At 61.3% G+C, this 57063-nt stretch carries 51 protein-coding genes (2 of these 51 only partly in view); 34 read left to right on the forward strand and 17 right to left on the reverse strand.

Going from position 1 to position 57063, the window contains the following annotated elements; genetic code table 11:
* Positions 1 to 365: the 5' portion of a DUF6163 family protein gene (locus BSY240_RS05740; RefSeq protein ID WP_054150564.1), read on the reverse strand. It extends 73 nt beyond the left edge of the window; only the first 365 of its 438 coding nucleotides appear in the window; it begins with the start codon at positions 363 to 365; its stop codon lies off the left edge, out of view.
* Positions 366 to 549: 184 nt separating this feature from the next.
* Between BSY240_RS05740 and hemB the strand changes: the two genes are divergently transcribed.
* The 3 genes from hemB to BSY240_RS05755 all read left to right on the forward strand — a co-directional run bounded on the left by hemB (position 550) and on the right by BSY240_RS05755 (position 2974).
* Entirely contained in the window at positions 550 to 1566 is a 1017-nt protein-coding gene (gene hemB / locus BSY240_RS05745) for a porphobilinogen synthase (RefSeq protein WP_069041676.1), read from the forward strand.
* Between the two features lie 68 nt (positions 1567 to 1634).
* Positions 1635 to 2093 (forward strand): RDD family protein, encoded by a 459-nt coding sequence (locus BSY240_RS05750; RefSeq protein WP_069041677.1) that lies wholly within the window; start codon positions 1635 to 1637, stop codon positions 2091 to 2093.
* A gap of 119 nt (positions 2094 to 2212) precedes the next feature.
* Entirely contained in the window at positions 2213 to 2974 is a 762-nt protein-coding gene (locus BSY240_RS05755; RefSeq protein ID WP_069041678.1) for an arginyltransferase, read from the forward strand.
* Between the two features lie 86 nt (positions 2975 to 3060).
* Here the strand turns inward: BSY240_RS05755 and BSY240_RS05760 are convergent, their stop codons facing one another.
* Complete coding sequence (locus tag BSY240_RS05760; protein ID WP_069043841.1) at positions 3061 to 4104, reverse strand: methyltransferase; 1044 nt, start codon at positions 4102 to 4104, stop codon at positions 3061 to 3063.
* 317 nt (positions 4105 to 4421) lie between these two features.
* Here BSY240_RS05760 and BSY240_RS05765 point away from each other — a divergent pair, with 317 nt between their 5' ends.
* Together BSY240_RS05765 and BSY240_RS05770 are read left to right on the forward strand one after the other, a co-directional pair.
* Positions 4422 to 6410 carry a putative bifunctional diguanylate cyclase/phosphodiesterase gene (locus tag BSY240_RS05765; RefSeq protein WP_150127406.1) on the forward strand — a complete coding sequence of 663 codons (1989 nt, stop codon included), beginning with the start codon at positions 4422 to 4424 and terminating at the stop codon, positions 6408 to 6410.
* Positions 6411 to 6513: 103 nt separating this feature from the next.
* Entirely contained in the window at positions 6514 to 7656 is a 1143-nt protein-coding gene (locus tag BSY240_RS05770; protein WP_069041680.1) for a CPBP family glutamic-type intramembrane protease, read from the forward strand.
* 52 nt (positions 7657 to 7708) lie between these two features.
* Here the strand turns inward: BSY240_RS05770 and parC are convergent, their stop codons facing one another.
* A complete protein-coding gene (gene parC / locus BSY240_RS05775; RefSeq protein ID WP_069041681.1) occupies positions 7709 to 9985 on the reverse strand; it encodes a DNA topoisomerase IV subunit A in 2277 nt (758 codons plus the stop codon).
* 206 nt (positions 9986 to 10191) lie between these two features.
* Here parC and BSY240_RS05780 point away from each other — a divergent pair, with 206 nt between their 5' ends.
* Entirely contained in the window at positions 10192 to 11388 is a 1197-nt protein-coding gene (locus tag BSY240_RS05780) for a hypothetical protein (protein WP_069041682.1), read from the forward strand.
* Between the two features lie 121 nt (positions 11389 to 11509).
* Here the strand turns inward: BSY240_RS05780 and aspS are convergent, their stop codons facing one another.
* Positions 11510 to 13300 (reverse strand): aspartate--tRNA ligase, encoded by a 1791-nt coding sequence (aspS, locus tag BSY240_RS05785; RefSeq protein ID WP_069043842.1) that lies wholly within the window; start codon positions 13298 to 13300, stop codon positions 11510 to 11512.
* 289 nt (positions 13301 to 13589) lie between these two features.
* Here aspS and BSY240_RS05790 point away from each other — a divergent pair, with 289 nt between their 5' ends.
* The 3 genes from BSY240_RS05790 to BSY240_RS05805 all read left to right on the forward strand — a co-directional run bounded on the left by BSY240_RS05790 (position 13590) and on the right by BSY240_RS05805 (position 16264).
* Positions 13590 to 14078 carry a hypothetical protein gene (locus tag BSY240_RS05790; protein WP_150127407.1) on the forward strand — a complete coding sequence of 163 codons (489 nt, stop codon included), beginning with the start codon at positions 13590 to 13592 and terminating at the stop codon, positions 14076 to 14078.
* A gap of 26 nt (positions 14079 to 14104) precedes the next feature.
* Positions 14105 to 15324, forward strand: a protein-coding gene (locus BSY240_RS05800; protein WP_150127408.1) for an IS3 family transposase whose coding sequence is annotated in 2 segments (ribosomal slippage) — positions 14105 to 14447 and positions 14447 to 15324 — 1221 coding nt in all. Because the reading frame shifts where the segments join, the coding sequence is not laid out codon by codon here.
* A gap of 277 nt (positions 15325 to 15601) precedes the next feature.
* A complete protein-coding gene (locus BSY240_RS05805; protein WP_069041686.1) occupies positions 15602 to 16264 on the forward strand; it encodes a hypothetical protein in 663 nt (220 codons plus the stop codon).
* A gap of 206 nt (positions 16265 to 16470) precedes the next feature.
* Here the strand turns inward: BSY240_RS05805 and BSY240_RS05810 are convergent, their stop codons facing one another.
* Entirely contained in the window at positions 16471 to 17079 is a 609-nt protein-coding gene (locus BSY240_RS05810) for a TetR/AcrR family transcriptional regulator (RefSeq protein WP_069041687.1), read from the reverse strand.
* A gap of 99 nt (positions 17080 to 17178) precedes the next feature.
* On the opposite strand from BSY240_RS05810, the gene BSY240_RS05815 reads away from it, so the two are divergent.
* From BSY240_RS05815 to BSY240_RS05865, 11 genes are all read left to right on the forward strand, one after another.
* Entirely contained in the window at positions 17179 to 17610 is a 432-nt protein-coding gene (locus BSY240_RS05815; protein ID WP_069041688.1) for an ABA4-like family protein, read from the forward strand.
* Positions 17611 to 17613: 3 nt separating this feature from the next.
* Entirely contained in the window at positions 17614 to 18459 is an 846-nt protein-coding gene (locus BSY240_RS05820; protein ID WP_069041689.1) for a hypothetical protein, read from the forward strand.
* Positions 18460 to 18594: 135 nt separating this feature from the next.
* Complete coding sequence (locus BSY240_RS05825; RefSeq protein WP_069041690.1) at positions 18595 to 19833, forward strand: MFS transporter; 1239 nt, start codon at positions 18595 to 18597, stop codon at positions 19831 to 19833.
* Positions 19834 to 19932: 99 nt separating this feature from the next.
* Positions 19933 to 21342, forward strand: a complete 1410-nt coding sequence (locus BSY240_RS05830; RefSeq protein ID WP_069041691.1) for a multicopper oxidase family protein — start codon at positions 19933 to 19935, stop codon at positions 21340 to 21342.
* 2 nt (positions 21343 to 21344) lie between these two features.
* Positions 21345 to 22232 carry an MBL fold metallo-hydrolase gene (locus tag BSY240_RS05835; RefSeq protein WP_150127529.1) on the forward strand — a complete coding sequence of 296 codons (888 nt, stop codon included), beginning with the start codon at positions 21345 to 21347 and terminating at the stop codon, positions 22230 to 22232.
* A 115-nt stretch (positions 22233 to 22347) separates the two neighbouring features.
* Positions 22348 to 23493: a ribonuclease D gene (rnd, locus tag BSY240_RS05840; RefSeq protein ID WP_054150551.1), complete on the forward strand. Its 1146-nt coding sequence runs from the start codon at positions 22348 to 22350 to the stop codon at positions 23491 to 23493.
* Between the two features lie 3 nt (positions 23494 to 23496).
* The gene (locus BSY240_RS05845; RefSeq protein ID WP_083229565.1) at positions 23497 to 23994 is read left to right on the forward strand and encodes a GNAT family N-acetyltransferase; all 498 of its coding nucleotides are present in this window, start codon (positions 23497 to 23499) and stop codon (positions 23992 to 23994) included.
* Positions 23995 to 24003: 9 nt separating this feature from the next.
* Positions 24004 to 24981, forward strand: coding sequence for a small ribosomal subunit Rsm22 family protein (locus tag BSY240_RS05850; RefSeq protein ID WP_069041693.1), 978 nt, complete (start codon positions 24004 to 24006; stop codon positions 24979 to 24981).
* Positions 24978 to 25988: a DUF2891 domain-containing protein gene (locus BSY240_RS05855; protein WP_069041694.1), complete on the forward strand. Its 1011-nt coding sequence runs from the start codon at positions 24978 to 24980 to the stop codon at positions 25986 to 25988. The genes BSY240_RS05850 and BSY240_RS05855 overlap by 4 nt, the downstream gene beginning before the upstream one ends.
* The gene (gene lhpI / locus BSY240_RS05860; RefSeq protein WP_069043844.1) at positions 25988 to 27673 is read left to right on the forward strand and encodes a cis-3-hydroxy-L-proline dehydratase; all 1686 of its coding nucleotides are present in this window, start codon (positions 25988 to 25990) and stop codon (positions 27671 to 27673) included. Before BSY240_RS05855 ends, lhpI begins: the two co-directional genes overlap by 1 nt.
* A 108-nt stretch (positions 27674 to 27781) precedes the next feature.
* A complete protein-coding gene (locus BSY240_RS05865) occupies positions 27782 to 29140 on the forward strand; it encodes an esterase-like activity of phytase family protein (RefSeq protein ID WP_069041695.1) in 1359 nt (452 codons plus the stop codon).
* A 115-nt stretch (positions 29141 to 29255) separates the two neighbouring features.
* On the opposite strand, the gene BSY240_RS05870 is transcribed toward BSY240_RS05865, so the two are convergent.
* The 5 genes from BSY240_RS05870 to BSY240_RS24335 all read right to left on the reverse strand — a co-directional run bounded on the left by BSY240_RS05870 (position 29256) and on the right by BSY240_RS24335 (position 35570).
* Positions 29256 to 29789 carry a hypothetical protein gene (locus BSY240_RS05870; protein WP_069041696.1) on the reverse strand — a complete coding sequence of 178 codons (534 nt, stop codon included), beginning with the start codon at positions 29787 to 29789 and terminating at the stop codon, positions 29256 to 29258.
* Between the two features lie 125 nt (positions 29790 to 29914).
* The gene (gene ppx / locus BSY240_RS05875; RefSeq protein ID WP_054150545.1) at positions 29915 to 31435 is read right to left on the reverse strand and encodes an exopolyphosphatase; all 1521 of its coding nucleotides are present in this window, start codon (positions 31433 to 31435) and stop codon (positions 29915 to 29917) included.
* 12 nt (positions 31436 to 31447) lie between these two features.
* Complete coding sequence (locus tag BSY240_RS05880) at positions 31448 to 33640, reverse strand: RNA degradosome polyphosphate kinase (RefSeq protein WP_054150544.1); 2193 nt, start codon at positions 33638 to 33640, stop codon at positions 31448 to 31450.
* A 61-nt stretch (positions 33641 to 33701) separates the two neighbouring features.
* Positions 33702 to 34415, reverse strand: a complete 714-nt coding sequence (gene hdaA, locus BSY240_RS24330) for a DnaA regulatory inactivator HdaA (protein ID WP_069041697.1) — start codon at positions 34413 to 34415, stop codon at positions 33702 to 33704.
* Complete coding sequence (locus BSY240_RS24335) at positions 34416 to 35570, reverse strand: AI-2E family transporter (protein ID WP_069041698.1); 1155 nt, start codon at positions 35568 to 35570, stop codon at positions 34416 to 34418. It abuts the gene before it with no gap.
* Positions 35571 to 35808: 238 nt separating this feature from the next.
* Here BSY240_RS24335 and purM point away from each other — a divergent pair, with 238 nt between their 5' ends.
* From purM to BSY240_RS05905, 3 genes are all read left to right on the forward strand, one after another.
* Positions 35809 to 36882 carry a phosphoribosylformylglycinamidine cyclo-ligase gene (gene purM, locus BSY240_RS05895; protein WP_069041699.1) on the forward strand — a complete coding sequence of 358 codons (1074 nt, stop codon included), beginning with the start codon at positions 35809 to 35811 and terminating at the stop codon, positions 36880 to 36882.
* Positions 36879 to 37535: a phosphoribosylglycinamide formyltransferase gene (gene purN, locus BSY240_RS05900; protein ID WP_069041700.1), complete on the forward strand. Its 657-nt coding sequence runs from the start codon at positions 36879 to 36881 to the stop codon at positions 37533 to 37535. Before purM ends, purN begins: the two co-directional genes overlap by 4 nt.
* 118 nt (positions 37536 to 37653) lie before the next feature.
* On the forward strand, positions 37654 to 39507 hold the full coding sequence (locus BSY240_RS05905) for an ABC transporter ATP-binding protein (RefSeq protein WP_069041701.1): 1854 nt from the start codon (positions 37654 to 37656) through the stop codon (positions 39505 to 39507).
* Here BSY240_RS05905 and BSY240_RS05910 read toward each other — a convergent pair.
* Together BSY240_RS05910 and BSY240_RS05915 are read right to left on the reverse strand one after the other, a co-directional pair.
* Entirely contained in the window at positions 39483 to 40106 is a 624-nt protein-coding gene (locus BSY240_RS05910; protein WP_069041702.1) for an NUDIX domain-containing protein, read from the reverse strand. The genes BSY240_RS05905 and BSY240_RS05910 overlap by 25 nt on opposite strands.
* Positions 40107 to 40110: 4 nt before the next feature.
* On the reverse strand, positions 40111 to 42267 hold the full coding sequence (locus BSY240_RS05915; RefSeq protein WP_069041703.1) for a molybdopterin-containing oxidoreductase family protein: 2157 nt from the start codon (positions 42265 to 42267) through the stop codon (positions 40111 to 40113).
* Between the two features lie 33 nt (positions 42268 to 42300).
* On the opposite strand from BSY240_RS05915, the gene BSY240_RS05920 reads away from it, so the two are divergent.
* Genes BSY240_RS05920 through BSY240_RS05930 form a run of 3 tightly spaced genes read left to right on the forward strand, consistent with a single transcriptional unit; the run spans position 42301 to position 44569 of the window.
* Complete coding sequence (locus tag BSY240_RS05920; protein ID WP_069041704.1) at positions 42301 to 43164, forward strand: 23S rRNA (adenine(2030)-N(6))-methyltransferase RlmJ; 864 nt, start codon at positions 42301 to 42303, stop codon at positions 43162 to 43164.
* Positions 43165 to 43182: 18 nt separating this feature from the next.
* On the forward strand, positions 43183 to 43944 hold the full coding sequence (locus BSY240_RS05925; protein WP_069041705.1) for a ribonuclease T2 family protein: 762 nt from the start codon (positions 43183 to 43185) through the stop codon (positions 43942 to 43944).
* Positions 43945 to 43972: 28 nt separating this feature from the next.
* Positions 43973 to 44569 (forward strand): glutathione S-transferase family protein, encoded by a 597-nt coding sequence (locus BSY240_RS05930; RefSeq protein ID WP_054150534.1) that lies wholly within the window; start codon positions 43973 to 43975, stop codon positions 44567 to 44569.
* A gap of 75 nt (positions 44570 to 44644) precedes the next feature.
* Here BSY240_RS05930 and BSY240_RS05935 read toward each other — a convergent pair whose 3' ends face one another.
* Positions 44645 to 45307 carry an outer membrane protein gene (locus BSY240_RS05935; RefSeq protein WP_054150533.1) on the reverse strand — a complete coding sequence of 221 codons (663 nt, stop codon included), beginning with the start codon at positions 45305 to 45307 and terminating at the stop codon, positions 44645 to 44647.
* A gap of 364 nt (positions 45308 to 45671) precedes the next feature.
* Between BSY240_RS05935 and BSY240_RS05940 the strand changes: the two genes are divergently transcribed.
* From BSY240_RS05940 to BSY240_RS05960, 5 genes are all read left to right on the forward strand, one after another.
* Positions 45672 to 46430, forward strand: a complete 759-nt coding sequence (locus BSY240_RS05940; RefSeq protein ID WP_054150532.1) for an SDR family oxidoreductase — start codon at positions 45672 to 45674, stop codon at positions 46428 to 46430.
* The gene (gene uvrC, locus BSY240_RS05945; protein ID WP_054150531.1) at positions 46427 to 48454 is read left to right on the forward strand and encodes an excinuclease ABC subunit UvrC; all 2028 of its coding nucleotides are present in this window, start codon (positions 46427 to 46429) and stop codon (positions 48452 to 48454) included. Before BSY240_RS05940 ends, uvrC begins: the two co-directional genes overlap by 4 nt.
* A gap of 121 nt (positions 48455 to 48575) precedes the next feature.
* Positions 48576 to 49172: a CDP-diacylglycerol--glycerol-3-phosphate 3-phosphatidyltransferase gene (gene pgsA / locus BSY240_RS05950; protein WP_054150530.1), complete on the forward strand. Its 597-nt coding sequence runs from the start codon at positions 48576 to 48578 to the stop codon at positions 49170 to 49172.
* 1 nt (position 49173) lies between these two features.
* Positions 49174 to 49428: a molybdopterin converting factor subunit 1 gene (gene moaD / locus BSY240_RS05955; RefSeq protein ID WP_069041706.1), complete on the forward strand. Its 255-nt coding sequence runs from the start codon at positions 49174 to 49176 to the stop codon at positions 49426 to 49428.
* Positions 49429 to 49458: 30 nt separating this feature from the next.
* Positions 49459 to 49923, forward strand: coding sequence for a molybdenum cofactor biosynthesis protein MoaE (locus BSY240_RS05960; RefSeq protein ID WP_442856009.1), 465 nt, complete (start codon positions 49459 to 49461; stop codon positions 49921 to 49923).
* Positions 49924 to 50111: 188 nt separating this feature from the next.
* Here BSY240_RS05960 and ndk read toward each other — a convergent pair whose 3' ends face one another.
* Entirely contained in the window at positions 50112 to 50534 is a 423-nt protein-coding gene (gene ndk, locus BSY240_RS05965) for a nucleoside-diphosphate kinase (RefSeq protein ID WP_054150527.1), read from the reverse strand.
* 117 nt (positions 50535 to 50651) lie between these two features.
* Positions 50652 to 51335, reverse strand: coding sequence for a glutathione S-transferase family protein (locus BSY240_RS05970; protein WP_069041708.1), 684 nt, complete (start codon positions 51333 to 51335; stop codon positions 50652 to 50654).
* Between the two features lie 135 nt (positions 51336 to 51470).
* Here BSY240_RS05970 and BSY240_RS05975 point away from each other — a divergent pair, with 135 nt between their 5' ends.
* On the forward strand, positions 51471 to 51977 hold the full coding sequence (locus tag BSY240_RS05975; RefSeq protein ID WP_069041709.1) for a DinB family protein: 507 nt from the start codon (positions 51471 to 51473) through the stop codon (positions 51975 to 51977).
* Between the two features lie 94 nt (positions 51978 to 52071).
* Here the strand turns inward: BSY240_RS05975 and BSY240_RS05980 are convergent, their stop codons facing one another.
* Both BSY240_RS05980 and BSY240_RS05985 read right to left on the reverse strand, forming a co-directional pair.
* Positions 52072 to 53664: a methyl-accepting chemotaxis protein gene (locus BSY240_RS05980; protein WP_069041710.1), complete on the reverse strand. Its 1593-nt coding sequence runs from the start codon at positions 53662 to 53664 to the stop codon at positions 52072 to 52074.
* Positions 53661 to 53960 (reverse strand): hypothetical protein, encoded by a 300-nt coding sequence (locus BSY240_RS05985; RefSeq protein WP_054150523.1) that lies wholly within the window; start codon positions 53958 to 53960, stop codon positions 53661 to 53663. The genes BSY240_RS05980 and BSY240_RS05985 overlap by 4 nt, the downstream gene beginning before the upstream one ends.
* A 288-nt stretch (positions 53961 to 54248) precedes the next feature.
* Here BSY240_RS05985 and BSY240_RS05990 point away from each other — a divergent pair, with 288 nt between their 5' ends.
* Both BSY240_RS05990 and BSY240_RS05995 read left to right on the forward strand, forming a co-directional pair.
* Positions 54249 to 55271: a diguanylate cyclase domain-containing protein gene (locus BSY240_RS05990; RefSeq protein ID WP_054150522.1), complete on the forward strand. Its 1023-nt coding sequence runs from the start codon at positions 54249 to 54251 to the stop codon at positions 55269 to 55271.
* Positions 55272 to 55348: 77 nt separating this feature from the next.
* Positions 55349 to 57063, forward strand: partial view of an ABC-F family ATP-binding cassette domain-containing protein gene (locus tag BSY240_RS05995; RefSeq protein WP_054150521.1) — the 5' portion only. Its footprint extends 175 nt past the window's final position; the window shows 1715 of its 1890 coding nt (coding positions 1-1715); its start codon is at positions 55349 to 55351; its stop codon lies beyond the right edge, outside the window.

A 57063-nucleotide genomic window follows, 5' to 3' on the forward strand; every position in this document is an offset into this window, starting at 1 on the left:
AAGACGACAAAGACCACCGAATGCATGGTGACGGCGAGCGTGTTGCGGCCGAAGATCTCCGGCCAGACGGTGAACATCAGCATCTGCCCGCCCGCTGCCAGAAGCCACATCACCGGCCCCCACGAGCCAGCAACCCAGAGGCCGAGGGCGGCGACCGGAAACACGACCGCAAGCCCTGTGGCCGCCACCCGCCAGGGTGTCGACAAGAGATCGAAGCGGCCGAGGCCGTTCTGGCTGTAGCCGACAAGGAGCGCCCAGTACTGCAGACCGAACCACAGGCAGGACAGCGCCACCACGCGCAGAAAGAGCACGAAGATGGTCTCGGTGAGACTGCGAATGGGTGTCTGCGACGAATCAGCTTCCATGGATGGAAGATAGGCTGGCGACAATGCCTCCGCCAGCACGGCTAGCCGCCCTCCCCTGCTGATGTCAGCCCCTCTGCCAGGCGCCTGCTCAACAAAACACAGATCACGCATCTTCAGGCTACTGTTTTGCAAGCCCCGGTCGGCGTGCTAATCAGCAGCCGGACAGAGACGAAGGATCGCGATCATGACGGACAAGACACATCAGGTAGACGACGTCACCGGCCACCGGCGCATGCGCCGCCTGCGCAAGGCCGACTGGCAGCGCCGCATGGTTCTGGAGAACCGCCTGACGGTCGATGACCTGATCTGGCCGATCTTTGTCGTGCCGGGCTCCGGCATCATGGAGCCGATCGCGGCAATGCCCGGCGTCTTCAGAATGAGCGTCGACAAGGCGGTCGAGGCTGCCAGGGAAGCGGCCGACCTCGGCATTCCGGCACTCGCGACTTTCCCGAATGTGGAAATGGAGCTGCGCGATCAGACCGGCTCGGAAGTCCTGAAGGGCAACAACCTCCTCAATCAGGTAACAGCTGCGATCAAGAAGGCGGTTCCCAATATCGGCGTCATCACCGATGTGGCGCTCGACCCATTCACCAGCCATGGGCATGACGGCATCCTGCGCGACGGTGAAATCGTCAATGACGAGACGGTGGATCAGCTGGTGCGCGCTGCTGTTGCCCAGGCCGATGCCGGGTCCGACATTATTGCGCCCTCCGACATGATGGATGGCCGTATCGGAGCGATCCGCCGCGGGCTGGATGCCGCCGGTCACCAGAGCGTCGGCATCATGTCCTATGCCACCAAGTTCGCCTCCTGCTACTACGGCCCTTACCGCGAGGCGATCTCGACCAGCGGCCTTTTGAAGGGTGACAAGAAGACCTATTACATCGACCCGGCCAACGGCACCGAAGCCGTGCGCGATGCAGCACTCGATGTCGAGGAAGGCGCAGACATGCTGATGGTCAAGCCTGGCCTTCCGTACCTCGACATCTGCTGGCGCCTCAAGGAAAGCTTCGGGCTTCCTGTCTTTGCCTATCAGGTGTCCGGCGAATACAGCCAGATCAAGGCTGCCGCCGCCAATGGCTGGATCGACGGCGAGCGCGCCATGCTGGAAACGCTGCTCTGCTTCAAACGGGCCGGCTGCGATGGGATCCTCACCTATTTCGCACCCGAAGTGGCACGTCTTCTGGCCAAACAGGGCTGAGGTTCACGGATTATTGTATTCGGCATCGGGCTCCCCATATCTGAGGCACAACCTCAAAGGAGCCTGATATGAGCCTCGACAGCAATTCGTCCTATGCCGCCCCCGAAGACTGGCGCGCCTATAGCGGCGTGCTTTCGCGGCGCGTCTTTGCCTTCCTCGTCGACTACCTGTTCATCGGCCTCCTCTGGATCCCGGCGGCCGTGGTGGTCTTCTTTCTCGGCATCCTGACGCTTGGCCTCGGCTGGCTTCTCTATCCGATCCTGTTCTTCGTCGTCGCCGGTCTCTATTTCGGCATGTCTCTGGCGGGTCCGTCCCAGTCCACGCCGGGCATGCGGATGATGGGCATTGCCATGGTCCGCCTCGATGGTCGCAAGATCGACTTCGTCACGGCGGTCGCCCACCTCGCACTGTTCTGGATCCTCAACTCCGTGCTGACGCCGCTCGTGCTTCTCGCCGGCCTGTTCATCGAGCGTTCGCGCCTGGTGCATGACCTGCTGCTCGGCACGGCTGCGGTACGAACCTACTAAGCGTCACAATCTCCTATTGCGACAATGCACTCCGGCATCACGCCGGAGTGTTGACCTTTTTCATTCTTGCGCCATCCTACTTCTGACAGGTCACGCCAAAGGATTCTCTTCATCCGCATATGAACACGCAGACCAGCCCCTCCCCACAATTCTACCTGACGGCGCCTGCGCCGTGCCCGTATCTTTCGGGAGAGATGGAGCGGAAGGTGTTCACCCACCTGGTTGGGCAGCGTGCGACGGAGATGAACGATCTTTTGACACAAGGCGGTTTCCGTCGGTCTCAAAATATCGCCTATCGCCCGGCCTGCGAATCCTGCCGCGCCTGTGTGTCGGTCCGGGTGCTGGTCAATGAGTTCGAACCGAGCCGTGGCTTCAAACGCGTCGAGGCCGCCAATACGGATCTGGTTTCCACCGTCTTTCCGGCCCAGCCTTCGACGGAGCAATTCTCTCTCTTCCGCCACTATCTCGACCATCGGCACCAGAACGGCGGCATGTCGGACATGTCGGCGCTCGACTATGCGATCATGGTCGAGGACAGCCATGTGCAGACGCGGGTCATCGAGTACCGGCTGCGCTCACCGGGCGACGGCATCTCGGCCCAGCCGCGGGGAGAACTGATCGCGGTTGCGCTGTCCGACCTGATGAGCGACGGGCTGTCGATGGTCTATTCGTTCTACAATCCGGAAATGGAAAAGCGGTCACTCGGCACGATGATGGTGCTCGACCACATTCGCAGGGCCAAGGCGCTCGGCCTGCCGCATGTCTATCTCGGCTACTGGGTGCAGGGCTCGAAGAAGATGGGCTACAAGACGCGCTTCCAGCCGCAGGAACACCTGATGAACCAGGGCTGGACACGTTTCCCCCTCGATTCCGAGGGCTGAATCCATAAAAAGACGTGGGACGGACGGTCCCATTTCGGGACAGGTCAGCCCTTCGCAGCTGGATCGCTGCGAAGGGCTGTCTCATATCAGGACAGTTTGCGGATAATGCCGTAGACGATGTTCTTGTTCTGGCCGAAGCGCACGGTGGCTTCGACCGGAAGGTCACCCACGCTACCGTTGATAATGCGCCTCATGTCGGTCTCTGAGCGCAACAAAAGCGCCCAATTCATGAAGGTTTCCATGTAGCCATCGACCATGATATCGGTGGCAAAATTGGCAAACAGGAAAACACCATTAGGCTTGAGCATATTCAAGCAGCGCTGGGTAAGCTTTATGGAAACTTTGTCGTTCAAGTAGTCGTATAGCCCGGCCGCGTACACAAAGTCGAACTTTCCGAAGTCATGGCGACCGGCAAGAATTCCGCGCACCGAACCATCAACTGCTTCCACGCAGGTACCACCCAAGTCCCGGCTAATCGAACCTACACTGAGTGGATCCTGATCAAGCGCGACCCAACGTTTCAGACGACCTTCCTGTAAGGCAAAAGACCGGTTGGCTTCGCGCAAGTGGCCTGCGGCAATCGTCAGAACTTCCGCTCCGCTGCCGCGCGAAGAAGCAATTTCATCAACATGTTGGGTGAGAAGATCACGACGCTCGCGGACTGCAACTGATGACGACGCATCCTTGGTGTAGTTGTAGAGAGCTTTACCCAAAGGCGACGCCCCCGCAATTCTATCGGCAACACTCGGATGCCCGTAGATGAAGTCGAGCAACTGTGCATCCCCGGAATAACCGCGTGGCTTTTCGAAGGACCAACGAGTGAACGGGTCTTCCAGGAAGTACCTAGCAACCGGATGCTGTTGGGCGATCGGTATCAGCTGCTGCCAGACGCTGGGCGAATAGCGCTTCCGGATGTCGTGTAGAGAACCTGCAATCCGATGAATGATCTGTCGAGGCTCGGCACCCTGCTCGAATTGCTGCAAAGCTATTCCGAGGGTGAGGCCCAGCGCCGTGCGGGCTGTCCTTAACTCCTCATCCCTCCATTCCGTACCCGGCGCGACGACATGGGCGGCGATCGCTTCCGGAGTAATCAAGCTCTCACCGTCGAGTGTAAATCCAGTTTGACTCATATACCGCACCACCGTGAACAACGAAAACCTCGTTAATACTTCAGTTACCATATGTGCAGCTGCGAGATTGCGCGACTCGATTTGGTAACTTTTGAGGAGTTTGGTTAACAGCGCGGTGGTCGTCGTCCTGTGACGAGCCGGACCAATGCCTAGAGACTTGAAATATGGATACGAAAACACCTGCCGGGTCCTTCGCCGATGCGGATAACGCCGGAATGTTCAGAGAAAGCACGGGTGGATGATGGCTGAGAGACGGACTAACGGGCCGATCAAGCAAGCATCCCAAACCGGCGCAGTGGAGACCAATGGAACCTTTCATGTCGCACGCTGCCCTCAACGATCTTGAAGCGACTGGCAAAACCTGCCCAAGCCAAGCGCCGGTCTCGGCGTTGCGTAGGCTGTATCAGACCCATACCGGTCCTGTCCGCGTCACTAGTGCTCGACAGGGCCTGTGGGTCGCTGTCTTCGTCTACATGCTGTTTTCCGTCAGTGACCTCGTCCTCATCCCGGACGTGGCGTCTGCCACAATCCTCGCCCGCCTCGTGGTAGGCGTGGGGTCACTTGTAGTCCTTGAGATTTTCTGCTGGGGCAAAGCAAGGGCCAGCGTGATCGAAACGATTTCCGCGGCATCAATCGTGGCAGGATATGTCGTGTGGTTGCTGCCGGCGCTTCAGACTACGGCTGTCGAGAGTATTCGCCTCTACATGATCTTCGGCACCATTTTCATGATGGGGGCCAACCTCTTTTTCATTTTTCCGTTCGTGCTGTCGGTCGTTACCTCTGTCGCGGTGTTGGGTATCCTACTTGGCAGTATGCTGGCTATGTTCCCCGGCGATCTGGTCTACGCGATCAATTTCGGGCTCTTTTACGTTTCCTGCTTCATTTTCACCTCTTACGTGAACTGGAAGCTGAACGGGGAGCGCTACAACGTATTCTTAAACGCGCTTGAAGCGGCGCACCAACATCGAGAATCGGAAAAACGTGGGCTCGCGCTCGAGCGCCTCTCCAACACTGACTATCTGACTGGCGTCGAAAACCGCCGCGCTGTCGACAAGCGACTCCGCGACTACTGGAACGACTGGCAGAGCGAAGGCAAGGCCTTTGCTGCGATCTTGGTCGATGTCGACTTCTTCAAGAAATACAACGACTTCTATGGCCATCAGGCCGGCGACCGCTGCCTGATATTGGTCGCGAGCGTGCTCAACGACACGCTGAAGCCGCTCAATGCATCGGTCGGCCGCTACGGCGGCGAAGAGTTCATCGTGCTGTCACGCGTCACGGGCCGCGATCAAGTCATGGCGCTTTGCGAGATCATCCGCAGCGCCGTGGAGGGACTGCATCTCGTCCACGACCAGCGACGTGATGGCCAGGCGGTGGTGACCGTCAGTGTCGGTGCCTCCTATACGCGTCCGCAGAGCGGCCCCAAGCTCGAACGCATCATCAACGAGGCGGACCGGGCGCTCTATTCGGCCAAGGCGAACGGTCGCAACTGCATCCGGCTGTTCAACCCGAACGATCCTCTGACCAGCGACGACAATGAGAACATCGCGGCGACGCTGAGGATGGCGGTCAAGAACGACCTGGTTCATCTCGTCTATCAGCCGATCCAGAACCTTCGCACCGGCCGCATCGAAGCGGTCGAGTCGCTGATGCGGATGAAGATGGTCGACGGCACGCCGCTGTCGCCGGCCCAGTTCATCCCGGTCGCCGAGCGCACCGGCGCCATCCTCGATCTCGGCCTCTGGGCGATCCGCCGGGCCTGCACCGAAGTGCTGGCGACCGGCATAGCGCCGATGGCGAGCGTCAATGTATCGGCCATTCAGCTCAAGTCGCGCGGCTTTGCGCTGGCCGTCTCTACGATCCTCGAAGAGACCGGCGTTTCCGGTTCGCAGCTCGCCTTCGAGATCACCGAGGGCATCGACATGGAAGGGCAGTCGGATGTCATCCGCTGCATCACCGATCTGCAGGCGCTCGGGATCCGCATCTGGCTCGACGACTTCGGCACGGGCTTTGCCGGCCTCTCCTGGCTGCGCCTGTTCCCATTCGACACCGTCAAGATCGATCGCTCCTTCCTGCAGGACGCCCGCCGTCCGGCAGGGCGCGCCATGCTCGAGGACATCATCCGCCTCATCCGCAATCGCGGCCTGAAGATCCTGATCGAGGGCCTGGAGACGGCTGACCACGTCGAGCTTATGCACGAACTCGGGATCGAACTCGGCCAGGGCTATTATCTCGGCCGTCCGGTGCCGATCGACGAAGTCAAGATCAAGTCCTTTCCGCGACTGGCGAGCGTGTCCGGCCTTTGAGGGCGAGTGCTGATTGACCCCAGAATTGGACGATCGACACCTCTGCGTTTCCTGAACGAAATCAGTAGTATCCGGCCAGATTCCAATCTGGACGGATACACGCATGAGCACGGTCGACGCAACTCAACGGACCGGACAGCCTGATTTTGCCGAGAAGCTGCTGAAAGACACCTCCATCAGGGTGAGCGACAGCTATCTCGACGCCTTCCGCAGCCATGTCGATCCGGTGCAGCATGAAGCAGGCACACTCCTCTTCCGAAAAGGCGATGACAGCAGCTTCGCCATCCTGATCGCCGAGGGCGAGATCGAGGTCTATGACGAGGAGAGCGGCAATGTTCTCGCGATCGCCGGCGAAGGGTCCCTGATCGGGGAATTGGGGCTGATCAGCGGCGATCCGCGCAGCGCTTCGGCCAGAACACTGACCCCGCTGCGTGGCTGGACAATCGACCGCGCGCAGTATCGCGAGTTCCTGAGCGATCGGCCCGAACTCGCCACCCTCTTCTTCCACAAGATCTATGCTCAGCTGTCGGCGAGTTACGGCAAGCTCAGGCAGCAGTTCGTGGCGCTCGAGCAGGCTGATCGGCGCTATCACGCGCTGGCCTTCCTCTTCGTCACCATGGTTCTGATGATCAACATCTACGCCCTGGTGAACAGCCTCATCCTGACCAATCTCAAGGAGACCCATCAGTCGCAGGTGATGTTCTGGACTTCGCGGGTGATGGAAGTCTGGGGCGCCTTCGTCATCTGGGGACTGACCGTGCGCTGCGGTCTGACGCGACACGACATGGGCATCCGGATGGAGAACCTCTGGAAGTCGATTGGCATGGGACTGGCCATCAGCGCCGTCGCTCTGGCCGCCATGGCCTATTTCCGCACCATTCTCTATCCGGAGCTTCAGGGAACGCCGATACTCGACCCGAAGCTGGTGACGATCACCGTCTACACCTACATCATCGTCGCGCCACTGCAGGAGTGGATCTGCCGCGGGGTGCTGCTGACGGCGATTGCCGATCTGATGCCGGGCAAAACCCGCCCGATGTCGGCGATCGTGATCACCTCGCTGATCTTCTCCACCCTGCATCTGCACTATTCTCAGCCGCTCGCCGTCGTCGCCCTCGTCTCCGGCATTGTCTGGGGCTGGTTGCACCTGAAGTATCGGAACCTCGCTGGCCCCATCGTATCGCACTTCATCCTCGGCAATGCAGCGACGCTGATGGGTGTCTGGTCGATTTGGGAGCGTGGCTGACAGACAAAAGCCGGACGGAAGCGACCGGCTGTCATTGTCTGAGGCCCTGGGATCAGCCCGAGAATTTGCCGCTGCGCGGGAAACCCTTCGGGACAAGGCGGCCGGCCGAGGCGCGATCACCCTGCCATTCGACGAGTTCATCCTTCGTCTTGGTGAAGGTGCGTCCGGCACTGTCGGCCCATGTCAGACCGTCTGCGATCGCGAAGAACTTGACGTCGGAGATGCCGCCATCCTTGTAGCGCTGCAGGCGCACGCCCTTGCCGCGGGTCATTTCAGGGATCTGGGTCAGGGGGAAGACCACGAGCTTGCGGTTTTCGCCAACGACCGCCAGATGATCGCCGCTGACGGGGACCACGAGCTTTGCCTCATCAGGCATGCCGACATTCATCACCTGCTTGCCCTTGCGGGTGTTGGCGACAACCTCCCCTTCCGGCACGATGAAGCCGTTGCCAGCGGTAGAGACGAAGATCAGCTTGCGGCTTGCATCATGGACAAAGGCGGTCAGCACGTCCTGATCGTTTTCCATGTCGACCATGATGCGCAGTGGCTCGCCGTGGCCACGGCCACCGGGCAGCTTGTCACCGCCGAGCGTGTAGACCTTGCCGCCCGTGGTCACGAGCAGGATCTTGTCCGTCGTCTGGGCCGGGAAGGCCACCTTCAATCCGTCGCCTTCCTTGAAGGTCAGCGACGAGGTCTCGGAGATGTGGCCCTTCAGCGCGCGGATCCAGCCCTTTTCGGAGATGACGACGGTGATCGGTTCCTTTTCGATCATCGCCTGCTGGATCGCTTCGACATCCGCACTCGGAGCGTCGGAGAAGACGGTGCGGCGGCGGCCGAGCTCGGTCGCCTTGGCGTATTTCTTCTTCACCTCGCCGATTTCCCAGGCGACGGTCTGCCACTGCTTGTCATCGGAGGCGAGCAGGGATTCGATTTCGGCCTTCTCGGCCGACAGCGCCTCATGCTCCTTGCGGATCTCGAACTCTTCGAGCTTGCGCAGATTGCGGAGCCGCATGTTGAGAATGGCTTCGGCCTGATTGTCGGTCAGATCCCATTTGGCGATCAGGACAGGCTTCGGCTCATCTTCCTCGCGGATGATCCGGATCACCTCGTCGAGGTTGAGATAGGCGATCAGCAACCCGCCGAGGATTTCAAGGCGTCTATCGATGGCAGCCAGACGGAACTTCGAACGGCGGATGAGAACGTCCTTGCGATGGGCGAGCCACTCGGTCAGCACCTCGTTGAGGGCCATGACCTTCGGCACCTTGCCCTGGGAGAGGACGTTCATGTTGAGCGGAATGCGGCTTTCGAGCTCGGTGAGCTTGAAGAGCGATTCCATCAGCAGCGTGGCGTCGACCGTGCGGCTCTTCGGGACGAGGACGAGGCGAACATCTTCCGCGCTTTCGTCGCGCACGTCTTCCAGAAGCGGCAGGCGGCGGGCTATCAGCAGTTCGGCGATCTTTTCGATCAGGCGCGACTTCTGCACCTGGAACGGGATCTGGGTGACGATGATCTGGTAGCCGCCGCGGCCGAGGTCTTCGGTCTCCCATTTGGCACGGACGCGGAAACCACCGCGACCGGTGCGATAGGTTTCGAGCATCGAGGCGCGGCTCTCGACGATCACGCCTCCAGTCGGGAAGTCGGGGCCTTCGATGCCGCCGCGTTCCGGATGGGCGGGATCTGCCAGCAGCTCCTCGACGGGAGCGCCGGGGTTCTTGATCAGGTAGAGGGCCGCGTCGCAGAGCTCATGGGCGTTGTGCGGAGGAATGGACGTCGCCATGCCGACCGCGATGCCCGAGGCGCCGTTGGCCAGCAGGTTCGGGAAGGCACCCGGCAGAACCGTCGGCTCGTCGTCTTCCTCGTTATAGGTCGGGCGAAAATCGACCGCGTCCTGATCGATGCCCTCGAGCAGCAGGGCCGCGACGTCGGTCATGCGGGCTTCGGTGTAACGATAGGCGGCTGCACTGTCGCCGTCGATGTTGCCGAAGTTGCCCTGCCCGTCCACGACCGGATAGCGCTGCGAGAAATCCTGCGCGAGGCGCACCAAGGCGTCATAGACCGACTGGTCGCCATGCGGGTGGAACTTACCGATGACGTCGCCGACGATACGGGCGCATTTCTTGAAGGCCGAGTTCGGGCGAATGCCCATCTCGCTCATCGCGTGGATGATGCGGCGATGCACGGGCTTCAGGCCGTCGCGGACGTCCGGCAGCGCACGATGCATGATCGTCGACAAGGCATAGGCGAGATAGCGCTCTTCGAGCGCCGCCTTCAGGTCAACAGGAAGAATGTGATCGCCACCCTCATCGGGCGGAAGCTGATTTGTCCCCATGGGTTTCCCCTATCGGAGAAGACCCGCAACAGCAAGGAATCCGGGGATTCTGCCTGTGGATTAAGGCGATGTGACCGCCATCACGCCGCAATCTTGCTGCATCAGGCTATGGCGAAAACCGGTGGACGTTTTTTCAATCCCACTTATAAATATCGCCGACCAATTTTGTCCGCACTTCTCGCGGAACCAGCACGAAGGACCTTCTCATGACCCAGTACAGCTCCACCCGACTTCTGCTCGCGAGCGCTGCGCTCACAGTCTTCGCCGGTCCTGCCTTTGCGCTGGACGGGCAGGATTTGTTGAAGAAGATCAATGCTGCCTTTGCGACGGGTGGCAGCAACATCACGGCTGAGAACGTCGAGGTCGATGGATCGAACGTCGTCTTCAAGGGCCTGAAGCTTGGTGTGGAAGGCGCTACGGCTGAAAAGCCCCTGATGCTCGAAGAACTGACGCTGGAAGGCGTGACCGAGGAAGAAGGCGGCGCCTATTTCATCGAACGCGTCGAATTCCCCGAGGTGAACGTCACCGAGGAGACGTCGACTTTCAAGGTCCAGGATCTCTATCTGGCCGGCGTCTATGTGCCCGGCGACGCCAATGCCGAGGGCATTGATTCGCTGATGTTCTACGAAGAAGCCCATAGCGGCCCGGTCGAAGTGACCGTCGATGGCAAGTCGGTGTTCTCGATGGCGGAAGCGGTCGGCACGATGGGTCTGTCGGACGACGAGAGCACGATCACCTTCGAAGGCAACGTCACCGGCGTGAAGGCCGATCTCAGCACCGTCGAGGACCCGCAGACCAAGGCACAGATCGAAGCGCTGGGCCTCACCACGCTCGACGGCAGCATGAACATGTCCGGCAGCTGGGAAGTCGAAAGCGGCACGATCGACATCGAGGACTACTCGATCGATTTCGCCAATGTCGGCAAGCTCTCCCTCGCCTTCTCGATGTCCGGCTACACGCTCGATCTCGTCAAGCAGATGCAGGAACAGGCCCGCATGATGCAGGCACAGCCGCAGAACGAGCAGGCCCAGCAAGCAGCGGGTCTTGCCATGCTCGGCCTCGTGCAGCAGATGACGCTGGTCGACGCCCAGATCCGCTTCGAGGATGCCGGCATCACCAAGCGCGGCCTCGACTATGCCGGCAAGAGCAACGGTGCCGACGGCGCCCAGATGGCGCAGATGGTCAAGGGCATGGTCCCGATCCTGCTTGCCCAAGCCAAGCTCGGCGCGATCCAGAACGAAATCTCTGCCGCCGTGAACACCTATATCGACGATCCGAAGGCGCTGACCATCGCTGCAGCGCCTGCCAACCCGGTCGCCTTCCCGATGATCATGGGCGCCGCCATGGGCGCACCGGAAACCATTCCGGGCCTGATCGGCCTCAAGGTCACCGCCAACGACTGATCGTTATCGATTGATGGAGAAGCCCGGCCCGCGAAAGCAGCCGGGCTTTTTTATACCTTGGATCAACGAAAAAGGCCGGGATCGCTCCCGGCCTTCGTCATTTAACGGTCCGCTCTGCGGCTCAGTCCTTCTTCGGCTGCGGCACGACGCGCAGGGCCAGATCGCGCAGCTGGGCTGGCGTTGCCGGCGACGGGGCGTTCATCAAAAGGTCCTGGGCCTGCTGGTTCATCGGGAAGATCGAGATTTCGCGCAGATTCTTCGCGCCGACGAGCAGCATGACCACGCGGTCGATGCCGAAGGCGCAGCCGCCATGCGGAGGCGCACCATACTGGAAGGCGCGGTACATGCCGCCGAAGCGTTCCTCGACATCCTGCTGGCTCAGACCGACCTTCTCGAAGGCCTTGACCATCAGTTCCGGCGACTGGTTACGGATCGAGCCCGAGGCGATTTCGAAGCCGTTGCAGACCGCGTCATACTGATAGGCCTTGAGCGACAGCGGATCCTGGCTTTCCAGCGCTTCCAGACCACCCTGCGGCATCGAGAAGGGATTGTGGGCGAAGTCGATCTTCTTTTCTTCCTCGTTGTATTCATAGAACGGGAAGTCGACGATCCAGCACATTTCGAAACGGTCGCGGTCGACGAGGTTCAGTTCCTCGCCGGCGCGGGTGCGGGCTTCACCGGCAAACTTGTAGAACTTGGCCGGATCGCCGGCGACGAAGAAGGCCGCATCGCCCGGTTCGAGGCCGAGCTGCTGACGGATCGCTTCGGTACGCTCTTCGCCGATGTTCTTGGCGAGAGGGCCGGAGCCGGCAATCTTGCCGTCCTCTTCCTTCCAGAAAATGTAACCGAGGCCCGGCTGGCCGGTCGATTGCGCCCAGGCGTTCATGCGGTCGCAGAATGCTCTGGAGCCGCCGGTCTTGGCGGGGATCGCCCAGATCTCCACCTTCGGGTTGGACGCGATCATGCCGGCAAAGACCTTGAAGCCGGAATCGCGGAAGTGGTCGGTGACGCCTTCCATGACGATCGGGTTGCGCAGGTCCGGCTTGTCGGAGCCATATTTGCGGATCGCGACATCGTAAGGAATGCGCGGCCATTCCTTGGTGACCGGCTTGCCTTCGGCGAACTGCTCGAAGACCGAGGTCATCATCGGCTCCATCGTCGACCAGACATCTTCCTGGGTGACGAAGCTCATCTCGACGTCGAGCTGGTAGAACTCGCCCGGCAGACGGTCGGCGCGCGGGTCTTCGTCGCGGAAGCAGGGCGCGATCTGGAAATAGCGGTCGAAACCGGCGACCATCAGCAGCTGCTTGTACTGTTGCGGCGCCTGGGGCAGTGCGAAGAACTTGCCTTCGTGGATGCGGCTCGGCACGAGGAAGTCGCGCGCACCTTCCGGCGACGAGGCCGTCAGGATCGGCGTCGAATATTCGGCAAAGCCGGCAGCGGCCATGCCCGTGCGCATCGACGAAATGATCTGGGTGCGCTTGACGATGTTCTTGTGCAGCGTGTCGCGGCGCAGATCGAGGAAGCGGTACTTCAGGCGCACGTCTTCCGGATAGTCGGGCTCGCCGAAGACCGGCAGCGGCAATTCCTTGGCAGCCGAGAGAACTTCGATTTCCTGAGCGTAGAGTTCGATCTCACCGGTTGCCATGGCCTTGTTGGTGGTCTCTTCCGAACGGGCCTTGACCAGGCCATCGATGCGGATGACCCATTCGCCGCGCACGGTTTCAGCCAGCTTGAAAGCCGGGCTATCCGGATCGGCCACGACCTGGGTAATGCCGTAATGGTCGCGCAGATCGATGAAGAGCACGCCGCCATGGTCACGAACGCGATGGACCCAGCCCGAGAGGCGGACGGTCTGACCGACGTCGGACTTGCGAAGAGCGGCACAGGTGTGGCTGCGGTAACGATGCATGATCAAGTGCTTTCCTGGACTGATAGACGGCTGGCGGGCACAAGAATCCGGCATACGGCCAGCCGATAGAAAATCGGGCGGAAAAGCGCATGGTGCGCCTGATTTGTCAAGGCTGCGTGGTGTTGGGGCGTAGCGGTGCGCTGAATCGGAATACAGGCAGCCCGGAGCGGATACGCTGCATATGGCTAGGCGATATGCTGCCTTTCGCGAGGCGCAGGCAAGCTAACCTTTAGGAACAGATTGCCGTCGATGTGGTATGTTTGCTTATTTCCGGCATACCGGAGGGGCTATGTCGATTGAAGAGAAGTCGCAGGATCAGTTGCGCTACCATGAATTGATGGTTGAGGCGAAAGCCCGACTGTTGGCCATTAACACCGTCACGGACAATCTGCGGGGAATACCCTCACAGATCATCCGAGAGTTCGGTATTTTACAGATCCGTATGCTCTGCGAGATAATTGGTCTCGCTTGTCTGGTCGCTCACGGCGATCTGATCGATCAAGTACCGGGCAACCTGCGCAAAGAATATAAGCCAGGGCAAATATTTGATGCACTCGGCAATTTGCACGACGACTTCTTTCCTGTGCCCGGCACTCTCAAGAAAACCGAGATAGGATGGCATCTCGATCACTGGGAGGGTGGACCATTTGCGACTAAGGAGGAGCTTGCGACTATTTGGGCAGGTAGTGGCGACTTTTTGCATAGGGGAAGCCTCAAGAACCTTATCAAAGCCAAATGTAATGGCCCCATAAATCTCCGGACACGATCTCCCACTTGATAAGTGTGCGAGGTAATGTGCCCATTATGACCAGTCACAGCCCTAAGATAGAAGTCCTGTCCGGCCCTGAGCGCCGCCGTCGCTGGTCGACGGCAGAGAAGCTTGCGATCATCCAGGAGACATATGAGCCGGACGCGACCGTCAGCATCGTTGCTCGGCGTTACGGCATTCAACCGAACCAGTTGTTCACCTGGCGCAAGCTTGCCACCCAAGGGGCTCTGACGGCAACTGCTGCGGAGGAAGACGTCGTTCCGGCGTCCGAATATCGTGCCCTTCAGAACCAGGTCAAAGAACTGCAGCGTTTGCTCGGCAAGAAGACGATGGAAGGCGAGATTCTCAAAGAGGCGCTTGAGATCGCCACCGGCCCAAAAAAACACCTGTTGCGCTCGCTGTCATTGCCGAGGGGAAGTTCCCGATGACGGCTGTGTGCGAGACTTTTGGTATCGCCCGGTCAAACATGGCAGAGCGAGTGAAACAGCATTCCTCCAAAGCCCGTGGTCGGCCTCCGTTGGCGGATGATGAGCTCGTCGATGAAATCAAAGCGATCATCTCCGAGATGCCGACCTATGGATACCGCCGGGTTCATGCGATCTTGCGACGTAAAGCCCGCAGCGAAAGCCGTCCATGGCCGAACGCCAAACGCGTTTATCGGGTGATGAAGGTGCATGGCCTGCTTCTCCAACGCCATACTGGAGCCATTGATAGCCGTCGCCATGACGGCCGTGTGGCTGTGGAGCACTCGAACCTACGTTGGTGTTCTGACGGCTTTGAAATCGGCTGCGACAACAAGGAAAAGGTGCGCGTGGCCTTTGCGCTCGACTGCTGTGACCGCGAGGCCATTGCCCATGTTGCCACAACTGAAGGCATCAAGAGCGAAGATGTTAAGGACCTTGTCATCACCGCCGTCGAGAACCGCTTCGGTCGCATTAATACCCTTCCCAAGCCCATTGAATGGCTGACCGACAATGGATCCTGCTTTATTGCGGCAGACACGAAATCGCTGCTGCGGGATATCGGGATGGAGCCTTGCACAACGCCGGTCCGCAGCCCTCAGTCAAACGGAATGGCCGAAGCATTCGTCAAAACATTCAAGCGCGACTACGTTTCGGTCAACCCCATTCCGGACGCCGAAACCGTCATCGCCCAACTGCCATTGTGGTTCGAGCATTACAACATGCTTCACCCGCACAAGGCTTTGGGATATCGGTCACCGCGCGAGTTCTTAAACCGTCAAACAGAAATCTGATCCTGTCCGGTTTTTATGGGGCAACTCCACCAAATCGCATGTGGAGAACGAGTTCTCGGAGGTCGTGGAGTGGGGGCAGAAAATTGCGAACTTGTTACAGGCCCATCGTATCGTCACTTTAGGTCGTGAATGGGCGTTCGTTTCTTTGTTGCGTAACGAGACGGAAGATGTGCAAGTCGTAACTCTTCGGGTACAGCAGTCTGCCGGGGAAGCGGTAGCTTGAGGACGAGGCCAGCGCTTGGAACCATGCGATGATCTGAGGGGGATGAACAGCGGCATGAGCTGGTTAGAATGGTCATCATCGGTCATTGGTTCGACGGCATGGCCGATCGCCCTTGTGATTGTCGCCCTGATATTTCGGGGGCACATCAACAACCTGCTGAAGCGTGTAAAAGGCGCCAAATACGGCGACGCTGAGGTACAGTTTCGGGAAGATCTTGATAAGATCGAGGCGCAAGTTGGTGACTTACCGCCGGCTCCCGAACCTGCGACGTCTAATCCTGAGCTTGAAGCTCCCTCTCCGCCTTCCCCTGATCAGCCAAGCGTAGCGGTGCCTACTGACCTTCTGGTGCCGCATATCGATATCAAGCCGGAACTTATGCGAGTTGCTAATCAGCAGCAGAAGTTCAATGAGCTTGCCAAACTCTCTCCGAGCGCGGCTGTACTGAATGCTTGGCGCGATGTGGAGCTGGAGTTGGAGCAGTCCTTCCGGAACTCAGGGCTACCGAGTCAGGAACCAAGACGTTACGCTTTTGAGACTGCCAGACAACTTCATACTTTTGGCGTTATCGACACCCCCACGATGAATATCATCAACGACCTAAGGAAATTGCGAAATAGGGCTGCGCATTTGGAGGAGGTGAGCATCACAGATGCTTTCCGGTTCGAGACGCTGGCTCGCGATGTGGTAAAACGTCTTCGAGATGCACGTGCCCGTTAGGTCAATTATCTGCAACTTTGCATGCCAATACTACAGGCTACGCGCAGAATGACGGTCACCTCGCGCTGAGACATCCCATAGCACTGTACGTCCGATAACACGGTCACTTAGGCGACCTACTGTGATACGCGGCAGTGACGGCATTCAAGAAAGCTTCGCAGTGCGTTGAATGACCTTGATAAACGCGCAAGCCAGTCTCCCCCGCCTCACTCCGGCAAAAGCACACTCGCCAGATCCAGCGGCGCCGCAAACGGCTCGCAGCCGGTGCCGCCGTCGCCTTCCGGTGGCAGCTTGCCGTCGATCATCAGATGCGCGTGGCCGTGGATCTGCGACCAGACGAGTTGCTCGACGGCCGCCCTGCCCTCCGGCGTATCCAGCTTCATCCGCTTTGCCACCGGCCACGAGACCTCTTCGAGCACGGCATGGGCAGCGTTGGCGGGCGGGCCTATGGCCGGGTCGTCCCAGTCGAGGCGGTTGGCGGTGAACATCAGGCGGAAGAGATGCGGGCGGGACCTGGCAAAGTTCAGATAGCCGCGGGAGGCGGCCCGTAGCTGCTCTGCCGGATCATCAGGGGCTGCCGCCATGGCCTCCCGCATCGAGGCGGCAAACAGCCTGAAGCCTTCGACGGCAAAGGCGGTCATCAGGTGACGCAGGGTCGGGAAATGATGTTCGGGGGCCGCATGGGAGACGCCGACCCGGGCGGCGAGTTTGCGGAGCGTCAGGCCTTCCAGGCCCTGCTCTTCGAGCATGTCGAGCCCGGTGCCGATCAGCGCCTGGCGCAGGTCGCCATGGTGATAGGATTTCTGTCTTGCCATGCCCCTTCATAACCGGTCGCACCCACGTCGTCAAAATCAATCTTGACATTGCCAAGTTATGCCGCATTGTTATCTTGTCACCGTCAAGATGAGGCTCCCATGTCCCCCGACACCGTGTTTTCGATTGCCAGCAGCACTGCGATGGCAGGCTGGATGCTGCTCATCCTCGCGCCGCGCTGGGCAGCCCTCATCGCCTTCATTCGTTTCGGCCTGATCGGGGCGCTTTCGCTCACCTATGCGGTGCTCGTCTTCGTCTACTTCTTCCGCGTCGAGGGTGGCGGCTTTGGCTCGATCGCCGAGGTTCGGGCGCTGTTCACCAGCGACCCCGTGCTTGTCGCCGGCTGGGTGCATTACCTCGCCTTCGATCTCTTCATTGGCACCTGGATTGCCGTCGAGGCGGACAGGCGCGGCTACAATCGCCTGCTGCAGGCGCCAATGCTGGTGGCGACCTTCATGTTTGGCCCGCTGGGCCTCCTGCTCTTTTATCTCACCCGCGCGAGCGAAACCGCGCTTAAGCCCCGAAAGGCCTGACCGATGACCATGCTCTTCAATGACAGCGTCATGCTCGCGCCGTCGCCGGACCTTGCTGCTGCCGAACAAAGAACCCGCCGTGTGCTGATCGTCGGCATCGGATTGTCGGTGGCGCTGGCCCTTCCGAGCCTTGTGGCGCTTAGCCTCGACGACCGGCTGATCAACGGCATCAGCGTCTGGAGCAAGCCGCTGAAGTTCCAGGCATCGCTGGCCATGATGCTTCTGACCCTCATCCTGCTCCTGCCGCTGATCGAGGCGCGCACGCGGGCCGGGCTCGGCGTTTTCCTGGCGAGCCTGATGGCGGCGATCACGGCAAATGGCGAAGTCTTCTACATCACCCTGCAGGCCGCCCGGGGCCGCGCCTCGCATTTCAACGACAGCACGCCCTTCGAGGCGATGGCCTATAGCGTGATGGGCGCGGGTGCGGCATTGCTCGTGCTGTCGAGCCTGGTGATCGGCGTCTATATCCTGCTGCGGCCAAGGCCGGATGCGCCTTCCGGGCTTCTGCTCGGCGCCGGCTGGGGCCTTGTGCTCGGCAGCATCGCCACGCTGATCACCGCCTTCGCCCTTGGCAGCGGCGAGATCGACGGACCGGGTCACTGGGTCGGCGGCATCAAGACGGATGTCGGCGGGTTGCCGCTGTTCGGCTGGTCGCGCACCGGCGGGGATCTGCGTGTGCCGCATTTCTTCGCCACCCATATCATGCAGGCCTTGCCGATCCTCGGCCTTGGCCTCGACCGCTTCACGCCCCGGCTCGCCAGACCCGGCATTGCGCTCGGCGCCTTGATCTCCATTGCCGTGGTCGTCGGCACTTTCGTTCAAGCCGTCCAGGGGCGGCCCTTCCTCTGACGGTTAAATCCGGGCGGATGGCGATGGGCCGCGATTTTAGCCTGTCGCCGTCTGTCGAACAGGTCTACGAATTCAGACCTGCCACGGCACCGACTCAATGATCACACGCCCTCGCCGCGGCCTGCAGGCCCTCACATGCACGACATCCGCCCCCTTATCCCGCTTCTCATCACCGCCGGCATCCTGATCGGCGGCAACGGATTGCAGGGCACGTTCATCGCGCTGCGCGGCATCGAGGAGGGCTTCAGCACCTCCGTGATCGGCATGGTGGGTGCGGGCTATTTCATCGGCTTTGTCTTCGGCTGCGTGTACATCACCAAGATCATGCGGGCGATCGGGCATATCCGCGCTTTCTCCGCGCTCGCGGCCATCGCATCCGCCGCCTCGATCATGATGGTGCTGGTGATCGATCCGATCTCCTGGTTCCTGATGCGTCTCGTGCAGGGTGTCTGCTTTGCCGGCTTGTTTGCCGTCGTCGAAAGCTGGCTAAACGCCCGCGTCACCAATGCCACACGAGCGCGCACACTTTCCGTCTACCGTTTCGTCGATCTCGGCTCGGTGACGGCGGCGCAATATATGATCCCGCTCTTCGGGGTCAGCGGCATCGATCTCTTTGCCATCATCGCCATGGCGCTGTCGCTTTCGCTCGTGCCGATCTCGTTTGCTGACAAGTCGAGCCCCGCGCCGCCCAAGGACGTGAAGTTCGATATCAAGGTACTCTGGTCGGTCTCGCCGCTCGCCACCGTTGGCTGCATCGTCATCGGGCTCACCAATTCGAGCTTCCGGTCGCTCGGGCCGATCTATGCCGACGGCATCGGCCTGTCGGTAACCGCGATCGCCACCTTCATGAGCATCGGCATCTTTGCCGGAATCGTGCTGCAATATCCGCTCGGGCATTATTCGGACAAACTCGACCGTCGCGTGATCATCCTTGTCTCGACGATCGGCGCTCTGCTCGCCTCGATCTATCTCGCCTTCCTTGCGGGTGACGGGGAGCTTGCCAATTTCATCGGCATCTTCGCCTTCGGCGCCTTTGCGCTGCCGCTTTATTCGCTCTGCTCGGCGCATGCTAATGACCATGCGGCACCCGGCCAGCATGCGCTGGTCTCGGCCGGCACGCTGTTCTTCTGGTCGATCGGCGCTGTCGTCGGACCGCTGATTGCCTCTTTCCTGATGGAGGCATTCGGGCCGCATGCGCTCTTCGCTTACGTCATCGTCGTGTTGACGTTTTTTGCGGCATATACGCTCGCCCGCATTCGCGTGCGCGACGCGGTGCCGACCGAAAAGCGGCGTATGCGCTTCCGCAGCCTGCTGCGCACCTCGACATTCTTCAGCAAGCTTGCGACGCCGCCGAACGAAAAGGACGGCGGCTAACCTGAGCATCGTCAGGCCTGCGACAGCATGGACGGTCAGGACTATTGCTGATCGCACGCCTCAACTTTAGAAACGGGACGTTCAGCGAGAGTTCCGACCGTGACCTTTGTTTCCCGCCGTACCCTTCTCAAATCCGCAGCCGTGCTCGGCGCTTACGGCACAGGCCTTGCGGTGATGCCGCGTCTCAGCCAGGCGCTGGCTGCCAGCGACCCGATCGAGATCGAGGCATTCACAGGCGATGTCTTGCTCGACGGCAAGCAGGCGACGCGTGGGGTGATGCGTTACGCACTGGGCGGACAGACGTCGGTCGACCCCTCCCCGCCGATCCTGCGCGCCAGACGCGGCGAAGCCTTCAAGGCGCAGCTGATCAACCGGCTGGACGAACCGACCACCATCCACTGGCACGGCATCCGGTTGCCGAACGACCAGGACGGTGTGCCCTTCGTCACCCAGCCCTACGTCTATACCGGCGACCGCTTCGACTATGCCTTCTCGCCGCCGGATGCAGGCACCTTCTGGTATCATCCGCATTGCAACACGCTGACCCAGATGGGCCGCGGCCTTGCGGGCGTGATGATCGTTGAAGACGACCGCGATCCCGTCTTCGATGGCGAGGTGGTGCTGAACCTGCGCGACTTCCGGCTTGGCGGCAACAGCCAGTTCATCGAACAGTTCAAACCGCGCGATGCGGCAAAGACGGGCACCTTCGGGACGCTCAGGACCGCCAACTGGCAGCCGGAGCCGTCCTACGACGTTCCGGCGGGCGGTGTCGTTCGGGTCCGCGTCCTTGCAGCCGATGTGACCCGGATCTACAATTTGCGCCTTGCCGGCGCTGACGCGCAGATCATCGCGATCGACGGACACCCGGTGCCTCAACGTCTGCCGCTCGACATGGCCGTCGTCTCGCCCGGCCAGCGGCTGGACCTCGCCGTCCGTATCGCCGACAGCGAAGGGTCGGAAATGGTGCTGGAGGACATCAGGCCCTCGACACCGAAGGTCGTTGCGCGGCTCCGTGCCGTTGGCTCATCGCTTAAACGCGATCTCGGGGATCTCGGGCCGCTTGTGCAAAACGCCGGCGTGGACGCCGATCTCTCCAACGCAACCCAGATCCCGCTGCTGCTCAGCGCCACCGCCGAAACTGCGGCGCGCGATTCGATCTGCGGGACGCTCGGTTATTCCTTCTGGGCGATCAACAAGGTGCCCTATCCCGGCGACACACCCGATCCGACCGCGCCGATTGCCGAGCTGAAACTCGGCCGGACCTATCTGCTCAATGTCGAGAACGTCACGCCGCATGCGCATCCGATCCATCTGCATGGCATGAATTTCAAGGCCATTTCTTCGAACAAGCGGCAGGTGCAGCCGCTCGTCTCGGACACCTATCTTGTGCTGCCGGATGAAAAGATCCAGCTTGCACTGGTGGCCGACAATCCGGGCGACTGGGTGTTCCACTGCCACATCATCGAACACCAGAAGACCGGCATGACCGGCTATTTCCGGGTAACATGAGTATGAGCCTTGCCGAGACGATGCGGATCCACGAGCCCTATCCGGGACTGTTTGCCTATTACGACGGACGCATCCTCGGCAAACGTCTGCATTCCGACAAGCCGAACTGGCTCGACGACGGCGCCTACAGCCTCGGCGTTGCGAGCTATGCAATCGTCTCGGGGCGAGAGGCGCTGGTCTATGACACGCATATCTCCTTTGACCATGCGCGGGCCATCCGCAGCCATCTCTCCAGCCTCGGCGTCACCAGCATCCGGGTCGTGCTCAGCCACTGGCATACCGATCATGTCGCCGGCAATGCCGGCTTCATCGACTGCCCGATCATCTCGAACACGCTGACGCGCAACACGCTGATCGAGAAGCGCAAGGTGCTGGCGGAGAAGGATCCGCCAATCAACCCTGTGGTCATGCCGACGGAGACCTTCGAGGGCGAGACGGTGCTTCAGGTCGGCGACATCACCGTCACGCTCATGCAGTTCGACATTCACAGCGCCGATGGGACTATTCTGCTGCTGCCGCATCTCGGTGTGCTGCTGGCCGGCGACACGCTGGAAGACAGTGTCACCTATATCTCGGAGCCCGAGAACACGGCGCGTCACATCGCCGAACTCGACCGACTGGCGAAGCTCGATTTCAGCCGCATCCTGCCCAATCATGGCGACGAGCAGGTGATCGCATCCGGCGGCTATCCGCCGTCTCTGGTGATCGCCACGCGCGACTATCTTACCCGACTGCTTGCGCGTCTGGATCATCCCGACCTAGACCAACAGAGCCTTGAAAGCTTCATCGCGCCGGAGCTTGCAGCGGGAACCCTCACCTACTTCGCACCCTACGAGGCCATCCACAACCAGAACATCGCGGCTCTCAAGGGCGCCAAATTCGACGAATAAGGGGACATCGGCCCGGGATTGCCCGCTACAGACTGCTTTCCAAGTCGTTCATATTGACAAGGAAGGCCAGAAGGGAAACTAAGGTTGATCCTGTAGTTTCCATGACCGAGCCGAAATGATCGATACCACTGCTGCGCTCGAAGAGGCCTGCCGCCTCCTCGCCCAATCCGATTTCATCACGATCGACACGGAATTTCTCCGCGAAACGACCTTCTGGCCGGAACTCTGCCTCATCCAGATGGCGAGCCCGGACCATGAATACATCGTTGACCCGATGGCCAAGGGCATCGACCTCAAGCCCTTCTTCGAACTGATGGCGAATTCCGCCGTGGTGAAGGTCTTCCATGCGGCCCGCCAGGACATCGAAATCATCTTCCATCTCGGCGATCTGATCCCGCATCCGATCTTCGATACGCAGGTTGCGGCCATGGTCTGCGGCTTCGGCGACTCGGTCTCCTATGACCAGCTCGTGCAGAAGGTGAAGAACGTCCATATCGACAAGACCTCGCGCTTCACCGACTGGAGCCGCCGTCCGCTGTCGGAAAAGCAGCTCGATTATGCGCTGGCCGATGTCACCCATCTGCGCGATGTCTATCTGAAGCTGAAAGGCCAGCTGGAAGCGGAAGGCCGGGCGGAATGGCTGACCGAGGAAATGGCGATCCTCGAATCCCGCGAGACCTATGACCTGCCGCCGGAACAAGCGTGGCAGCGATTGAAGATGCGGCTGCGCAAGCCGACCGAGCTTGCCGTCATGCAATATGTTGCCGCATGGCGTGAGCGCGAGGCGCGTGCCCGCAACGTGCCGCGTTCACGTGTGCTGAAGGACGATGCGATCTACGAAATCGCCCAGCAGCAGCCGAAGGATGTGGAGGCGCTCGGACGCTTGCGCACCATCCCCAAGGGCTGGGAACGCTCATCTTCAGGCGCCGCCATCATCGAACAGGTGAATACGGCCCTTGCACTTCCGAAGTCTGAAATGCCGCATTTGCAACGTCACGCGCATGCACCCGAAGGCACGCAGTCGGCGGTCGAACTCTTGAAGGTTCTGCTGCGCCTCACCTCGGAAAAACACGGCGTCGCCTCCAAGGTCATCGCCAACAGCGAAGACCTGGAAAAGATCGCAGCCGAAGGCGAGAAGGCCGAAGTGGCCGCTCTCCAGGGCTGGCGCAAGGAGCTGTTCGGTGACCTCGCGCTGAAGCTGATCTCCGGCGGTGTCGGCCTGCGCTTCGTCGACAAGCGCGTCGAAGCGGTGGAGTTCTGATCCGTGACGGCGCTATCCCTGCGCCGTGCAACGGAGGCCGACATCCCGTTCATCATGGAGACCGAGCGCAAGCCGGGCTATGACCAGTTCATCGGATGCTATGGCGTTGACGAGCACATGGCGCAGCTTGCGAGCCCCTCGTTTGCGTACCTGATCGGCGAGGATGACGATGGTCAAACGCTTGGCTTCGTCATCCTTATGGATCTCAATCGGCGCGACGGGAATGCCTGCGTCAAGCGCATCGCCGTTGCCAGCCCCGAAAAGGGCGTGGGCACGCCACTGCTGGCCGGCGCCGTCGACTTTGCCTTTCTCGAAACCAATGCCCATCGCCTCTGGCTCGACGTGGTGAGCGGCAATCTGCGTGCGCAGGCGGTCTACCGCAAGATCGGCTTCATCCAGGAAGGCGTGTTGCGCGAGGCAGCGCTTCTTCCCGACGGCAGCCGCTCGGATTTCCTCCTGATGTCCATTCTCCGCCCCGAATGGGCAGCGCGGCGCGGCTGAGGACATCCCATGGAACTTCCCGCCCCGCTCCGCTCCGCCGTCGACCAGATGCTCCAGGGCGAACCGCTGGAACGGCTCGCCAAGGCCAGTGCCATTCTCTCGGATCGCTATCGACGCGAGGTGCGCGACGGGCGGTTTCATATCGATGATGCGCTTGCCGCCAAGGCCTATCTTGCGACCCGCCTGCCCGCAACCTTCGCCGCCGTTCGGGCAGCACTCGCCATGGTCGAGGATGCGGCACCGGATTTCCAGCCGGAGACCCTGATCGATCTCGGCTGCGGCCCCGGCACAGCACTCTGGGCAGCAGCCGATACCTGGGGCAGCCTAAGCTCCGCAGAGATGGTGGAAGCAAGCGGCGCGATCCGAAGCGTCGGCGAAAAGCTCGCCGCCTCCGGCAGCGTGAAAAGCCACTGGCAGGCGGGTGATGTGACGGCCAAGATCCCGGCGCTTGGGCCAGCTGATCTCGTGACGCTTGCCTATGTGCTGGACGAGCTTCCGCCGGCAACCATCGGAACCGTCACGGAAAAGCTCTGGAGCCTTACCGAGGGCATGCTCGTCGTCATCGAGCCCGGCACGCCGGCCGGCTGGCAGCGCATCCTCGTGGTCCGCGACAAATTGCGATCTCTCGGAGCGCATCTCGTCGCGCCCTGCATGCATGCGGAACACTGTCCGATCGTGGCACCGGACTGGTGCCATTTCTCCCGGCGGGTGGCGCGTTCGCGCGTGCATCGTCTGGCCAAGGGCGCCGAGGTGCCGTGGGAGGACGAGAAATACATCTTCATCGCAGCTTCGCGCGAGCCTGTTGCAATAATCGGGGACCGGGTACTTTCTCCGCCGCGCGTCAATGGTGGTGTCGGGCGGGTCAAGCTCTGTCGCACCGACGGCACGGCTGCCGAGCTGACGCTCAGCAAACGCGATGGCGAGGCCTTCAAGGACATCAGGCGGGCCGACTGGGGCGACCGTCTGGAACTGGGGAATAAGGGATGACCACGCGGCTGACATCCGAGCTTGCCTCCCGCTTCGCGACGATCGCGCTGGGGCATGTCACCCGCGAATATCCCAATCATATTCTGCACGGGCTCGAAGGGCCGGAGGATGCGAAGACGCCATCCGAGCTTCATCCGGTCTTTTACGGCAGCTACGACTGGCATTCCTGCGTGCATGGCTACTGGATGCTGGCGCGTCTCTTGCGCCTCCACCCCGAGATACCCGAGGCGCAGGCGATCCACGATCTCTTCTCAACGATGCTGGTGCCCGACAGGATCGCCGGCGAATGCGCCTATTTCGACCGGCCGATGGCGCGTGGCTACGAGCGACCCTATGGCTGGGGCTGGTTGCTGAAGCTTGCCGCCGAGTTACACGGCCACGAAGATCCCACCTGGGGCGCAGCGCTGTCGCCGCTGACCGCGCGGATCGTCCAGCGTTTCCAGGACTTCCTGCCGCTTGCCACCTATCCGGTGCGGGTGGGCACGCATTTCAACACCGCCTTTGCGCTCAGGCTCGCAGCCGACTATGCCGACACCGTCGGAGATGCGGCCCTCTTCGATCTCCTGCGCGCCACGGCGCTGCGCTGGTACGGCACTGACGCCGCCTGCCCCGCCTGGGGCGAGCCCTCGGGTGACGACTTCCTGTCGCCAGCGCTGATCGAGGCGGAATGCATGCGCCGGCTTCTGCCGGCTGCCGATTTCGTCGACTGGTTCGACGGTTTCCTGCCCGACATTGCAGCCAAGCAGCCGCGCACGCTGTTTGCGCCCGCCTCCGTCTCCGATCGCTCGGATGGCAAGATTGCCCATTTGGATGGCCTGAGCCTCAGTCGCGCCTGGTGCTGGGCCTCTCTGGCGCGCACCGTGCCGGTCACCGACACACGCAGACCTGTGATGATCAAGGCCGCGCATGGGCATCTCGAAGCCGGGATCGCGCATGTGGCGGGTGACTATATGGGTGAACACTGGCTGGCGAGTTTTGCTGTCCTGGCGCTTTCGGAGACGGAATGATGAGCAGCCTCACTGACACCGTCGACATCAGGGGCCGCGTGCTCGTTTCAGGCTCGGCCGAGGGCGAGGTCTTGTTTACCGATACGGCGCTCAGCTTCTGGGGCGGTGCCGATGCCGTTACCGGCGAGATCATCGACCGGCATCACCCGTTGAGCGGCGAGCGACTGACGGGCCGCGTACTCGCCCTGCCCACCAGCCGCGGCTCCTGCACCGGCAGCGGCGTCATCCTCGAACTGATCCTCAATGGAAAAGGTCCAGCCGCGATCGTGCTTGAGCATCCCGAGGCGATCATCACACTCGGCGTCATCGTCGCCGAGGAGGTTTTCGGGCGGTCGATCCCGGTGATCGCTATCGGGAAAGAGGCGTTTGCAGGGCTGCGGACCGCGAAACGCATCCGAATCAGCGATGCGATCGCCGAGATCGGTTCAGACATCGCGCTAACGGATCAGGACCAGGCCATTCTCACGGGCGAGCGGGGCGAAGCGGCTGCTGTTGCCATGCGCATGGTGCTCAGGATGGCGGCGCTCGAAGGCGCAAAGGAGCTTATCGACATCACCCGCGCCCATATCGACGGCTGCATCTATACCGGTCCTGGAGGCCTCGCCTTTGCCGAGAAACTGCGCGATCTCGGCGGTCGCGTCGTGGTCCCGACGACGCTGAATGCGATTTCGGTCGATCACCGCCGCTGGCAGGCGCAGGGTGTTTCTGAGGATCTAGGGCGTCCGGCGTCCGCAGTGGCCGACGCCTATGTTGCGATGGGAGCTGAGCCGACCTTCACCTGCGCGCCCTACCTGCTCGACGACCGACCCGCGCACGACGAGCAGATCGTCTGGGCGGAATCGAATGCCGTCGTCTATGCCAACAGCGTGCTTGGCGCCCGGACGATGAAATATCCTGATTATCTCGACATCGCGATTGCGCTGACGGGACGGGCCCCCAAAGCGGGCTGTCATCTGCCGGAGGAGCGCGCGCCGCAGATGAAGGTCACCGTGCCGCCGCTAGAGGGCGTGGATGACAGCATCTGGCCACTGCTCGGCTATCTGATCGGGACAATCTCGCCCGATGCGATTCCGCTGATCGAGGAAGTGTCCGCGCACAGTCCTGACACGGATGCCCTGAAGGCCTTCGGGGCAGCGTTTGCCACCACCTCGGCAGCACCGATGTTTCATGTCGCTGACGTCACGCCGGAGGCACTCGACCCCAAGGCATTTGCAACGCTCGACCTGCCGACCATCTCACTCACCCATCAGGACCTGCTGCGGGCCTGGCGCGAGCTAAACGGCGCGGATGCAGGTCCAGTGCAATTGGTCTCGCTCGGCAATCCGCATTTCTCAGCCACCGAGCTTGCCGCCCTAGCAGCGCTCTGTCGGAATAAGACACGCCATCCGCAAGTGCCGCTCGTCGTCACCTGCGGGCGCGCCGAAATGGCCAAGGCGGAAGCCTCGGGCGATGTGGCTCTGCTCACGGCGTTCGGCGTCACGCTCGTCAACGACACCTGCTGGTGCATGGTGACCGAGCCGATCATTCCCGTCGATGCGACGGTGATCATGACGAATTCCGGCAAATATGCCCATTACGGCCCGGGCCTCACGGGGCGGACCATGCGCTTCGGCAGTCTGGCCGCCTGTGTGGAAGCTGCGGTCACGGGCAAGGATCGCGGCGATCTGCCCGCTTGGCTCGGCTAGCCTGTGGGTAACGGGTGACGTCATTGAAACTTCACCCAACGGCAATCGGTGCGACATGAAGGTTCCTTAAGGACAGCGGCGTTTCCTCCCTTGCAACTAGGTGACGCTATGACCAAAGCTCTTTTGACATCTGCCGCCCTCTTCATTCTCTTTGTCTCCCAGGCCTCGGCCGAGGAGAAGGCTTTCCCGGCCAAGCTCGTCAATCACGCCATCCAGCCGGGCAACACCATCATCGGCGCTCCGGCGGATGCGCCCGCTCATCTCAAGACCTCCGGCAAGTTCTCGACCGCGGACCGCAAGCGTGCGGACGCGCTTGGCAGCGTCCCCGGCAAGGACGGCGTACGCCTGACAGGCCTTTCGCTGCCCTTCGATGGCCAGCCGCTGCAGGGTTTCTCCGGCATCAAGGCCATGGAAGACGGCACATTCTGGAGCCTCTCCGACAACGGCTTCGGCTCGAAGAACAATTCAAGCGATGCCATGCTGATGCTGCATCATCTGACCTTCGACTGGGATGCCGGCGCGGTGAACGTCCAGAAGACGCTCTTCCTCACCGATCCCGACAAGAAAGCCCCCTTCCCGATCGTCATGGAAGGCTCGGACAAGCGTTACCTGACAGGCGCCGATTTCGATGTCGAATCCATCCAGCCGGTCGCGGACGGTTTCTGGGTCGGCGAAGAGTTCGGCCCCTACATGCTGAAGTTTTCGACCGAAGGCGCCCTGACCGACGTCATCGCCACCAAGGCCGGCGAGATCGAGGTGAAGTCGCCCGATAATCCCACGCTCGTCGTCCCTGCCAATCCGGCGGCGAAGATGCCGGTCTTCAACCTGCGGCGCTCCGGCGGCTACGAGGGCCTCGCAATCTCCAAGGATGGCTCGAAACTTTATGCCATGCTGGAAGGGCCGCTCTACCTCGAAGACGCTTCTGTCGAAAAGGCAGATGGCCTGACGGCGCTGCGTATCATCGAACTCGACGCCGCGTCCAAGGCCTGGACGGGGAAGACCTGGCTCTATCCGCTGTCTGAAGGCGGCGAGGCGATCGGCGATTTCAACATGATCGACGAGACGACGGCGCTCGTCATCGAGCGTGACAATGGTGCGGGTGTGGCGACAAAAGCCTGCGCCGATCCCAAGGCACCGGCTGCCGACTGCTTTGCTGTCCCGGCCAAGCACAAGCGCATCTACAAGATCGAGATGACGGAAGAAAACGCCGGCAAGGCTGTGCGCAAGATCGGTTACATCGATCTGATGAAGATCGAAGACCCCGACAACAAGAAGCGCCAGGGCGGCGGCGAAGGCTTCTACGACATGCCTTTCGTCACCATCGAGAATGTCGATGTCGTCGATCCGACCCATATCGTCGTCGGTAACGACAACAACCTGCCCTTCTCGGCCGGCCGTGCGCTCGACAAGGCCGACGACAACGAGTTCGTTCTGCTCGAAGTGGGCGAATTCCTCGCAGCAAAGTAAGCGACCACAAGATCTCGGGCCGGGCAACGAACGTGTTCGGTCTGACGCATGAAAGAGAAAAGCGCAGGGGTTCAGGATCCTGCGCTTTTTTATCGAATCTAGGACCGTGTGAGCGTCAGGTCGGCTTGGCGCAGGCCGCCTCGATCGGTCCTATGGATTCTGCCACCCCGGTCAGCGGATAGGCAAAGGTCTTCTCGCCTATGGTGAACTTCAGTTCTGTTCCCTGCTTCAGCATCCGGGCAATGGCGGCATCGAAGGCTGGGCGCGCTTCGAGGAATGTCAGCTCCATCTCTTCCAGAAACTGGATCTCTGCATCGACGACCAATTGATCGGCGAGAGGCGGCGCGGTCACCGTCAGCTTTACCGTGCCGCTCTTCGGTTCGAAATCCGGATCCAGCGAGAGCGTCATGATAAAATCACGTGCTGGCAGTTCACAGCAGAAGCTCACCGGCACATCATCGGTCTGTGGCATGCCGTAGAGGAGCACGGCGCCACCCTCTTGCGCCTCCCCCATCCATATACGCGCCTCTTCGGCGTTCACGTGAGGCACAAGGAAGATCAACGGCGAGGTGGCCACCGCCAAGGCCAGCATCGTTTTGCGGATCGCTGCAGGAAGCGGTCCTTGCTTGGGATTGCTGCTGACCGCCATGACACCCTCTCCAATCAAGGTTGCAAATCTTGGAGATTTGTAGCCCGTCCCTCAGACGCGAGCAATCGCCATAGCGATCACAGCGCTCAAGCGAGAGATGGGTGGATAGGAGTGCGCTAGCGCCCCTATTCGAAGACGAACGCCAGCCGTTTGCCGGTCAGCTTCGACAACTGCATCAGGCGGCCGTCCAGCCGCTCGCCGGCAAAGTCCTGGTAGGACTTCGGGACAACGAATTCGAGGTCGAGCTCCGGGCTGTCCGAACGCCGGAAGGTCAGGTTGTTGACGACGCCGGGCATCGAGGCCGAGAAGAGATAGACGACGCGCAGCATGCCGCCGACGAGCTTTGCCCTATCCAGCAGGCGTTCGGTGGCGATGGCAGCGAGCGGGCCGGTCTGGCCGTCGTCATGCAGGCCTTCGAAACGGTAGTAGTTGGTGAGCGCAATGAAGGCGCGGCCCGGATGCGTAATGCCGACGAAGGAGGAGTGGGCAATCACGTTCAGCGCCTGCAGGCCGCGATAGTCGGGATGGGCGCGCCAGCTGATATCGGCAAGCAGGCAGGCGGCCTGGCGATAGCGGCTTTCCTCTTCCGTCTCCTGGATGTCGAAGAAGGGCATCATGCGGCCCGTCCAGTCGGCGAGCTCACGGGCATGTTCCGGTGAGCGGGCACGCAGGATGGCGAGTTCATCGGCAGCCTCGATCAACGGATCGAGCGCTTGTTCTTCATCGAGCAACAGCGAATAGAGGTAGCCCTCACGCACCCCTTGCGCCGAGAAGCAGACGCTTTTCGGCTGCATGATCTCGATCACTTCGCGCATGGCGACGGCCCCGAAGGGGATCAGATTGCGGCGGCTCTTGGAAATGGTCGACCAGGCAGGATCGCGGCTGTTGGCGCCCGAGATGATCTCCTCCAGGAAGAAGGCGATCTCGTCATAGGGCAGTTCATAGCCCTGCATCATGTGCAGCGGGTATTTGCGAATTTCCATGTGCAGCTTGGCGATGTTGCGCCAGGTGCCACCCACTGCATAAAATGTGCGCCCCTGCCCCTTCTTTAGCAGCGATACGTCACCCATCAGTTTCTTCGCGAGCGCACGGGCCTTGGGCAGCGACCCTTCGACACTTTCCGACAGGCGCAAACCGCCGAGCGGCAGCGTGACGCCCTTGCCGAAGCTCTTGCCCTTGATGTCGATGAGTTCCAGCGATCCGCCGCCGAGGTCGCCGGCAATGCCGTCGGCATCGTGGAAGCCGCTGACGACGCCAAGGGCGGAGTATTTCGCCTCTTCCTCACCGGTCAGGACCTGAATTTCGTGACCGAGGATCTCCTCGGCTCGGGCGATGAAATCGGGACCGTTGGAGGCCTCGCGCGCTGCGGCGGTCGCCAGCACATACATGCGCGTCGCCTTCGCCTGATTGGAGAGCGCGCGGAAGCGGCGGAGCGCCACCAGCGCCCGTTCGACGCCATCCTCGTCCATCCGGCCGGTCATTGCGACGCCCTTGCCAAGGCCGCAGAGAACCTTCTCGTTGAAGAGGACCGTCGGCGCGCGGGCCAGCCCCTCATAGATCACCAGGCGGATCGAGTTGGAGCCGATGTCGACGACGGAGACAGGGGCGATACCGGGAAGACGCCCCTGCGCTTCAGATCTTGTCATGAGGTACCAGAGTTATCGTTTCCTGCCGGATATCAGACCGGCGATCAGTTTCGGTGCGCTTGATTTCAATGCTTCTCCGCGACCCGAAAGGCTCGGATTGGTCATGAAATAGTGCTGGGCGTTGAAAGGTTCCTCACCCTGTCGCACCTCGATGCGGCGTGACGTACCGTCGGCCAATATCTCGTAGCTCTGCTGGTTGTCAATCAGGTTGCCCAGCATGATCTGGGACAGGACCTGCTCATGCACAGTGGGGTTAATGAGCGGCACCAGCGTCTCGACACGGCGGTCGAGATTGCGCGGCATCATGTCGGCGGAACCGATATAGACCAGCGCCTTTTCCGACGGGAGACGATGACCGTTGCCGAAGCAAAAGATGCGGCTGTGCTCGAGGAAGCGGCCCACGATCGACTTGACCCGGATGTTGTCGGAGAGACCCGGCACGCGCGGCCGCAGGCAGCAGATGCCACGGATAACCAGATCGATCTCGACCCCTGCCCCGCTTGCCGCATAAAGCGCGTCGATGATCTCGGGGTCGACGAGCGAGTTCATCTTCATCCAGATCTGGGCCGGACGACCGGCCTTTGCGTGCGCGATCTCCTCGTGGATGTGCTTGAGGATGCGTGGACGCAACGTATAGGGCGAGACGGCCAGCTTCATGCTCTCTTCCGGTTCGCCGTAGCCGGTGATGAAGTTGAAGACATTCGCCATGTCATGGGCGATCTTCGGATTGCAGGTGAAGAAGGAGAGGTCCGTATAGATCTTCGCCGTCACCGGGTGATAGTTGCCCGTGCCCAGATGGCAGTATGTCCGGAGCTTGCCGTCTTCGCGACGCACGACCATGGACATCTTGGCGTGGGTCTTGAGTTCGATGAAACCGAAGACGACCTGCACCCCGGCGCGTTCGAGGTCGCGGGCCCAGCGGATATTGGCTTCCTCGTCAAAGCGCGCCTTGAGCTCGACGAGCGCCGTCACCGACTTGCCCGCGTCAGCGGCATCGATCAGGGCGCGCACGATCGGGCTGTCGTTCGAGGTGCGGTAGAGCGTCTGCTTGATTGCGAGAACATCGGGGTCGCGCGCGGCCTGCAGCAGGAATTGCACGACGACATCGAAGCTCTCATAGGGATGATGGACGATCATGTCCTTCTCTCGGATCGCGGCCAGGCAGTCGCCGGCATGTTCGCGGACCCGCTCGGGGAAACGGGCGTTGTACTGCTCGAAACGCAGGTCGTCGCGCGGAGCCTTGGTGATTTCCGAGATCGTATTGAGCGCGAGCAGGCCGGGGAGAACGGCGACGCGATTGTCGGCAACACCGAGTTCGTGAACGACGAACTGGCGCAGGGCCACCGGCATCTCCGAGTCGACCTCGATGCGGATCACGGAGCCGCGGCGGCGGCGCTTGAGCGCCGTCTCGAAGAAGCGGACGAGATCCTCCGCCTCTTCCTCAACCTCGATATCGCTGTCGCGGATAATGCGGAAGGTGCCGAAACCCTTGACCTCATAACCCGGGTAAAGCCGGTTGATGAACAGCCCGACCATGTCCTCGAGCGTGATGTAGCGGATCGTCACGCCCTCGTCCGGCAGACGGATGAAGCGGTCGAGCGTCGGCGGCAGACGCAGCAATGCCGTCATAGGCTCGCCGGTGCGGCTCGAGCAGAGCTGCAGGCCCATGGAGAAACCGAGATTGGGAATGAAAGGGAACGGATGCGCCGGATCGATCGAGAGGGGCGTCAAAACCGGGAAAATCGCTTCTTCGAAAGTCGTTTCAAGCCAGGTCCGGTCAGCCTCGGATAGCGCCGCCGGCCGGACAATCAGGATCTCCTCCTGAGCAAGATACTGCTGCAGTACGGCAAGCGAGGCTTGCTGCTCCATCTGCAGATTATCGATTTCCTTGAGGATGTCGTCGAGCTGCTCGGCCGGCGTCTTTCCATCGGGACTCTTGACGACGATGCCCTGCCGCACCTGCCCTTCGAGACCGGCGACGCGGACCATGAAGAACTCGTCGAGGTTCGCTGCAGAGATCGACAGGAAGCGAATACGTTCCAGCAGTGGATGGGCGGTGTTGAGGGTTTCCTCGAGGACACGCCGGTTGAACTGCAGCCAGGAGAATTCGCGATTTATGAAGCGTAGCGGGCTGGACAGCAGGTCCTCGGCCGGCGCCACCTCCAGACCGGTTTCGCCATCTGTGCCGTGTACTGCGCTGTCCATGATTCGCCCCTTGGTTATCGTTGGTGCCGATTATAACAATTTAACGACAGATCTGTGACGACTACTCCTGGGCGTCTGCCGCCTCCAGCGTTTCCAGAACCTCCGCAGCCAGGCTGCGGCTGATCTTGGCCCGGCGCGCCAGCGCCAGCTTGTCCATGCGATCGACAACAACCTGAGCGGCCAAGAAGGAACGCTCCATACGGCTGACGATATAACCGACGATCTTGTCATCGATGTAAAGCTGGCGGTCGGCGAACAGCTTGGTGATCAGCTGGCCGAGCAGGTCTTCATCCGGCGCTCCGATTTCCACGACCGTGGCCGCCTTCAGGCGCGAATTCAGATCCGGGAGCGCGACGTTCCAGGACGGGGGAAAGCTGCGCGAGGTGATCAGCAGCGTCGTACCATGCTGACGCACGGCATTGATGACATGGAAGAGCTCGACCTCGTCGAAGCCGGCGCGGTCGGCATCCTCGAAGAGCACCGGACCTGCGGCTGCCACCTGCGACGCGCCCTGCCCGGCTTGCAGCACGATATCCGTCGCGCCGCTGGTGTCGCGAAAAATCTGGGCGAGGTGAGATTTTCCCGAGCCTTCCGGCCCGGTCAGGATCACCACCGGCGACGGCCAGTTCGGCCAGGCATCGACGATCGACACGGCAGCGGCCATACGTTCGGAAACGAGCAGGTCGTCACGACCGGTCGCCGAGCCATGCTCGAAGGCGAGCGGCAATTGTTCGGCGGCTCCACGCTTTTCGGGAGCCATCTTGGCGTCAGTCATTCATGCCTCGGGCACGTCTTTGGAGCTTGGGGATGCGATCTCGCCAACGGGCTGGGAAGGCGGCGCGATGACGACCGAGGTTCCGTAATAGAGATCGCTGTCAAGATAACGCGAGATCGCGAAACGAACAAGTACGCCGACGGCCGCGGCCGCGGGCACGGCCACCAGAACACCGACGAAGCCGAAGAGCGCACCGAAAGCAAAGAGGGCGAACATCAGCCAGACCGGGTGCAGGCCAACGCTTTTACCGACGAGCTTCGGCTGCAGAATATTGCCCTCGATGAACTGGCCGAGGAAGAAGATGCCGGCGATCACGCCGACCCAGATGAAATCCGGCCAGAACTGCACAAGTGCGACACCGAGCGACAGGAGCAGACCGACTGTCGATCCGACATAGGGGATGAAGCTGATCATGCCGGTAAAGAAGCCGATCAGGAGGCCGAAATTCAGGCCAGCGGCCGAAAGCGCGACCGCATAGAAAATACCGAGGATCAGGCAGAGAGAACCCTGACCGCGCACGAAGCCCGCAATCGTGTTATCGAGTTCGTTGGCGAGCTGGCGCACTGTGCCGAGCTGGTGGCGCGGCACCCAGCTATCGACCTTCTCGATCATGCGGTCCCAATCGAGCAGCAGGTAAAAGGCAACGACAGGTGTGACCACCAGCAGCGAGGCGATGTCGAGCAGCGCCTTGCCGGAATTCCAGATCTGCTCGACAAGCGTGCCGAGGAAGCCGACGCCTTCGCTCAAATAACGGGAGAAGTTCTCCCGGATCGTGCCCATCTGACCATCCACCCAATCCGGCAGCCAGGAGGCATTCGAGGTCGCAATGAAGGTCTGCAGTTGCGTGACATATGCGGGCACGCGCTGGATGAACTCATTGAGCTGGCTGGCAAGCACGGGAATGATGATCATCAGCGACATCACGAAGACGACAACGAAAGAGACGAGAATGACCACCGTCGCCATCAGGCGGCTCAAACCGATCCGCTCCAGCCGATCGGCGACCGGATCGAGGAAATAAGCGAGCGCCATTCCGGCGATGAAGGGCAGAAGGATCGACGAGAACAACATCAGGAAGGCGACGAATATCGCAAGCGTCAGCAGCCAGAAGAAGACCTGGCGGCGGAGGCCGATTGCACTGATGTTGTGAGCCATGTGCGTCTCCGTTCGAAGTTCGAGCCCTGTGCAGGACCGCAAACCATGCTGCGGCGCCACAGTAGGAGATAGGTTACCGCAGAAGCCTTGGTCAAGAACTGCCACCCGATCGGCAGTGACAAGATGCAATCGCGGGCCAGAATGCCCGGGAAATCGTGGGCTTCTGCGGCTCGCAGCTTGCATCCAAGGGCGCTTCATGCCATGGCCAGCCGAAATTCTCGCAGGATCGGAGGCAGGCATGAGCCAGGCTGGCAAGAACGGGTTGACCTATAGCGATGCGGGCGTCGACATCGACGCGGGCAACCTGATGGTCGAGAAGATCAAGCCGGCCGTGAAGTCGACGCGCCGTCCGGGTGCGGATGGCGAGATCGGTGGCTTCGGCGGGCTCTTCGACCTCAAGGCCGCCGGCTTCAAGGATCCGATCCTGGTTGCGGCAAACGACGGCGTCGGCACCAAGCTGAAGATCGCCATCGACGCCAATATCCACGACACCGTCGGCATCGACCTTGTCGCCATGTGCGTCAACGATCTGGTCGTTCAGGGCGCCGAGCCGCTGCTCTTCCTCGACTATTTCGCCACCGGCAAGCTCGACCCGGACCAGGGTGCCGCGATCGTCCAGGGGATTGCTGCCGGCTGCCGCGAGGCGGGCTGCGCGCTGATCGGCGGCGAGACCGCTGAAATGCCGGGCATGTATTCCAAGGGCGATTATGACCTCGCGGGCTTTGCCGTGGGTGCCGCCGAGCGCGGCGAATTGCTGCCATCAGGCGACATCGCCGAAGGCGATGTAATCCTCGGGCTCTCGTCCTCGGGCGTGCATTCCAACGGCTTCTCGCTGGTGCGCAAGATCGTCGAGTTCTCGGGCCTTGCCTGGGATGCGCCGGCTCCGTTCGCTGAGGGCCAGTCGCTGGGTGCAGCGCTTCTGACCCCGACCCGCATCTATGTGAAGCCGCTCCTGAAGGCGATCAAGGAAACCAAGGCGCTCAAAGCACTCGCCCATATCACCGGCGGCGGCTTCCCTGAGAACATTCCGCGCGTGCTGCCGAAGCACCTCGCTGCCGAGATCGATCTCTCCTCCTTCCAGGTTCCGGCCGTCTTCTCCTGGCTCGCCAAGACCGGCGGCGTTGCCCAGAGCGAAATGCTGCGGACCTTCAACTGTGGCATCGGCATGATCGTCGTCGTCTCCGCCGACAAGGTGGACGAGGTGACGAAGGCGCTTGAGGCCGAAGGCGAAACCGTTGCCCGCCTCGGTCGCATGATCGCCCGCGAAGAAGGTGCGCATGGCGTGACCTACAAGGGTACGCTCGCCCTATGAACAACGCCCGCAAACGCGTCGTCGCCTTCATTTCCGGCGGCGGGTCGAACATGCTGGCGCTGGCCAAAGCTTGCGAAGCGGCGGAATATCCTGCCGAAATCGTGGCTGTCTTTTCCGACAAGCCGGAGGCCGGCGGCATCGCCAAGGCGCAAGCGCTCGGCATCCCGACGCATGTGTTCGCACGCAAGGCCTATGGCTCGAAGGCCGAGCACGAGGCGGCCATCCTTGCCGCGCTCGCCGAGATCGGTCCCGATCTGATCTGCCTTGCCGGTTATATGCGGCTTCTCTCCGGCGACTTCATCCGCCCGCATGAGGGCCGGATCCTCAACATCCACCCTTCCCTTCTGCCGCTCTTCCCCGGCCTCAACACCCATCAGCGGGCGATCGATGCCGGCATGAAGGTTGCGGGCTGCACGGTGCATTTCGTCACCGAAGGCATGGATGAGGGGCCTGTTGTCGCGCAGGCGGTCGTGCCGGTGCTGATCGATGATACGGCGGAAACCCTTGCTGGACGCGTGCTGACGGTAGAGCACCAAACCTATGCGGCGGCACTGAAGCTCGTTGCCTCCGGCAGCGTCTCCATGCTTGCCGATGGCAGCGTCGAACGTCTGGCTTCGGAGACGGATGCGGAAGCCAGGTTGATCAGCGCCTGAGGCCTGGCTTGCGATCTATTCAACCCCCTGTTTAAATCTAAGGGTTCCTCTCCCCGCTGGACTCAGCTCTATTCGTGTTCTCATTTTGATCACGTAAAGCTGTTGCCAGGGACCTCTCATGACGTTTTCCGATCGGATTTTCACCCCCTTTGAAAGGCTGCTCCGACCGCTCGAAGTGCCGTATCGAAGGATTCCGAGCGATGGCCCCCTGCGCCTGGTCCTGCATTTCGTCGCATACGCGCCGAAGTCGTTTTTGGTCGTACTTGCCCTGTCGGCCAGCGTCGAGATCGTCAACCTGACTGTCCTCTGGGGTGTCTCACACCTGATCGACGGCATCTCCAGCCAAGGTCTTCTTCCCTATCTCGATGCCCATCGCTGGCCACTCGCTGGTTTCGTCGCGCTCTTTTTCCCAATTCTGCCGCTGCTGATCTTTCTCTGCAATGCATTGGGCGTCCACGTACTCAGCGTCAGCCTTCCCACACTCATCCAGTGGCATGGTCACAAGGCGGTCGAAAGCCAGGATCTCGGCTTCTTCCATGACCAGTTTTCGGGCCAGGTGGCCAGCCGGATCGCTCAGGTGGCGGGGGCCGTCAAGCAACAGATGGCGGCGGCGGTCCGGACGCTGCCAATCTTCTTTGTGCAGATGGTCGGTTCGGTCGTGCTTTTAACCGCGCTTTCCTGGCCTTTGACGCTCCCGGTCCTGGTGTGGATCGCCATAAATGGCGTGATCGCAAAACAGGCCGTGCCGCAGTTTAGCGCAACGGCCAAGACGGCGGCTCGGGCACGCAGCCGAGTGGTCGGGGAGATGACCGATCTCTACAGCAATATCCAGACGGTCAAGCTGTTCGCCGCCGAGGACAGCGAGGCCGGTGCGCTGCGGCGTGTGATGGAGCGGTCGATGACCGCTCAGTATCGTGAGCGCCGCATCGGCCTTACGGCAGATCTCCTGGTCATTTCCTCCAACACCTTGTTGTTCATCGCCATATTTGCAGTCAGCCTCTGGGGGATTGCCGATGGCTTCGTCACACTCGGCGAATTCGTCGCAGCGATAACAATCACCCAGCGGCTGGCCTCCAATTCCCGCGGTTTCCTCAATCTTGGCCAACAGATTTCCGAAGCGATCGGCACAATTCGCGACGCCATGCCGGTCATGACCACGCCGCCGACGGTGGTTGATGTGCCGGAAGCGAAGGCGCTCATCGTCGAGCGCGGCGAAATCCGCTTCGACCGAGTGCATTTCGAGTATCACGATAGCCAGCAGGTCATTCACGACCTGTCGCTTTCTGTTTCAGCCGGCGAGAAGGTTGGGCTCGTGGGCTTGTCCGGCGCAGGCAAGACGACGCTGGTGAGCCTGCTGCTACGCCTCTACGACCTCGATAGCGGACGCATCATCATCGACGGACAGGATGTCGCCGAAGTGACCCAGGCGAGCCTCCGAGCGCAGATCGGTTTCATCGCTCAGGATGTATCGTTGCTGCATCGCTCGGTCGGCGACAACATCCGGTATGGCCGGCCGGGGGCAACACAGGCAGAGCTGGAAGCCGCGGCACAACTTGCTCAGGCCGATGCCTTCATCGCCGACCTGAGGGACCGCGAGGGACGCACCGGTTATGCGGCCTATGTCGGGGATCGTGGCGTCAAGCTCTCAGGCGGGCAACGGCAGCGGGTCGCCATCGCTAGGGTCCTTCTCAAGGATGCGCCGATCCTGGTGCTGGACGAGGCAACGTCCGCGCTCGACAGCGAAGCGGAGGCGACGATCCAAGAGAAGCTCGACCTGCTGATGGAGGGTAAAACGGTGATTGCGATTGCGCATCGGCTGTCAACCATCGCCCGCATGGACCGCATCGTCGTGCTCGACAAAGGACGGATCATCGAGGAAGGAAGACCAGACGATCTGCTGAGTGCAGGTGGTCTTTACAGCCGACTATGGGCGCGTCAGACCGGCGGCTACATCGCATCGCTGGACGACTGACCCGTGCCCCTGCCGCTCCGCTTCAGCGCGGCCCATTGCAAGAGCATGATCGTCTTCGCGTCGATGATCTCGCCGGCCTCGACCATCTCCAATGCCTCGGAGAAGGATAGCTCGATCACTTCGAGATCCTCCTGCTCGTCGTCGAGGCCACCACCTGCAGCGATGCGGTCGGCATCGGTGACGGCGGCGTAGAAGCCGTGCAGCTTCTCGGTGACGGAGCCGGGCGACATGAAGGCGGCAAAGGCCGGGGTTGCCGTTGCGATCTTGAAGCCGGTTTCCTCCTGCGCCTCACGTAGCGCCGCCTGCAACGCGGTTTCACCGTCGTCGATGAAGCCGGCCGGGACCTCGAGCAGGTAGGGATATTCGCCGCTCAAGTGAGCTGCGATGCGCAGCTGGCGGACCAGTGTGACCGTGTCGCGTTCGACATTGTGCAGGAGAATGGCTGACGCATTGCGGCGTTCGAACACCTCCCAGGAGAGCCGGTGCGGCGCCCTGCCTTCGCGGAAGAAATCGAAGGTGATGCCGCGCAGGTGGCTCCAGCCCTTCCACAGCGTCTTGTCTTCCAGGATCGCGATCCGGGCCTTGTCGAAAATGCTCATGTCTTCAAGCTTTTCTCATCCAGACCTTGTTGTCGTGGAAGGCGGCACCGCCATGGGGGGCTGCCGGGTCGGCACCGGTCAGGACGTTGATGCCCTCACCGTCGAGATGGCTCTTGTTCGGCCAGAGGCCCTCGGCCACCAGCACGCCCGGCTTCACGGCATCAGTGATCTTGGCATGAATGCGGAGCTTGCCCCTGACATTGCCGAGTTGGACGACATCGCCATCGGCGAGGCCGAGGCTCAGGGCATCGGCGGGGTTCACCATGACCTCGGGGCGGCCTTCCTTGTCACGCGAGGTCTTGGTCTCGGCGAAGGTGGAGTTGAGGAAGTTTCGGGCCGGAGACGTCGCAAGCCGAAAGGGATGTTCAGCATCTGCCACTTCGATCAGATCGACCTGGTCAGGATACACAGGCAATTCCTTCACGGGCCCGAGCGAGCCGAGCCTTGCCGGCGGCTTGTTGGGGGCTGGCGTTCCTTCCCAGTCCGGCTTGAAGCGGAACTTGCCGTCCGGATGGGCGAAACCGTTCAGATAATGGGCGTCCTCGAAGGCCGGCTGGCAGTCGAGCCACTTGTCCTCGATCAGCGTGTCGAAATCCGGCTTGCCGCTGATGTAGAGCATGTGTTCGATATGCTGGCGCTCGGTCTTGCCGAAGCCCGGGCGATCGGCGATGCCGAGGCGTTTGGCCAGCTCCTCGATGACGAAGAGATTGGTGCGCACCAGCGGCGGCGCATCGACGAGCTTCGGCCCGAGCAGGATATGGCTCTGGCCGCCGCCGCGATAGATGTCGTCATGTTCGACAAACATGGTGGCGGGCAGGACGATATCGGCGAGTTCCGCCGTCTCGGTCATGAACTGCTCGTGCACGGCAACGAAGAGGTCGTTGCGCAGGAAACCCTGCTTCACCAGCCGCTGTTCTGGCGCGACATTGACCGGATTGGTGTTCTGGATGATCAGCGCATCGACGGGCCCACGATGGCGGAGCGCTTCGGCGTCCCCGGTCAGCACGCGGCCGATCTGCGACTGGTCGAGCATGCGGATCTCGGGGTCGACCATACCAGTGCCCATCAGCTGCGCCTTGTTCAGCTGGAAGATGTCGCTGTTCGAGTGGAAGGCGCCGCCGCCCTCATATTGCCAGGAGCCGAGCACCGTTGCGAGCGACAGGGCCGCATGCATCGAGACCGCGCCATTGCGGCTGCGAGTAAAGCCGTAGCCGAGGCGGAAGAATGTTTTCTGCGTCTGGCCGACAAGGCGGGCAAAGGCCTCGATCTCCTCGACGGAAAGACCGGTGATGGCGGAGGCCCATTCCGGCGTCTTGTCCTTGAGATGCGCTTCGAGCCCTGCCGGGTCATCGGCGAACTTCGCCATGTAGTCGCGGTCGGCATAACCATCGCGGAAGGCGACATGCATGGCAGCACAGGCGAGCGCCGCATCTGTGCCGGGCTTCAGGATGAGGGCCATATCGGCCTGCTTCATCGTCGGATTGTCGTAGATGTCGATGACGACGATCTTGGCGCCGCGATCTTTCCGCGCCTTGATCGCATGGGTCATCACGTTGACCTGGGTGGCGACCGCATTGGTGCCCCAGATGACGACGCAATCGGAGACGGCCATTTCGCGCGGGTCCGGGCCGCGCAGCGTGCCCGTGCCCATGACATAGCCGGTCCAGGCCATGTTTGTGCAGATCGTGCCGAAGAAGCCGGAGTACTTCTTTGCGTGGCGCAGGCGCTCAATGGAATCGCGCTGCACCAGGCCCATGGTGCCGGCGTAGAAATATGGCCAGACGGCTTCGGAGCCGTGGCGCTGCTCGGCCTTGACGAAGGCGTCGGCAATCTCGTCAAGGGCGGCTTCCCAGTTGACGTCCTGCCACTGGCCCGCGCCCTTGGCGCCGGCCCGACGAACCGGCTTCATCAGACGATCCGGATGGTAGAGCCGCTCGGCATAACGCGCGACCTTGGCGCAGATGACGCCCGCCGTATAGCTGTTCTCGGTCGCGCCGCGCATACGGCCGATGCGACCGTCCTCGGTCAGCTCGACGTCAAGCGCGCAGGTGGATGGACAGTCATGCGGACAGGCCGTATGACCGACCGACCGGTTTCGGATGGGGCTCTGGATGTTCATGGGGCCGTTATAGGCCAAGGCCTGAACGCTCAAAAGCCCCATTCGAACAATTCATCACTGCCATCGGAACGATCAATGAATTATCGCCACATCTATCACGCGGGCAATTTCGCCGATGTCTTGAAGCATCTCGTCCTGTCGCGGCTGATCATATACCTGCAGCAGAAGGACAAGGCGTTCCGCGTGCTCGACACCCATGCCGGGATCGGGCTCTACGATCTCTCCTCCGAAGAAGCGCAGAAAACCGGCGAATGGCTTGAAGGCATCGGCAAGATCATTGATGCGGAGCTGCCGGAAAAGGTCGCGGAGATCATGGCGCCCTATCTCGATGCGGTGAAGGCGCTCAATCCGGATCGTGAGACCGGCGGCCCGCTTAGCAAATATCCGGGCTCGCCGAAGCTCGCCCGCGATCTCTTCCGCCCGCAAGACCGGCTGTCTGCGATGGAACTACATCCCGAGGACGCGCGGGCGCTTTCGCGGCTGTTCGAGGGCGATTTCCAGGTCCGCGTGACCGAACTCGACGGCTGGCTGACACTGAATGCGCATCTGCCGCCGAAGGAAAAGCGCGGCATCGTGCTGGTCGATCCGCCCTTCGAGATCGAGGGCGAATACGAGCGGCTGGTGGAAGGGCTTGCCAAGGCGCATCGCCGCTTTGCCAATGGCGTCTACTGCCTCTGGTATCCGATCAAGAAGGGCGCGCCGATCAAGGAATTCCACGAGGCCCTACAGGCGCTTGGCATCCCCAAAACGCTCTGCGCCGAGTTGCATGTGAAAAGCGACCGCGAACAGACGGGCCTTTCCGGCACCGGCCTCGTCATCGTCAACCCGCCCTTCACGCTGAAGGACGAAATGCATCTGGTGCTGCCGGAACTGAAGCGGCTGATGGCGCAGGATCGATACGCCTCACATCGCTGCTTCTGGCTGCGCGGCGAAGACTGAGCGGGAGCCGAGCAGCGCATGGGACGCTATACCGGTCTTTACGCCTTCGGCCTGCTGCTTGCGGCTTCGGTCGTCTACAGTCTGCTGCCGGCAGACGGTCCCGCCGAACGGTCCACGCCAATTGCGTCATCAACAGAAACTGCCCCGCCTCGCTCTCCCGAACAGCGTCAGCCGGCAAAGGGGACGGACACCCCGGAAGCGCCGCAAGGCAGCGGGTTCGATTTCTACGTGCTGGCGCTTTCCTGGTCGCCGACCTTCTGTGACGGCGAAGCTGCCGGCCGCAACCGCGAGCAATGCGGCGCGGGCAAGGACTTCGGATGGGTGGTGCACGGGCTTTGGCCGCAGAATGAAACGGGCTGGCCGGAGAATTGCCCGACACCGGAAGGCAGCCGTGTCCCCGAGCGGATCGGGCGAACCGTCATCGACATCATGCCGAGCATGGGGCTGATTGGCCACCAGTGGCGGAAACATGGCTCCTGTTCGGGGCTCGGCATGACCGATTACTTCAAACTCGTGCGCCAAGCGCATGATACCATTCGCCTTCCGACCGAGCTTTCCAATGTGGACATCGAAAGCCGGACATCACCGCAGGCCGTGGAGGCAGCCTTCATCCGCAGCAATCCGGGGCTCACCCGCTCGGCAGTCGCCGTGACCTGTGATAGGGAGAGAGTCGACGAAGTCAGGATATGCCTCGACCGGTCGCTTGGCTTCCGCGCCTGCCCTGAGGTCGACAGCCGGTCGTGCCGCCGCTCCGAGATCACTATCCCGCCTACGCGTTAACTCGCCACGAGAGCCACAGGAAACCATCATGAAGCTGCTCTTCGCGCCCGCCTCGCCCTATTCGTCCAAGGTTCGCATGGCGGCCCGCCATCTTGGCATCGAACTGGAAGAGGTCAGGGTCAACACGGCGGAAAACCCGTCGGAACTCGTCGACGCCAATCCGCTCGGCAAGATCCCGACGCTGATCACCGACGACGGAACGGCCATCTTCGACAGCCGCGCGATCATGCAATATCTGCATCGCGCGTCCGACAAACGTCTTTATCCAAAAAAGGACGAGAAGCGGACCGAAGCGGATGTGCTCGAGGCCCTGTCCGACGGTATCTGCGACAGCCTGCTGGCCATCGTCTACGAAAAGCGCTTCCGACCGCCGGAACTCGTCAGCCAGGATGCGATCGACCGGCAATGGGCGAAGATCAACCGCAGCCTCGATCATCTCGACAAGCACCTGCCAAAGATCGGAAAGAAGCTACATGGCGGCCACTTTGCGCTGGCGTCCACCCTCGGCTACCTGATGTTGCGCTTCCCCGGCGAATGGGAAAATGGTCGGGCCGCGCTCACGGAATGGCCGGCCAAGTTCGCGAAGGCTTTCGAGCCCTACCCGGCTCTGCGGCCGAAGGCCTGATCTGCCGAAACCTTCGACAAAAAACAGAAAAGCCGGGACGATGCCCGGCTTTTCTTCATTTCTGGATCGCGTGGATCAGAACTTCACGCCCATGCCGACCTTGACCGAGTGGTCGTCGAAGCCACGGGAAATGGTCGAACCACCGAGGTTGAAGTCGCGCTTCTGGTAGTCGCTGTAGCGATACTCGACGCGTGCCGTGATGTTGTCGGTGACGAAGGTCTCGACACCGGCACCAACCGTGTAACCGGCTGCCAGTTTCTCGTCATCGGTTCCGGCGCCGGACAGCTCATGGTTGGCAACAGCCAGACCAGCCGTACCATAGACCAGGAAGGGGTTCAGGTCGTAACCGACGCGACCGCGGACCGAGCCGTTGACGCCCTGGGTGCCAGTCAGGCCGCCAGCGACGCCAGCCTGGGTGCCAGCATTGCCTTCTTCGCCATTGTAGCTGATGTCGGCTTCAGCACCGTATACAATCGAGCCATTCTGCATGTTGTAACCGCCGTACAGGGTGCCGCCGAGGTCCTTGGCGTCACGGCCGTTGTTCGAGCCGGTGAACTTGCCGAAGTCGTAGGTCAGACCACCACCGACATAGGCACCCGACCAGTTGCCTGCCGGCGCAGAGTAGGATTCGGCGGCAGCCGGGGCTTCCGGTGCCTGGTAGATGGCGTCAGCTGCCTGGGCGGCGAAAGCTGCGACGGAGGTGGCGGATGCCAGAAGCATGATCTTGAGGGTACGCATGTTAGTCTCCTTTCGGTTCCCGGCCGCTCTTCACTAAGAACCAACGGCGGCCTGAACGTTAGTGGGTAATCTGTCCGTTCCGACTGTCTAGATGAATAGAAATTGAGGAAATGAAAGAGCGGAAATGTGAATTCATTGTGGCATCGCCATGACCAAATCGGGACGTTGCTTAAAAGACACAAACGATTCGTTAACCATAACAAATGCTTTACGCGATTTACTGAAGATTTCATCAACTTATACTTACATTATACGCGGACCCCACAAAGCAAACCCCGGGCAAAGTTTCAGGAATGCCCCGTTTAAATGTCGCCTCGGCGCCATATATGCAGCGCAACACCACTGACAGCACAAGGTAAGACACATGCAAAACGGCATCCCGAAGGTGGCTTTGGTCACCGGATCCGCAAAACGACTTGGCCGCGCCATCGCCGAAGACTTGGCGGCCCATGGCTTTGCCGTGGCATTGCATGCCAACGGTTCGCTGGATGAGGCAGAGGCCGTGGCCCACACATTGCGGTCCGAGGGAAAACGGGCAATCGCGCTGAAGGCGGACCTTGGTAACATTTCTGAGACCGGATCACTGATTGCGCAGACGGAAGCCGAATTCGGGCCTGTCGGGCTGCTCGTCAACAATGCCTCGATCTTCGAGGATGATTCCGCCATCGATTTCGATCCCGAAATCTTCGATCGGCACTTCAACGTCCATGTCCGGGCACCAGCGATCCTCAGTGGTGCGCTCGTCAAGGCGCTGCCCGAGGACAGCGCAGGCCTGATCGTCAACATCATCGATCAGCGCGTCCTGGCGCTGAAACCGACCTTCTTTTCCTATACGCTGTCGAAATCGACCCTCTGGACAGCGACGCAAACGCTGGCCCAGGCCTTTTCGCCTCGTGTTCGGGTCAATGCGATCGGCCCCGGCCCCAGCTTGATTTCGGAACGGCAGCGGCCAGAGGATTTTCAGGCGCAGATCGACAGCCTGCCCCTCAAGCGCGGCCCCTCGCTCGATGAATTCGGCCGCACGATCCGCTTTCTTTTTGACACGCCGTCGATCACCGGCCAAATGATCGCCTTGGATGGGGGCCAGCATCTGATTTGGCACGGCACGGAGATCAATGAATGAATGGAGGAAAGCTGCCCGATGGCGGCATTCTCTATGACGGTTCGGAAGAGGATGACGACGACGTCGTGGCGGAGGTGGATGCCACCCGCCCCGGCATCGAGATCGACTGGCATGTCGACGGCCTTGATGAAACAGGGCTCACCGGCGCTGACCTGATTGCCGAATTCGTCAAGCGGCTGCCCAATGCGCCCGGCGTCTACCGCATGCTGAACAAGGCCGGCGAGGTCATGTATGTCGGCAAGGCTCGAAGCCTGAAGAAGCGTGTCAGCAATTATGCCCAGGGCCGCGTTCACTCGAACCGGCTGTCGCGCATGGTGCGCGATACCGTGCACATGGAATTCGTCACGACACGCACCGAGGTCGAGGCGCTGCTGCTCGAAGCCAACCTGATCAAGCGCCTGCGCCCGCGCTTCAACGTGCTTCTGCGCGACGACAAGAGTTTTCCCTATATTCTGATCACCGGCGACAGCCGATCGCCCGCCATCTACAAGCATCGCGGGGCGCGCGCCCGCAAGGGCGACTATTTCGGCCCCTTTGCTTCGGCGAGTGCGGTTGGTCGCACGATCAATTCGCTGCAGCGCGCCTTCCTGCTGCGCACCTGCACCGACAGCGTCTTCGAGAGCCGCACGCGACCCTGCCTGCTTTATCAAATCAAGCGCTGTTCGGGTCCGTGCACACATGAGATCAGCGATCAGGATTATGCGGGCCTGGTGCGCGAAGCGAAGGACTTCCTGTCGGGCAAGAGCCAGAACGTCAAGGAAGCCATGGCGCGCGCGATGAACGAGGCGGCCGAGGATCTCGACTTCGAGCGCGCCGCCGTGTTCCGTGATCGTCTCGCGGGTCTGTCGCATGTGCAGAGCCATCAGGGCATCAATCCGGCCGGTGTGGACGAGGCCGATGTCTTTGCCATCCATCACGAAGGCGGGCTGTCCTGCATTCAGGTCTTCTTCTTCCGCGCCAGCCAGAACTGGGGCAACCAGGCCTATTTCCCGAAGGCCGATCCGCAACTGAGCGCAGCGGAAGTGCTCAACTCGTTCCTCGCGCAGTTCTATGACGACAAGCCTGTGCCGCGGCTGATCCTCTTGTCCGAAGAGGTCGAGGAGCAGGACCTGCTCGCCTCCGCCCTGTCGGAAAAGGCCGGGCACAAGGTTTCGATCAGCGTGCCGCAGCGTGGGGAAAAGAAGGATCTCGTCGATCACGTGAATGCCAATGCCCGCGAGGCACATGGGCGGAAGCTTGCCGAAACCGCGTCGCAGTCGCGTCTGCTGGCCGGTCTCGCCGAGACCTTTCAGCTGCCTTACGTGCCGCGCCGCATCGAGATCTACGACAACTCCCATATCATGGGCACCAATGCGGTGGGCGGCATGGTGGTCGCGGGGCCGGAAGGCTTCGTGAAGGGCCAGTACCGAAAGTTCAACATCAAATCGACCGACATCACGCCCGGAGATGACTTCGGCATGATGCGCGAAGTGATGACCCGACGCTTCTCGCGCCTGCTGAAGGAAGAAGGCAAGCCGGACCGCAGCGCGGCCCCGGAAGACTCTGGGGACAGCCCCTTCCCCGCCTGGCCTGATGTCATTCTGATCGACGGTGGCCAGGGCCAGATGAGTGCCGTGCGCAAGATCCTTGCCGATCTCGATATCACCGAGAGCGTGATTGCCATCGGCGTTGCCAAGGGTGTGGATCGCGATGCGGGCCGCGAGCGCTTCTTCGTCGAGGGCAAGCCCGACTTCACGCTGCCACCGCGCGACCCGGTTCTCTACTTCATCCAGCGCATGCGCGACGAAGCGCATCGGTTTGCAATCGGCTCACACCGGGCGCGGCGCAAGAAGGAAATGGTCAAGAACCCGCTCGACGAGATCGCCGGTATCGGACCGACGCGCAAACGGGCGCTGCTGCAGCATTTCGGCACGGCCAAGGCTGTATCCCGCGCCGCGGTCAGCGACTTGATGGCCGTCGAGGGCATCTCGGAAGCGGTTGCGCGGCTGATCTACAACCATTTTCACGAAAGCAGGGGTGACTGACACGGAAACGACGCATCCGGGGTCGAGATGATGATACAGACGATTCAGAATTCTTGAGTTGACGGCCTCGACGGAAACCCATCACATCACTCAGAGCACCAGACTTCAAAGACAGGGCATCATGGCTTCGCGCGCATACAACATTCCGAATCTCCTGACCTACGCTCGCATTCTCGCCGTGCCGCTCATCGTCGTGTGCTTCTTTCTGGAAGGCCGACTTCAGAGCTCAGACTTCGCCCGCTGGACGGCGCTGACGATCTTTGTCGTCGCCTCGATCACCGACTATCTCGACGGCTATCTGGCACGCATCTGGAACCAGACATCCAATATCGGCAAGATGTTGGACCCGATCGCCGACAAGCTTCTGATCGCTTCGGTGCTGCTCCTGATGGCGGCGGATGGTACGATCGCGGGCTGGTCGCTCTGGGCCGCCATCACCATTCTCTGCCGCGAGATCCTGGTCTCGGGCCTGCGTGAGTATCTGGCGGCGCTCAAGGTGTCCGTGCCAGTTACCCAGATCGCCAAGTGGAAGACGACCGCGCAGATGTTCGCACTCGCCTTCCTGCTGGCCGGCCCGGCGGGGGATAAAGTTCTACCCTATGTCGAGTTTGGCCTCGCCACCCATATCGGCATCGCGCTTCTCTGGATCGCCGCCATCCTGACCATCTATACCGGCTACGACTATTTCCGCGCCGGCGCCAAGCACATGGTGGATTGAGATGGTGAAGGTGGTCTACTTCGCCTGGGTTCGCGAGCGGATCGGCAAGGGCGAGGAAGAACTGGAGATCCCGGCCGAGGTCAAGACCGCCGGCGAGCTGGTATCCTGGCTTGCGACCCTCGGTGAAGGCTATGAGGAGGCTCTGCGCTTTCCCAAGGCGATCCGGGTCGCCATCAACCAGGAACATGTCGAGCATAACGAACTGATTGCTGGCGCCCGTGAGATCGGCATCTTCCCGCCGATGACCGGCGGCTGAGAGGCGCCCGCTGGAGGATAAGCCGTGACGATCAGGCCCGCCCCCACCATCCGCGTCCAGCGCGAGGATTTCGATCCGGCAGCCGAGTTGCAGGCTCTCTCAGCCGGGCGCAAGGACATTGGAGCGCTCGTTTCCTTTGTCGGCCTTTGCCGCGACGAGGCGGGAACGCTTTCGGCGCTCGAACTCGAACATTATCCGGGCATGGCGGAAACAGAGATGACCCGGATCGCGGAACTTGCGATCGATCGCTTCTCGCTGCTGGGGCTCACTGCCATCCACCGTTTCGGGCGGATCGAGGCGGGGGAACAGATCGTGCTCGTCCTTGCCGCTGCCCCGCATCGGCAGGCGGCTTTCGACGGCGCCAATTTCGTCATGGATTTCCTGAAGACCTCAGCGCCGTTCTGGAAGAAGGAACACGCGCAAGATGGCACCAGCGGCGACTGGGTCGCGGCAAAGGACGCCGACGATACGGCACGGGATCGCTGGAACCGATAAGCGTACGCCTCGCATGAACTGCCACAGCCGCCAATCGATCTCGACTTGGCAGGATTGCTCACGCTTTGGCCGAGCCGACGTGTGCCTTCCCTTGTCTCGACCACATGGCGGCATGAAAAAACCGGAGCCTTTCAGCCCCGGTTCTTTAATCTATCCAACGTCTTGAGGCTTCAGCCTCAGGACTTGATTCAGCCGACGATTTCGGTGTCGGCGAACCAGTAGCTGATTTCCTGGGCAGCGGTTTCCGGAGCGTCCGAACCGTGAACCGAGTTTTCGCCGATCGACAGGGCGAACATCTTGCGGATCGTGCCTTCGTCGGCATTGGCCGGGTTGGTCGCGCCCATGATTTCGCGGTTCTTCAGGATGGCGTTTTCGCCTTCGAGAACCTGAACGACGGTCGGGCCCGAGGTCATGCCTTCAACCAGTTCGCCGAAGAAGGGGCGTTCCTTGTGAACGGCGTAGAAGCCTTCAGCTTCGCGCTTGCTCATCCAAACGCGCTTCGAAGCGACGACGCGCAGGCCGTTGTCTTCGAAAACCTTGGTGATGGCGCCGGTCAGGTTGCGCTTGGTGGCATCGGGCTTGATCATCGAGAAGGTGCGTTCAATCGCCATCTGTCTCATCCTTTTGTCTGTCAGGGAAAGTGGGCGGTATCTACCCGCCCCGAATCACGAAGACAAGAGGGCTTCGACAATTTCACGACGACGTCACAATCACACGGTTTTGACCGGTCAGGCGACCGCATGGGCGACGCCGTCATGGAGTTCGAGGCAACGGTCGAACCAGAGGCTCACTGGATCATCCGCCGGCAGGTGGATGGCGCCCGTGGTGACCCTCAGCCATTGCAGCGCACCGAACAGGATATAGTCGCCGAAGAGCGGGGTTGCGCCGCCGACGAAAGGCTGGAAGACCAGCATGTGACGGAGCGGCTGGAGCGCTGCCGGAAGGGCTGCAATTGCGGCGTCGCGACCGGCGGCCATGTCCTCCAAGGTCCGTCCGAGCCTTTCCTCACGGCTTTTGCGGAAATAGGCTTGGTCAGCGGGAGCCAGCATGTCGTGGATGTCGACGAGAGCGATCTTCGTGATTGCGGTATGGACGACATGCTGGGAATAGCCCTCCACCAGGCGTGCTGCGGCGACACCGCCCTGCCCGCCAAACAGGCTCGGCTGCTCGGGATAGGCCTCCTCCAGATAGAGCGCGATCCGAAAGCTGTCGGAGATCAGTTCCTGACCGTCCCTAAGGATCGGAACCGTCTTTGAGAACCCGCCCTCGATTGTTGGGATCGCCGTGAAGGCGAGCGGCCGCTCCTCGAATACAAGGCCCTTGTGGTGGAGGGCCATCACGGTCTTCCAGCAATGGGGCGAGAAAGGACGCGCGGCATCGGCGCCGCACAGCGAATAGAGGGTCATCGTCATCGGGATCTCCTAGGTTCGCACCAAAAAAGCCGATCACGGGGCCGGATGCAAATCAGCATTTTTCATGGAACCCATAACCCCCATTTCGGTCGAAGCCGGCTAGACTGGATGCAGGACCACAATCAGGAGCGTACCATGCAGAACTATCAGATGCTCGCGGACTACAATGCTTGGGCCAACAGGCTGCTTTATTCTGCTGTCGCAGACCTCTCGACCGAAGAGCTCCACCGCGACACCGGCGCCTTCTTCGGATCAATCTTCGCCACGCTCAGCCACATCCTGACCGCAGACCGGATCTGGCTGAACCGGTTCACCGGCGAAGGCCCGATGCCCCGCTCCCTGGATGAGCGCCCCTATGATGACTTCGAGGATCTGCGGGCCGCTCGGCTGGAAGAAGACACGCGGATCATCCGTTATGCGCAGAGCCTGACTGCGGAGCGGCTGAATAGCGACTTCAGCTACACGCCGGTCACATCGCCGGAACGCGTAAGCCATAAGCTCTGGCCGGCCCTCACCCATGTCTTCAACCACCAGACCCACCATCGTGGGCAGGTTCATGCCGGATTGACCGGACTGGGCAAGCCGAGCCTCAGCCTCGACCTGATCTATTTCGTCCGCAGCCAGGGCCAGCAGTGGCTGTGAGACGCGACAGAGGCCTGACGGGGCTCTAAAACGGAAATGGGGCCACGACGATCGTGACCCCAAGTCTTTCGTGCGGATATGGGCTTGGCTGCGGTCAAGCGGCGCGACGGGTTCCGGAACCCGTCTTCGATCCGGTCTTGAACTGCGCCATCAGGTGATCCAGCGTGGTGGCCTCCTGGACGAGTTGCTGGATCGCAGCGCTTGACTCCTCCACCATCGCAGCATTCCGCTGGGTGTTCTTGTCGATGTGCCCGACCGCCTGATCAATCTCGACAAGGCCCTGTGCCTGGGTCTTGGCACCATCGATGATCTTGGAGATCTCGTGGCTGATCGACTGAACCTCGGTCGCGATCGTGCTCAAAGCCTCGCCGGCCTGGTCGACCAGTGACACACCGTTGCGCACTTCTTCCCCGGATGCGTTGATGAGGGTCTTTATCTCCTTCGCTGCATTGGCGGAGCGCTGAGCGAGTTCGCGGACCTCCTGTGCGACGACGGCAAAACCCTTTCCGGCCTCACCGGCACGCGCCGCTTCGACGCCGGCGTTCAGCGCCAGAAGATTGGTCTGGAAGGCAATCTCGTCGATGACGCCGATGATGTTCGAAATGGACTGCGACGACTGCTCGATACGGCTCATGGCAGAGACCGCGTCGGTTACGATCGTGCCGGATCGTTCCGCACCCATCCTTGCCTGGTTGACCAACTTGCCGACCGAATCCGCGACAGACGCGGTTTCCTTCACTGTGGCCATCACGCTGGACAGCGCGCTCGCGGTTTCCTCGACCGACGCGGCCTGGCGCTCGCTGCGGGCGGAGAGATCGTTGTTGGCCTGGCCGATCTGGCCCGTACCGTTGCGGAGAACTGAGGCCACCTGACCGACCTGAGAAACGACGACTTCGAGCTTCTGCACGGAGGCATTGAAGGACGTGCGCAGCTCATCAAGCGGGCCTGAGAAGGCGCTGTCGATGCGGTAGGAGAGGTCCCCTTCCGCCAGCTTCTGCAGCGATCTGGCCAGTTCGGAAACGGCGTAGTCCACCGCTTCGGCTTCCCGCGCCTTTTCCGCTTCCCGCTTGCGGCGGTCGGCATCGGCAGCGGCATCGGTTCGCTTGACGTGATCGGCCATCTCTACGGCCTCGCGCTCGGCAGCGACTGCATCGGCAACAGCCTTGTCGGAGACATCGAATGCCTTGACGACGGCCGAGGTCAGAGCGATCAGGACGATGCTCTGGACGATCAGCACCACCGCATGCAGGACGACGCGCGAGAAGTCGGAATCACCCGGGAAGACCGCCAGCGGCATCGCAACATACAGCAGCAGATGGTGGACCGCGACGAGCGCGGCGTAGCCGATAATCGCCTTCCAATCGATCCAGGCGGCACAGATCGCCAGGCTCGCGAAGAAGTACATGTGGATGTCGATTTGGAGCGGCGAGCCCTGGAAGGCGAAAACGAGAATAGCGACCGTCGCCGCATTCGCCATGGAGGTAACCATGCGGGTGGTCGCGCCGGTACGATCCCTTGTCCACAAGAGTGTGGCCGGCACCAACAGGGCGAGAGTGGCCAGGATCATGGTCCAGTCGACACCTTGCTCGCGGACGAGATTGCGGATGACGATCAGGGCAAAGTTGATCCAGAGCAGTCCGACGATGCCGTAGGAGATCCTGTCTCTGAGCTTATTCAGTTCATTCATGTGTTCATTCCTTGCAGGCAACCAAGCGCCAGATCATGGTTGATGACGAGCAAAGCGCCCGCATCGAGAAGCCGCTCCGGAAAATCCGGAGCCTGCGAATAAGCGACCGACATCCACGGGACGCTTCCAGCCCAGACGAAAGCACCGTCAGCACGGTCGATGACTGCCATCGAACCCGCCGCATGTGCCGCGGGTGAGGTTACAACGAGGACGAAGGGGCCGGACGGCCTTGCCGCTATGACAGCGACAACGGCGACCGCCAGCGAGAAGTAGACAGCGGGAATAAGGGACTTCATGGTGCCTACGTATGTTCGCCGGTCGAGTGCTGAGAAGGCTCTTCCCCAGCTGGTTTTCAGAGCATCAGCAAACCACAAACATCTCTAAAATATAATTAACCGAAGGGCGGAACCCGCTCATATTTCGGGCAATTCCGCTTTAGCAAAAGGCAAAAGGGAAGTCCCTGAAACAGGCCTTTGCCTTAACCGTTTCGTATGTGGTGCCGTGTTACGAGACCACAATTCTGCGGGAATAGTTCCGGCCTCCCACAGACCAAGCGCAACTCATCGGATGATCAGGACAAATTGATGAGCGGAATTGCAGACGATCTCCAGAAGATCACGGTCTTCATGCTGAAACATCAGATCGCCGGGATCCCCCGCAACTTCGAACTGGTTCATGAAGCCTTTGCCGGCAGCAAATCGGATCTTGCGCGTGAGCTTGCAGCCCTTGGATCCCGTCCGACGCAATCGGCGCTCGACCAACTCGGCCTCAAGCACCGGCTTGCCGGCCATTGCGGCGTCTCGGCGGAACGCTTGCAGGACGAAACGCTGAAAACGCTGAAACGGCTCAGCGACCAACTGTCGCTCGGACTGACCCAGAAGCGCGCTTTCACGAACTCGGTGGAAGGCGTCATCCGCTCGATCCGCGAGGATGTCACCGTCGGTATCGACCAGTTGCTCGGGGAGTTGGATCTGCTCTCCTCGATTGCCGGGGACATGATCAAGGCGGAAACCGCGCTGGCATCAGATGTTGCCGAGGGGCTGGACAGTCTGAATGCCGCAGACCGGGCCATTCGCGCAGCGCAGGCTGCGATGAAACGGGACCATCTGACCGGCCTCGCCAACCGGATCAGCTTCATCCAGACGCTGGAGGACGCCCATTCGGCCTCCTCGGCGGCCAAGCCGAGCGCGCTTGTGCTGATCGAAGTCCTCGATCTTCCCGGACTGCAGCACCAGTATGGCGACGAAGCGGTCAGCAAGCTCATCCGTGGTCTGGCGACGATCTTCCGCAAGGCGATCAAGAAGCACGACTTCATCGCCCGCATCGAGGCCGACACCTTTGCCTTCGTCTTCCAAGGCATCAACGCCGACGAGGCACACATCATCGCCGAACGGCTGTTCACGACGGCGGATAACAATCTCGTCTTCGCTTCCGAGACCTCGCCGGGTTCCGGCGGCCTGCCACTCGCGATCGGTCACGCCATGGCACACGAAGCCGCCGATCCGACAAGCTGGCTCGCCATTGCCAAGACCGCCACGATATTGGCACGGCAAAACCCGCGCCAGCCGATCATCGGCTACAAGCCCGGACAGCGCCAGGTCGCCTGACGAGATCGCCCGGCAGGCCCGACCGGGCGCCCTCGCCCGCTTGCCTTTGGCCGTGACATCGGCCAAAAGCCAGAACCATGATCACGATCAACGATATCTCCGCCCGCATCGCAGGCCGCCTGCTCATCGACCACGCCAGCGTCGCGCTGCCGGCCGGGACCAAGGCTGGCCTTGTCGGCAAGAATGGTGCGGGCAAATCGACGTTGTTCCGTATCATCACGGGCGATCTGGCCTCCGAAAGCGGCAATATCTCGATCCCGAAGAATGCACGCATCGGCCAGGTCGCGCAGGAAGCGCCGGGAACGGAAGACTCGCTGATCTCCATCGTGCTTGCCGCAGACAAGGAGCGCGCAGCCCTGCTCGTAGAGGCAGAGACGGCGACGGATCCGCATCGCATTGCCGAAATCCAGACACGGCTTGCCGATATCGGCGCGCATTCGGCGGAAGCGCGTGCGGCGACCATTCTCTCCGGCCTCGGTTTCGACCACGAGGCGCAGTTGCGCCCGGCCTCGTCCTTCTCCGGCGGCTGGCGCATGCGCGTGGCGCTCGCCTCGGTGCTCTTCGCCGAGCCGGATCTGCTGTTGCTCGACGAACCGACCAACTATCTCGACCTTGAAGGCACACTCTGGCTTGAGGACTATGTGCGGCGCTATCCGCACACGGTCATCATCATCAGCCATGACCGGGATCTCCTGAACACCGCCGTCAACTCGATCATCCATCTCGACCAGCAGAAGCTCACGCTCTATCGCGGCGGCTATGACAGCTTCGAACGGCAGAAGGCCGAGAACGACGAATTGCAGATGAAGGCCAAGGCGAAGAACGACGCCGCGCGCAAGCATCTGCAGAGCTTCATCGACCGCTTCCGCGCCAAGGCGACCAAGGCCAAGCAGGCCCAGAGCCGCATCAAGGCGCTGGAGCGCATGGGGACGGTTGCCGCCGTCATCGAGGACCATGTCCATCCGATCACCTTCCCGAAGCCTGAAAAGCAGCCGGCCTCGCCGATCGTTGCGATCTCGGGCGGCGTGGTCGGCTACGAGCCGGGCAAAGCGATCCTGAAGAACCTCAACCTGCGCATCGACAACGATGACCGCATCGCGCTTCTCGGTTCGAACGGCAACGGCAAGTCGACCTTCGCCAAATTCATTTCCGGACGTCTGGAAGCCCAGGGCGGCCAGCTGAAGACGGCATCGAGCCTGAAGATCGGCTTTTTCGCCCAGCACCAGCTTGACGACCTCATCCCGAACGAGAGCCCGGTTGCCCATGTGCGCCGGCTGATGCCGCTGGAGCCGGAAGCCAAGGTGCGTGCCCGCGTCGCGCAGATGGGGCTTGCAACCGAAAAGATGGAGACGGCTGCCAAGGATCTCTCGGGCGGCGAGAAGGCGCGCCTGCTGATGGGGCTTGCCGCCTTCCACGCCCCGAACCTCCTGATCCTCGACGAGCCGACGAACCACCTCGACATCGACAGCCGCAAGGCGTTGATCGAGGCGCTCAACGACTATGAGGGCGCCGTTATCCTGATCAGCCATGATCGCCACTTGATCGAGGCGACCGTCGACCGGCTCTGGCTTGTGAACAACGGCACGGTCACCAGCTTCGACGGCGACATGGAAGAGTATCGCTCGCTGATCATCGCCTCGGGCAAGAAGCCGGTGGAGAAGGACAAGGGCGACGGCGGCGCTGATACCGTCAACAAGGCCGAGCAACGCAAGGCGGCTGCCGACAGGCGCGCGAGCCTTGCACCACTCAAGAAAAAGATCAACGAAGTCGAGGCCTTGACGAAGAAGCTGGA

The organism is Agrobacterium sp. RAC06, from assembly GCF_001713475.1.
Lineage (GTDB): Bacteria > Pseudomonadota > Alphaproteobacteria > Rhizobiales > Rhizobiaceae > Allorhizobium.

Excerpts from the sequence above, each read along its gene's own strand:
- hemB (WP_069041676.1), top strand. The coding sequence starts at position 550 with ATGACGGACAAGACACATCAGGTAGACGACGTCACCGGCCACCGGCGC.
- BSY240_RS05750 (WP_069041677.1), top strand. The coding sequence starts at position 1,635 with ATGAGCCTCGACAGCAATTCGTCCTATGCCGCCCCCGAAGACTGGCGC.
- BSY240_RS05755 (WP_069041678.1), top strand. The coding sequence starts at position 2,213 with ATGAACACGCAGACCAGCCCCTCCCCACAATTCTACCTGACGGCGCCT.
- BSY240_RS05760 (WP_069043841.1), bottom strand. The coding sequence starts at position 4,104 with ATGAGTCAAACTGGATTTACACTCGACGGTGAGAGCTTGATTACTCCG.
- BSY240_RS05765 (WP_150127406.1), top strand. The coding sequence starts at position 4,422 with ATGTCGCACGCTGCCCTCAACGATCTTGAAGCGACTGGCAAAACCTGC.
- BSY240_RS05770 (WP_069041680.1), top strand. The coding sequence starts at position 6,514 with ATGAGCACGGTCGACGCAACTCAACGGACCGGACAGCCTGATTTTGCC.
- parC (WP_069041681.1), bottom strand. The coding sequence starts at position 9,985 with ATGGGGACAAATCAGCTTCCGCCCGATGAGGGTGGCGATCACATTCTT.
- BSY240_RS05780 (WP_069041682.1), top strand. The coding sequence starts at position 10,192 with ATGACCCAGTACAGCTCCACCCGACTTCTGCTCGCGAGCGCTGCGCTC.
- aspS (WP_069043842.1), bottom strand. The coding sequence starts at position 13,300 with ATGCATCGTTACCGCAGCCACACCTGTGCCGCTCTTCGCAAGTCCGAC.
- BSY240_RS05790 (WP_150127407.1), top strand. The coding sequence starts at position 13,590 with ATGTCGATTGAAGAGAAGTCGCAGGATCAGTTGCGCTACCATGAATTG.
- BSY240_RS05805 (WP_069041686.1), top strand. The coding sequence starts at position 15,602 with ATGAGCTGGTTAGAATGGTCATCATCGGTCATTGGTTCGACGGCATGG.
- BSY240_RS05810 (WP_069041687.1), bottom strand. The coding sequence starts at position 17,079 with ATGGCAAGACAGAAATCCTATCACCATGGCGACCTGCGCCAGGCGCTG.
- BSY240_RS05815 (WP_069041688.1), top strand. The coding sequence starts at position 17,179 with ATGTCCCCCGACACCGTGTTTTCGATTGCCAGCAGCACTGCGATGGCA.
- BSY240_RS05820 (WP_069041689.1), top strand. The coding sequence starts at position 17,614 with ATGACCATGCTCTTCAATGACAGCGTCATGCTCGCGCCGTCGCCGGAC.
- BSY240_RS05825 (WP_069041690.1), top strand. The coding sequence starts at position 18,595 with ATGCACGACATCCGCCCCCTTATCCCGCTTCTCATCACCGCCGGCATC.
- BSY240_RS05835 (WP_150127529.1), top strand. The coding sequence starts at position 21,345 with ATGAGCCTTGCCGAGACGATGCGGATCCACGAGCCCTATCCGGGACTG.
- rnd (WP_054150551.1), top strand. The coding sequence starts at position 22,348 with ATGATCGATACCACTGCTGCGCTCGAAGAGGCCTGCCGCCTCCTCGCC.
- BSY240_RS05850 (WP_069041693.1), top strand. The coding sequence starts at position 24,004 with ATGGAACTTCCCGCCCCGCTCCGCTCCGCCGTCGACCAGATGCTCCAG.
- BSY240_RS05855 (WP_069041694.1), top strand. The coding sequence starts at position 24,978 with ATGACCACGCGGCTGACATCCGAGCTTGCCTCCCGCTTCGCGACGATC.
- lhpI (WP_069043844.1), top strand. The coding sequence starts at position 25,988 with ATGAGCAGCCTCACTGACACCGTCGACATCAGGGGCCGCGTGCTCGTT.
- BSY240_RS05865 (WP_069041695.1), top strand. The coding sequence starts at position 27,782 with ATGACCAAAGCTCTTTTGACATCTGCCGCCCTCTTCATTCTCTTTGTC.
- BSY240_RS05870 (WP_069041696.1), bottom strand. The coding sequence starts at position 29,789 with ATGGCGGTCAGCAGCAATCCCAAGCAAGGACCGCTTCCTGCAGCGATC.
- ppx (WP_054150545.1), bottom strand. The coding sequence starts at position 31,435 with ATGACAAGATCTGAAGCGCAGGGGCGTCTTCCCGGTATCGCCCCTGTC.
- BSY240_RS05880 (WP_054150544.1), bottom strand. The coding sequence starts at position 33,640 with ATGGACAGCGCAGTACACGGCACAGATGGCGAAACCGGTCTGGAGGTG.
- hdaA (WP_069041697.1), bottom strand. The coding sequence starts at position 34,415 with ATGACTGACGCCAAGATGGCTCCCGAAAAGCGTGGAGCCGCCGAACAA.
- BSY240_RS24335 (WP_069041698.1), bottom strand. The coding sequence starts at position 35,570 with ATGGCTCACAACATCAGTGCAATCGGCCTCCGCCGCCAGGTCTTCTTC.
- purM (WP_069041699.1), top strand. The coding sequence starts at position 35,809 with ATGAGCCAGGCTGGCAAGAACGGGTTGACCTATAGCGATGCGGGCGTC.
- purN (WP_069041700.1), top strand. The coding sequence starts at position 36,879 with ATGAACAACGCCCGCAAACGCGTCGTCGCCTTCATTTCCGGCGGCGGG.
- BSY240_RS05905 (WP_069041701.1), top strand. The coding sequence starts at position 37,654 with ATGACGTTTTCCGATCGGATTTTCACCCCCTTTGAAAGGCTGCTCCGA.
- BSY240_RS05910 (WP_069041702.1), bottom strand. The coding sequence starts at position 40,106 with ATGAGCATTTTCGACAAGGCCCGGATCGCGATCCTGGAAGACAAGACG.
- BSY240_RS05915 (WP_069041703.1), bottom strand. The coding sequence starts at position 42,267 with ATGGGGCTTTTGAGCGTTCAGGCCTTGGCCTATAACGGCCCCATGAAC.
- BSY240_RS05920 (WP_069041704.1), top strand. The coding sequence starts at position 42,301 with ATGAATTATCGCCACATCTATCACGCGGGCAATTTCGCCGATGTCTTG.
- BSY240_RS05925 (WP_069041705.1), top strand. The coding sequence starts at position 43,183 with ATGGGACGCTATACCGGTCTTTACGCCTTCGGCCTGCTGCTTGCGGCT.
- BSY240_RS05930 (WP_054150534.1), top strand. The coding sequence starts at position 43,973 with ATGAAGCTGCTCTTCGCGCCCGCCTCGCCCTATTCGTCCAAGGTTCGC.
- BSY240_RS05935 (WP_054150533.1), bottom strand. The coding sequence starts at position 45,307 with ATGCGTACCCTCAAGATCATGCTTCTGGCATCCGCCACCTCCGTCGCA.
- BSY240_RS05940 (WP_054150532.1), top strand. The coding sequence starts at position 45,672 with ATGCAAAACGGCATCCCGAAGGTGGCTTTGGTCACCGGATCCGCAAAA.
- uvrC (WP_054150531.1), top strand. The coding sequence starts at position 46,427 with ATGAATGGAGGAAAGCTGCCCGATGGCGGCATTCTCTATGACGGTTCG.
- pgsA (WP_054150530.1), top strand. The coding sequence starts at position 48,576 with ATGGCTTCGCGCGCATACAACATTCCGAATCTCCTGACCTACGCTCGC.
- moaD (WP_069041706.1), top strand. The coding sequence starts at position 49,174 with ATGGTGAAGGTGGTCTACTTCGCCTGGGTTCGCGAGCGGATCGGCAAG.
- ndk (WP_054150527.1), bottom strand. The coding sequence starts at position 50,534 with ATGGCGATTGAACGCACCTTCTCGATGATCAAGCCCGATGCCACCAAG.
- BSY240_RS05970 (WP_069041708.1), bottom strand. The coding sequence starts at position 51,335 with ATGACGATGACCCTCTATTCGCTGTGCGGCGCCGATGCCGCGCGTCCT.
- BSY240_RS05975 (WP_069041709.1), top strand. The coding sequence starts at position 51,471 with ATGCAGAACTATCAGATGCTCGCGGACTACAATGCTTGGGCCAACAGG.
- BSY240_RS05980 (WP_069041710.1), bottom strand. The coding sequence starts at position 53,664 with ATGAATGAACTGAATAAGCTCAGAGACAGGATCTCCTACGGCATCGTC.
- BSY240_RS05985 (WP_054150523.1), bottom strand. The coding sequence starts at position 53,960 with ATGAAGTCCCTTATTCCCGCTGTCTACTTCTCGCTGGCGGTCGCCGTT.
- BSY240_RS05990 (WP_054150522.1), top strand. The coding sequence starts at position 54,249 with ATGAGCGGAATTGCAGACGATCTCCAGAAGATCACGGTCTTCATGCTG.